This window comes from Streptomyces sp. NPDC055749 (assembly GCF_053617235.1).
This window is the reverse complement of the sequence record NZ_JBSHFH010000013.1, coordinates 53703-110017: the sequence shown is the minus strand read 5'-3', so window position 1 is coordinate 110017 and position 56315 is coordinate 53703. Positions and strand designations below refer to the sequence as shown.

Genomic DNA, 56315 nt, shown 5'->3' with positions numbered 1-56315 from the left:
CACCGCGTGCCAGGGCTTCTAGCGTCTCGTCTGCTGAAGGTACTAAGCGGTTGCTCAGCCATCGGGAACTTTTCTGTCAGGGAATGACCCACGTCCGCTGAGCCGCGATCCAAGGGCGAGGAGAACCAAAGCATGTCCACCACCGAGCAGCGCGTCGCCATCGTGACGGGAGCGGCGCGGGGCATTGGCGCCGCCACCGCACTGCGTCTGGCGGCCGAGGGCCGCGCCGTCGCCGTACTCGACCTCGACGAGGCGGCCTGCAAGGACACGGTCGAGAAGATCACCGCCGCCGGGGGCACCGCCCTCGCAGTCGGCTGCGATGTGTCGGACAGCGCGCAGGTGGAGGCCGCCGTCGCGCGGGTCGCCGCCGAGCTGGGCGCCCCGACGATCCTCGTCAACAACGCGGGTGTCCTCCGTGACAACCTGCTCTTCAAGATGAGCGAGTCCGACTGGGACATCGTGATGAACGTGCACCTCAAGGGCGCGTTCCTGATGGCCAAGGCCGTCCAGAAGCACATGGTGGACGCCAAGTTCGGCCGGATCGTCTCGCTGTCCTCCTCCTCGGCGCTCGGCAACCGCGGCCAGGCCAACTACTCCGCCGTGAAGGCCGGTCTGCAGGGCTTCACCAAGACCCTCGCCAAGGAGCTCGGCAAGTTCGGCATCACCGCCAACGCCGTCGCGCCCGGCTTCATCGTCACCGAGATGACCGCACAGACGGCGGCTCGCGTCGGCATGGGCTTCGAGGAGTTCCAGGCCGCCGCGGCCACCCAGATCCCGGTGCAGCGCGTGGGCCGCCCCGAGGACATCGCCAACGCCATCGCCTTCTTCACGGGCGAGGACGCGGGCTTCGTCTCGGGCCAGGTCATGTACGTCGCCGGCGGACCCCTCAACTGACCCGAAGGGCAAGGGACAGCATGACTGTGCAGGACAGTGGCAAGGTCGCCCTCATCACGGGCGGCAGCCGCGGCATCGGTTACGGGATCGCGGAGGCGCTCGTCGCCCGCGGCGACCGCGTCTGCATCACCGGCCGGGGAGAGGACGCGCTGAAGGAGGCCGTCGAGAAGCTCGGCGCCGACCGGGCGATCGGCATCCCCGGCAAGGCTGCCGACGAGGAGCACCAGGCGGCGGCCGTGGCCCGCACCATGGAGACCTTCGGGCGCGTCGACTTCTTGATCAACAACGCCGGTACGAACCCGGTGTTCGGCCCGATGGCCGAGCTGGACCTCAATGTAGCCCGCAAGGTCTACGAGACCAACGTGATCTCGGCGCTCGGCTTCGCCCAGCAGACCTGGAAGGCATGGCAGAAGGACAACGGCGGGGCGATCGTCAATATCGCCTCGGTCGCCGGTGTCTCCGCCTCGCCCTTCATCGGCGCGTACGGCATGAGCAAGGCGGCCATGGTCAATCTGACCCTCCAGCTGGCGCACGAGTTTGCGCCGGTCGTCCGGGTCAACGCGATCGCCCCGGCCGTGGTGAAGACCAAGTTCGCCGAGGCGCTGTACGAGGGCCGGGAGGCGGAGGCGGCTGCCGCCTACCCGCTCGGACGGCTCGGTCTGCCGCAGGACATCGGCGGCGCGGCGGCGTTTCTCACCTCCGGGCAGTCCGACTGGATCACCGGGCAGACTCTCGTCGTGGACGGCGGGATCTTCCTGAACGCGGGCGTCGGCTGAGACGGACTGAGTGGGTTTCGCCCTGATTGACTCAAGTGCCCCGTCGGGCCAGCGGATTGGTCCGACGGGGCGCTGCGGTATGGTCTGCCGACCCATGGCTGAACGAGGAGCGTGCACGTGTTCTACCGGGCCAGTCTGCAGGCTGCTGCAGCCCTTGCTTCCCTGTCACTGCTGGCCGGCTGCGGTCTGCTGTCCGACAGCAGTTCCGAAACGGATCAGCAGATATCGGTCGGTACGACGAGCTCACCCTCGACGCTCGACCCCGCCGCGGCCTGGGACGGCTCCTGGGAGCTGATGCGGAATGTCTTCCAGACCCTGGTCAGCTTCCCCACCGGCAGTACGAGTCCCGAGCCCGACGCGGCCGACTCCTGCACGTTCACCGACGAAACGAGCATGGCCTACCGGTGCAAGCTCCGTAAGAACCTGAAGTTCTCCAACGGCGAGAAGATCGATGCGGAGGCCGTGAAGTACTCCATCGACCGCATCAGGACGATCAAGGTCAAGGGCGGCCCGCTCGGCATGCTCGGCTCGCTGGACCGGGTGGAGACGAAGGGCGACGACGAGGTCATCTTCCACCTCAACAAGTCGGACGCCACCTTCCCGTTCATCCTCGCCACCCCGGCGATGTCGCTGGTCCCGCCCAACGAGTACCCCAAGGACAAGATCCGCGACGACGGGAAGGTCACCGGCTCGGGGCCGTACCTCCTGGGGTCGTACGAGCCCAAGAAGACGGCGGAGCTGACGAAGAACCCCGACTACAAGGGCTTCGCCAACCGCAAGAACAACGCCGTGACCATCCGGTACTTCGATGACTCCGCCTCGATGGTGGCAGCTCTGAAGAAGAAGGAGATCGACGCCACGTACCGCGGTCTGACCGCCGAGGAAGTGGTCAGCCTGGAGGACAACAAGTCCGACAACAACGGTCTCCAGATCGTCGAGACGGTCGGCGCGGACATCCGCTTCCTGGTCTTCAACCCGAAGGACCCGGCGGCGGGGAACCCCGCGGTACGCCGGGCCATCGCCCAGCTCGTGAACCGTGACGCACTGGTCGCCAAGGTCTACCAGGGCACCGCGGAGCCCCTTTACTCGATGGTGCCGAAGGGCATCGCAGGGCACACCACCCCCTTCTTCGACACCTTCGGCGATCCCAGCGAGGCCAAGGCCAAGGCGATCCTCACCAAGGCGGGCATCACCGAGCCGGTCAAGATGACCTTCTGGTTCACGACCGACCGGTACGGCTCGTCGACCGCTCCCGAGTTCGCCGAGCTGAAGCGTCAGCTGGAGGCGTCCGGGCTGTTCGAGATCACGCTGAAGAGCGCGCCGTGGACCAGCTTCCAGGAAGGCTTCACCAAGGGTGAGTACCCCGTCTTCGGCCGTGGCTGGTTCCCGGACTTCCCGGACCCGGACAACTTCATCGCCCCGTTCGTGGGCGCCGAGAGCGTCACCGGCACCCCGTACCTGAACAAGGAGATCACCGACCAGCTGCTCCCCGCCTCCCGCCAGGAGAGCGACCGGGGTGCGGTCAGCAAGCAGTTCGAGCAGGCCCAGCAGATCCTCGTCGAGGACGTCAGGCTGCTGCCGCTGTGGCAGGGCAAGCTGTACGTCGCGGCGGGCGAGGACATCGGCGGCGGCGAGCGGGCCCTCGACCCGCAGACGGTCATGCAGATGTGGGAGCTGTACCGCAAGACCAGCTGGTAGGGCTCGCGGGGGTCGTTGTCAGTGGCCCCCGGTAGGTTCTGTGATCAAGAACTGATTGCTTACCGGAGGTTGTGGACGTGACCGACACCGACCTGCTGCCCGAGTCCTGGCGCGGCGTCCTCGGCGAAGAACTGCAGAAGCCGTACTTCAAGGAGCTTGCGGACTTCGTCGAGGAGGAGCGGGCCAAGGGGCCGGTGTATCCGCCGCGCGAGCAGGTCTTCGCCGCGCTGGACGCCACTCCGTACGACAGGGTGAAGGTCCTCATCCTGGGCCAGGACCCGTACCACGGTGCGGGCCAGGGGCACGGGCTGTGCTTCTCCGTGCAGCCCGGCGTCAAGACGCCCCCCTCGCTGCGCAACATCTACAAGGAGATGCAGGCGGAGCTCGGCCTGCCGATCCCGGACAACGGATATCTGATGCCGTGGGCCGAGCAGGGCGTCCTCCTGCTCAACGCCGTGCTGACGGTCCGGGGCGGCGAGGCGAACTCGCACAAGGGCAAGGGCTGGGAGAAGGTCACCGACGCGGTGATCAGGGCCGTGGCCGCCCGCCCCGACCCCGCCGTCTTCGTGCTCTGGGGCAACTACGCGCAGAAGAAGCTCCCGCTGATCGACGAGGAGCGCCATGTCGTGGTGAAGGGCGCGCACCCCTCTCCGCTCTCCGCGAAGCGGTGGTTCGGCTCCCACCCGTTCACCAGCATCAATGAGGCCGTCGCCGCGCAGGGGCACGAGGCCATCGACTGGCGCATCCCCGACCTCGGCTGACCGGGCCGGCATGCAGTGCGCGGACCGGGCCGACGGGGCCGGGTCCGCGCCTGAGCGGGATTGCCACCCGCGGCGGCTAGCGTCGGGACGACCGGGGACCGGACGGGCGCGAAGGAGACCGCAGTGGCAGAGCAGCAGGAGGCGTCACAGGACGCCGTCATGACCAGGATCGGCCAGGCGATCATGCTGCTGCACGGCGGGGACAGGGAAGAGGCCCGGAACCGCCTCGGTGCCATCTGGTCGGAGATCGGCGAGCACGGCGACGCCCTCCACCGCTGCACCCTCGCGCACTACATGGCCGACACCCAGGACGACCCGGGGGACGAACTGGCCTGGGACCTGCGGGCGCTGACCGCGGCGGACGGCCTCACCGACGAGCGCGCGGCGCAGCACCGGGACGCGCTCGCCGTGCGCGCCTTCTACCCCTCGCTGCACCTCAGTCTCGCGGTGGACTATCTGAAGCTCCATCGCCCCGAGGCGGCCCGCCTCCACCTGGACCGGGCGCGCGATACCGCCGGCGTCCTCACGCACGACGGGTACGGGGGAGGCGTGCGGGCGGCCATCGGGCGGCTGGAGCAGCGGATGCGCGACCAGTGACAGAGGCCGGACAGCTGGTCGGCCGGACAGCGGGTCAGCCGGATCAGCGGCCGTAGGTCTCCTCGCAGATTCTGGCCTCGGCGCTGCCGGCGGGCCATCCCCCGTAGCCCCGCCCGAGAGCGCAGACGTCCGTCCCGGTGAGGGGCGGGGCGGGTGGCACCGCCACGGCGGCGGGAGGCACGCGGGGAGCCTCGTGAGGCGCCCCGTGCGGTGCCCGCCGGGCCGGCGCCTGGGCGGGCCCGCGCTGCTGCGGTGCGCGCGGCGTGGCGCGGCCGGGCCCGGACGGGGCCTGTGGCGGGGCGGCGGAGGTGGACGGCGCGGGATCGGGCAGGGCCCCCAGGGACTCGCGTACGGGTGGTTCCACGATCTGCGGGGCCACGTCCTGGACGGGCCTGGCGCTCTCGGGCCGGGGCGGGACGCCTGCATGCGGCTCCACCGACACGCAGCCGGAGACAGCCGTGACGGCCACCCCCACCAGGAGCTTCGCTGTGATTCTGGTTCGATGCACCCGGCAACTCTGCTGGTGCGCGGGGTGCCCTGGGCGCTGGTGGGCCAGGGTTGGCCCGGACGGGTGACCCGGTCAGCGAGGTGACGGCGCCAGCCACCCGCGGGAAACCGGCTGCCCGGGCGCCGGGCGCGCGCGGGCACCCGGCCTGCCCGGCCAAGGGTCTGTGCGGCCGACCGTCTGGAGGCGGTCAGACCCCGGTCGCTCCGTCGATCCGCTCACGGACGAGATCCGCGTGGCCGTTGTGGCGCGCGTACTCCTCGATCATGTGTGTGTAGATCCAGCGGAGGTTGAACTGCTTGCCCTTGCGGCTCAGGCCGACCGACAGATCGTCGAGCCCGTACTTCGCCGCGTTCGTCCTGGCCAGCTCGATCTCGGCGAGCCAGGTCGTGCGCGCCTCCTCCCAGGTGTCCGTCCCGGTGAGATGGAACTCGCCGTCCGGGTCCTCGTCCGTCCCGTAGATCGGCGGTACGTCCTCGCCGACCAGGATCTCGCGGAACCAGCCGCGCTCGACCTCCGCCATGTGCCGCACCAGCCCGAGGAGCGTGAACTCCGACGGGGGTACGGACGCCTCCCGCAGCTGTTCGTCGGTCAGGCCCGCGCACTTCGAGGCCAGCGTGGCGCGGTGGAAGTCCAGCCACCCTTCCAGCATCGGGCGTTCCGCGGCGTCGATGGCGGGTTCTGATCGTTCAGGTGTCGTCATGGCGGTCATCCTCGCCCATGGAACACGGCCCGGCCAGGCGTTATCCGTTCCGCGGCGCCAGCATGCCGTGGAGCAACTCGGCGAGGCCCGTACGCAGTTCGGCCTCCGTCGGTACGGACCCGCCGTACGAGCCCACGGCGCACGAGAACATCATTCCCTCGCCCCAGGCCGCGAGGGTCAGCGCGTGGCGTTCCGGTTCGGCCGACCCCGAAGCGGTCATCAGCGCCACCAGCGGCTCGCGGAACTGCCGGCCCGCCGCGTCGTAGAACTCCCGGAGCTCGGGGCGCCGGGTGGCCTCCAGCGCCAGCTCGTAGCGGCAGATCAGATACTCGGGGTGGCCCGTCAGATACCGGTGCAGTGCGTGCGCGAGCCCGGCGACCGCATGGTCCGCGGCCTCGGGCGCCGCCGTCCCGTCGTCGGGCCGCGGGAGCTCTCCGGGGGCCAGGAGCCGGGCCTCCTGCTCCGCGAGACGCCGCACGGCTGCCTCCAGCAGCGCCTGACGCGTGCGGGCGTGGTTGGACGTCGAGCCCTGGGGGAGTCCGGCGCGCTCGTCCACCGCGCGATGGGTCAGCCCCCGCATCCCGCGCTCGGCGAGGAGGGTGAGTGCGGTGTCGGCGATCAGATCGGCGCGGGAGCCGCCGGGCGTCCCGTCGTTGCGTGTGGGCATGAGGCCAATCTACCTAGGAAACTACATCTGTAGTACGGTGGAGCACGTCACTACAGGTGTAGTTGCGAGGGGGCGTCATGGCCAGGAACCACGCGGTAGTCATCGGCAGCGGAATCGGCGGTCTGACCGCTGGTGCGGCCCTGCACCGAAGCGGCTGGCAGGTGACCGTGCTGGAACGCGCGCAGTCGCTGGAGCCCGTCGGTTCGGCCATCAGCCTCGCGCCCAACGCCCAGCGCGCACTGGACGTCATCGGGCTCGGCGACGCGATCAGGTCCCTCGCGGCCTGGCAGGGCGACGGCGGGATGCGCACCCCGGCCGGTCGCTGGCTCTCCCGTACGAACAGTGCGGCCGCCGCCGAGCGCTTCGGCGGCGCGCTGGTCCTGCTCCACCGCGCCACCCTGGTCGGCATCCTCTCCGCCGCACTGCCCGCGTCGGCACTCCGTACCGGCACCGCGGCGGAGCTCGTGAGTCCGGGGCGCGCGGGAGGCAGCCGGGCCGTCGTCCGGACGTCGTCCGGGGACATCGAGGCCGACCTCGTCGTCGGAGCGGACGGCATCCACTCGGCGGTACGCGGCACACTCTTCCCCCGCCATCCCGGACCCTCGTACGCCGGATTCACCACCTGGCGCGTCGTGCTCCCGGGCCTCGACCGGCCTTTCGCCCCGCACGAGACCTGGGGCAGGGGCGCCCTCTGGGGCACCCATCCGCTCAAGGACGGCCGCATCTACGCCTACGCGGGCGCCACCGCACCCGCCGGAGGCAGGGCGGCGGACGACGAGAAGGCAGAGCTGCTGCGCCGGTTCGGTGACTGGCACGACCCGGTCCCCGAGATCGTCGCCGCCGCCGAACCCGGACAGGTGCTCCGCCACGACGTGCACCACATGACCGACCCCCTGCCGTCCTTCCACCGGGGCCGCGCCGTACTGCTCGGCGACGCCGCGCACGCCATGGCGCCCATGCTCGGCCAGGGCGGCAACCAGGCCATAGAGGACGCCATCGTGCTGGCCCATCACCTCGCACCCGGCGGCGACCTGGGCGAGGGCCTCGCGGCCTACAGCGCGGCCAGGCTGCCCCGTACCACCGCTGTGGTCCGCAAGTCCGCACAGGTCGCCCGGCTGATGTCCTTGTCCAGCGCACCGGCCGTCGCGCTCCGCGACGGCCTGATGGCCACCGTCAACCGCTTCGGACCGGGACTCGTCCTGCGCACCCTCGACGGCATCGCCGACTGGCAGCCGCCGCAGCGCACGTATGCTGCGGAACCGGAGAGGCGCATATGACAGACGCGCATATGACAGTGACGAGGGAGACCCCCTGTGAAGGTCGGCTGTATCGGACTCGGCGACATCGCACGGAAGGCGTATCTGCCGGTGCTGAGCACCCTGCCCGGGGTCGAACTGCACCTGCAGACCCGCACTCCGGCGACCCTGGCCGCCGTCGCCGAGACTCATCGCATCCCGGCGGCGCAGTGCCACACCGACCTCGAATCGCTGATCGCCCAGGGGCTCGACGCGGCCTTCGTGCACGCCCCGACAGCGGTGCACCCGGAGATCACCCGCCGTCTGCTCGAAGCTGGCGTCGCCACGTACGTCGACAAGCCGCTCGCATACGAACTCGCCGACTCCGAACAGCTGGTGACGCTCGCCGAGGAACGCGGCGTCGGCCTCGCCGTCGGATTCAACCGCAGGCTCGCGCCCGGCTACGCGCAGTGCGCCGAGCACCCGCGCGAGCTGATCCTCATGCAGAAGAACCGGGTGGGGCTGCCCGAGGACCCGCGGACCATGGTGCTCGACGACTTCATCCATGTCGTCGACACCCTGCGCTTCCTGGTGCCGGGACCGGTCGAGAGCACGGTCGTGCGGGCGAGGATCGTCGACGGACTGATGCACCACGTCGTGCTCCAGCTGTCGGGCGAGGGCTTCACCGCCATCGGCATGATGAACCGTCTCAACGGATCGACCGAGGAGATCCTGGAGGTGTCGGGACAGGACTCCAAGCGCCAGGTGCTCAACCTCGCCGAGATCATCGACCACAAGGGCCAGCCCAGTGTGCGGCGGCGCGGCGACTGGGTGCCGGTCGCCCGTCAGCGGGGCATCGAGCAGAGCGTGATGTCGTTCCTGGACGCGGTGCGGGCCGGAAAGGTGCTCAGCGCCCGGGACGCTCTGGCGACCCATGAGCTGTGCGAGCGAGTAGTACGGGACGCCCTGGAGCAGGCCGTCTGAGAAGCCGCGTCCCCTCGGCGGCGCACAGGACGGCCAGCAGCGCCAGCGCCGCGTACACCGCCCAGTCGCCGAACCGCACATAGAGCGTGGTGCCCTGCGCCAGAGGTACGTCGAAGACGGCGGCCGTGCTCGCGTCCGTACCGAGCGGTGAGCCGACCCTCTCGCCCTGCGGGCCGTACACCGCGCTCGTGCCGGTGAGCGTGGCGTGCACCATCGGACGGCCGCTCTCGGCGGCGCGCAGGGCGCCGAGCGAGGCATGCTGGGCGGGCGCCCAGCTGTTCTGGAACGTCGAGGTCGACGACTGGGCGATCAGCACCTGGGCGCCGTCCCGCGTGAGGCGCCTGCTCATGTCGGGGAACGCGGACTCGAAGCACACCAGGGGCCCGATCCGCAGCCCGTCGGCGCCAGGTACCTCCATCACCACCGGCCGGTCTCCGCGCAGCCGGTCCTCGCCCGCCGCCTTGCCGACCGAAGTGGCCCAGCCCAGCAACGAACGCAGCGGGACGTACTCGCCGAACGGAACCAGACGCATCTTGTCGTAGCGGGCCCCGGTCGGCCCGTCCGGACCCACCAGGACCGCGGACTTGAAGATGCCGGTCCGACGCGCGCCGTCCGTCTGCCGGGCGTCCGCGTTGACCAGCACGTCGGCCCCGACCCGGCGCGACAGTTCCGCGATCCGCGCGGCGGTCGCGGGGCTGCGCGTCAGATCCACGCCGACACTGCTCTCGCCCCACACCACCAGACCGACGTCCTGGCCCGCGAGCCCGCTCGTCAGCTCCGAACTGCGTACGAGACGGCGCTCCACGCTGCCCGTGCCGTCCACAACACCCGGCTGCACGACGGCGATCCGCACCTGACCCGTGCGCTCCGGCTGCGGCGCCCAGGCCCACACCGCCCCCACGGCCAGCGCGCAGGCCACCAGCGAGGCCGCTGCCGCCGTGCGGGCCGAGGGCAGGACGAGCAACAGGGCGACCGCGGTGTTCACCGCGAGGACGAGCAGGCTCACCAGCCACACGCCGCCCACCGACGCCACGCGCAGCGCGGGCGCGAACTCCCACTGACTGGCTCCGAGCAGCCCCCAGGGGCCACCGAGCCCCTCCCAGGACCGCACCAGCTCGATCATCAGCCACCCGGACGGCACAGCGGCGACGGCCAGCGCGCAGCGCGGACCCGACGGCGATCCGCCCAGCAGCCGGGCCACGAGCAGCCCCCAGGGTGCCCAGAACAGACCGACCAGCGCGGCCACCACGAGGAGGAACACATGCAGGCTCGGCATCAGCCAGTGATGTACGGCGATGACGAAGCCGATGCCGCCGAGCCAGCCGTCCAGAGCGGCCCGGCGGGGTGTGGGCGCCGAGCGGATCAGCAGGAGCCAGGGCACGAGAGCGACGTACGCGAACCACCACAGCGACGGTGCCGGAAACGCGAGGGCCGGCAGGGCGCCCGCGAGCAGGGCCGCGGCGCCGCGCCACCAGGGCGACCGCAGCAGTGTCGCGCCCCGCTCGCTCCGGCCGGCCGGGGTCCGGCCCGCGGAGCTCCCGTCGGCCGGAATCCGGCCTGCCGGGGCCCGCCCGATCCGCATGCCCATCCCGCGCCCTCCTCGTCCTGCCCGGTGAGCGATGTCCGTCGCCGTGGTCAGGCTCTGGTCCCAGTGTGGAGGAGAGCATCCGGGGCGGACAGCGGGCGTGTGCCGCTGGCGCGTCGCGGGGGCGGCCCCGGGGCCGCCGTATCAGCCCTGTACGCGCCGCCACTTCTCGTGGACGACGACGGTGCGGATGCCCCAGCCGGGCTCCGTGCGCAGCAGCTCGAAGGTGTAGCGGCCACCCGAGACGAAGTTCGGTGCCGTCTCCCCGCCCGCCGCCGTGTCCTGTCCGCCCGCGTCCAGCCGCATCGGGTTGATGTAGTCGGCCCGCACCTGCGCGCGGTCGCCGGGGTAGCCGCCCAGATCCTGGAGATCGATCCGCCGGTTGACGATCAGGTGCTGGCGGACCGGGAACAGCCGCATGGTCTCCGCGAGCCACTGCGCGATGTCGGCGGCCGGGCCCTCCATGCCGCCCGCGCTCCGGTAGTCGGCGCGCCCGTCCGGCACGAACAGCGCGCGGTAGTCCGCCCACGCGCCGTCGTCCACCGCCACCGCATAGCCGGTGATCACCGCATCGATGGAGAGCTGGTCCATCACCGTTGCCAGAGCCACGCGCTGTGTCATCGGCCAAGTCTCGGTCAACGGACCCGTCAGGCCAAGGGGCCTGCACGGTCCGTGACCGGATGTCATGTCAGCAGGGGACGACGGCCACCGGACCGAGCGCGTGCGTCACCGTCGTCTGGGCGACAGGGGAGAGGCCGAGCCCCAGGCTCTCGCCCCCCTTGCGCCGCCCGACGACGGTCAGCGCCGCGGTGCCCGACGCAGTGACCAGGGTGCGCGAGGCGGAGCCGCTGACCGGTTCGCGTACGACCTCGACCTGCGGGTACTTCTCCTGCCAGCCCGAGGTCACCTCCGCGAGGCTCAGCTCGGCCGCCTCCGCCGCCGCGTCCCGGTCGAAGACGGGGCCGCCGGAGAGCATGGAGGAGAACATCGTCCATCCGTGGACGAGGCGCAGCCGGGCACCGGGCCGGGTCACGGCGGTCGAGAAGGCGAACTCCAGCACCGCCTCACTGCTCTCGTCGGCGGCCACCCCCGCGACGATGTCCGGGAACGTCTCCGGCGCCGCCGCCTCTTCCTCCTCGCCGTTCTCGCCCTGTACGACGACGACCGGGCACACCGCCATCGACGCGACCGCCAGGCTGTTGGAGCCGATCATGAGGGAGCGGAACCCGCCCAGGCCGCGAGAGCCAAGCACGACCATCGAGGCGTCCTGACCGAGCGAGATCAGGGCCGCTGCCGGGAAGTCCAGCGGGGCGAGGGTCGAGGGGTGCAGCTCCGGCGCGAGCTGGGCGGTCCGCCGTACGGACTCGGTCAGCAGTTCCTCGGCCTCACGGAGCTGGGACTCCTGGCTCATCCGCCGGGCCGGCGGCCTGACGTGCACGATCATCAGGGGAAGCCGCCTCCGAAGGGCCTCCTGAGCGGCCCAGTCGAGGGCCTGCCGGCTGTGCGCGGAACCGTCGACTGCGGCGATCACGGGAAGGTCGGTGGCGGTCATGATTCCCTCCAGGGTCCGGTGGTGCACCTCCCGGCTCGGGGCACCGTTCGAACGCTACGGCCGTCCGGCGCCCGTCGCCCGGGACGCACACCCGTCCGGCTCAGTCGTGGTTGTGCGTGGAGGAGGTGTCGTCGGGGGGAACGGCCCGGCCTCCGTCATGTCCGCTGAGTACGACCGCGAGCAGGGCCACGACGACGCCGACGACCGCCAGCCTGCCGGTCAGGCGCAGGGTCCAGCCGGCCGGTGACCCGGTGCCTGGCCGCGGCAGGCGCTCGGAGCGGCGCGCCGGTTTCAGCAGCCGCAGAAGCAGAAGGGCCGCGATCGGGAGCTGGAGGAGCCAGACACTGGTGCGGAACCAGCCGTCGTACCAGACGTTCGTCCCGTAGAGCAGGGTGTGCCAGACGCTCAGGACGTACACGACGATCACGCAGCGGTGCAGGATCCGCCAGGTCCTGGGGCCGATGCGGTGTCTGACGTAGAAGAGCAGGCCGAGCGGGACGGCCAGGTACAGCGCGGCCTGGCCGACGGGGATGGCGATCCTGCCGGTGCCCGAGTCGTAGCCGCCCGGTACGAACGCCTCGACGAACGCGGTGGCGACCGCCGAGTGCCAGCGTGCGGTGTCGTGGCGTACGAGCTCCGTGGCGAAGAGCAGGGCGTGAGCCGCTATGAGGGCCATCGTGTTGAGGCTCGTGGTGCGGTGGAGGCGTTCGAGACGGGGACCGGACAGCGGGAGCCTGCGTGGACGGGGGCCGGAGAGCAGCAGACCGAGGACGACGGTGCCCCACGCCCAGAGCAGCGCCGACCAGCCGAATGCCTGGCTCAGGAAGTACATCCAGAAGCCGCCCGCGTCGGCCATGAACGGCATGACGGACACCGTCGAGGAGGTCTTCTCCTTGATCCGCACGTAGAGCAGCGCGAAGACGGCCCCGGTGACCGCCAGGGCGACGAGCCCGTCGGGCAGGGAGGCGCGGAGGTCGGAGCGCAGGGTGGGGCGCGCCTGCCGGTCGCCGGTGTCCGTGGCCGGGGCGTCGGCCTCGGCGGGTTCGGGTGCGGGTGGCGCTGGGGACGGCTTCATCGTGCTGCCTCTTCGGTCGCGTCGGCGGTGCGGGTGCGTCCCCGGGCCACCAGGCGTGCACGGGTGCGTTGTTGGAGCAGTCGGGCGAGTGCGACGGAAAGTTCCCCCGGGGTCGATGTGACATGGATCACAGGGGGATCGTGTCATTGCATAGCGGATCAACTCAGGCTGTTTCAGGATCTGATGGTCTTCTCGCGAGGGCGGGTGGCGCTGGCACGATGGCGGCCATGGGAGCCGGACCCGCACTCCGCTTCGTACGCGCCGTGATGTTCTCGGTCGTGTGCGTCGCCGTGTCCGGGCTCGGGCACGCCCATATGTCCGGCGGCGCCCTGCCGCTTCCCGTCCTGGTGTCCGCCCTGTTACTGGTGACAGGCGCCGGATGGTGGCTGGCGGGAAGGGAACGGACCGCTGCCGTCATCGTCGCGGCGAGCGCCCTGGGCCAGGTGTCGCTGCACGCCCTCTTCAGCTCTCTCCCGCCCGCTCTGCCCGGAGCGCCGTCCACCGCGGGCCACGCGACGCACGGGCACCCACCCGGAACCGTCGACCACTCGGGCCACGAGGTGATCGCCGACGGTCCTGCGGACCTGATGGCGATCGCGGCGGCCTTCGACGGTTCCGTGTTCACCACAGGCATGGCGGCCGCCCACCTGATCGCCGGTCTCGTCTGCGGCTGGTGGCTGTGGCGTGGCGAGAGGGCTCTCGTCCGGCTCGGCCGCTCCCTGGCGCTGTTCGTCTGCGCGCCCCTGTGGACGGCCTGGCGGCTGTGGACCGCCTGCCCGCCCGCAGGGCCGGTCGCACGGAGCCGCCCGCGCCGCAGGCCGGGACGCCGCCTCCAGGGCCTTCTGCTGCTGCACTGCCTGTCCCTGCGCGGCCCGCCCCCGCACGGCCTCTCCGTCCGGCCTTCGCCTGCCCGCTGACCGCCGGGCGGTTCCCGGGACGTGCGCGCCGTTCGCGTGCACGCGCCCGTGACAGGCATGCCGGTTCCGCCCCCTGACGCACGGCGACAGGCGGGGGAGCCGGTCACGAGGAGTCCGTGTGTGCGCACCGCGGCTCCGTGAAAGACGCGAAGGACGTGCTGTGATGACCCCTGCCCCGATGCTTGCCCCCACGCCTTCCCCCGCCCGGGTGTTACCGGCCCGGCAGCGCGACTCCGAGATCACCGGCTGGGCGCTGGCCGCCGGCTGCGGAGACCGTGAGGCGGCCGAACGCTTCGTCCGGGCGACCTATGACGACGTACGCCGCTTCGTCACGTACCTCGGAGCCGACGGACCCGGCGCCGAGGATCTGGCCCAGGAGACCTATCTGCGGGCCATGACCGGCCTGGCCGGGTTCGCGGGACGCTCCTGCGCCCGCACCTGGCTGCTGTCCATCGCCCGGCGCGTCGTCATCGACGGCTACCGCACGGCCTCCGTCCGGCCGCGGATCGCCGACACGGCGGACTGGCAGGCCGCGGCAGAACGCGCCCAGCCCCGCCATGTGCCGGGATTCGACGAGACGGTGGCACTCTTCGACGCGCTGCGGAGCATCGACCCCGCGCGGCGCGAGGCATTCGTCCTCACCCAGCTCATGGGGATGTCGTACGAGGAGACGGCGGACACCGCCGGCTGCCCGATCGGCACGGTGCGCTCCCGGGTGGCACGCGCCAGGCGCGACCTCGGCGCGGTGTGGCGTACGGAGATGCCGGCGCCCGCCGACGCGTCCCGTTGCGAGGTGCTAGTGCCGTGACCTGACCGGCCTGATTCCCGTGCGCCGGAAGGGTCCTGGGACCGGACCCTTCCGGCGGCGGAGGAAACACACCGGAAGGATCAGAGCCTGGAGGCAGACGGCGAGCCAGAACCCCCGGTCGGAGCCCGCCGCTTCCGCAGCCCCGTACAACTGGCCCCCGACGACCCCGCTCCCGAAGGCGCCGATCCCCGCCGCCAGCCGCTGTCGGCCGAAGACCGTGGCAGGCGGAGCGGACGAACGGGCCAGTGCCTCCAGGTCGTTCTTCAGGAAGAGCACGATCTCACCCAGGCACATCAGCGCCGCGCCCGCGCCGATGCCCACATACCCGCCGAAGGCGATGACGGCCGTCCCGGCGGCCATGGCTCCGAACCCCACCCGCATCGCGGTCCGGTGGCTCATCGCGGCGATCCGGCGTGACAACAGGGGCTGAGCCACCACCAGGAGCCCGGCGTACCCCATCAGCACGGCCCCGTAGAAGGCCGCCGAGGTACGCGGCACCGCGTACAGGGCCAGATAGTGCTGGAAGAACATGAAGACGTAAACGCCGACGACGGTCGCCGCAAAGGGCGAGGCGCCCGTCCCCCTGCTGCCGGAATCCCCGGCGGGAGCGGGAGCGGGAGAGGAAGCGCGAGCGGGAGCGGGAGCGGGGGGCGTCGCCGGTGGGAGCAGCGCGTGGCCCGCGCCGACGAGTGCGAACAGCGCGGCGACGCAGGCGAACAGCGCGCCCGGTGAACCCAGGACGAACGGCGCGGCGGCGGGCGGCCCGAGGGCCATGCCCGCGTTGAACGCCGAACTGCTGGCCGACAGCACCCGGGGCCGGTCCTCCTCCGCGGCGCCCTCCACCAGATATGCCTTGTTGGCCGGCAGATAGAGCGCGGCGCCGCACGACACCAGCAACAGCGCACCGACCGCGAGCACCGGACTGCGCAGCCCCGGCACGAACGCAGCGAACCCCGCCGTCCGCAGGGCCAGCGCCACGAGCATCGTCGCCCGCAGGCCGATCCGCCCGGCCACGGCCCCCGCCACCACACCGCCGGAGAACTGCACCAACGAGGCGACGGCCAGCACGAATCCGACCGTGCCGAGCCCCAGCCCGAGCCGCTGGTGCAGCAGCACCGACATGTACGGCAGCACGGCGAAGCTGCCGAGAGTGATCAGGAACGAGCCGGCCAGCAGGAAAGCCTGCGGGCCGCCGGCCCGCCTCCCGACGGCCTCGGCCTCACGGCCCACCGGTGACGACGGGCCGCACCCGCGTGGCCGCGCTCCACGCCCGGTGCTGCGCCAGCTCCGCCGTTGCCGCCTCGGCCAGCACGATGCCCGTGCACCCCCGCTGATCGCCCACATGCGGCAGGGCGTCACCGGGCTCCCTCGTGGGATACCAGCGCACCGAACCGGGGAAGGACGCCAGATCGTCGAGACCGAGCCAGCCCTTCAGAACACCCGGATGATCCGCGTATACGAGGACGAAGCCGAACGCAGCCCCGGTGGAGCAGAATTGAATGTCCATCAGGTCAGGGCGACGGCCGAGTGCCTCCTCCATCATCGCGGTGTACACATTCGTCCCGAGGGAACGGCACAGGACCTCGCCCACGAGCGCGCCGCCGATCCGACGGTTGATCTCGACGAGTTCGGGGCCCCCGGCCGTGAGGATGAACTCCACGTGCGCGAAGCCGCTTTGGTGCCCCGCCGTCGCCAGGACGCGGCCGACCCACTCCTCGATACCGCGCCGCTCGGTGTCCGGCAGTGCGACTGGGAAGGCGGCGGCCTCCTCCCGTACCGCGGGCTGCCGGGAGGTCTGGCGGCTCAGTACGCCGAGGAGCCGTGTGGCGCCGTCCCAGCTGATCGTCTCCGCGCTGTACAGCGGTCCGGACAGGAAACCCTCGGCGAACAGCCCTCCCATGAGCGGCTGTTGCGCCGCTTCGTCGAGCGCGCCGCGCAGGGCCTCCTGGTCGTGGACGATCCATACGTTGCGCGACGACGTGCCCGCCGAGTCCTTCAGCACCGCGGGCAGACCCACCTCGCGCAGCACGTCCTCGGCCGCGTCACGGCCGGGCACGATGCGCACGGCGGCGCTCCTGCTCAGACCCTCCCGGTGCAGCAGGCCGCGCACCCGGGACTTGTCGCGCAGCAGCCGCACCGCTGCCGGATCAGGACCCGGCAGCCCGAACTCCGCCGCGAGATCGGCCGCCGGCGCGCTCCACGTGTCGGTGGTGTTGATCAGCCCGGCCAGACCGGGCACTGCGGCCAGCGCGCGACGGACCGCGGCAGGATCGTTCGTGTCGACGTCGACGACGGTCAGTGCGTCGTCGGAGAGGGTCGCCAGCTCGTGCCGGTACACCGAGCGGTCGCCGGTGAGCAGACACAGCCGGTGTCCGGTCTCAGCGGCGGCCGAGACCATGCGGCCGAGACCGAAGGAGAGCGATTCGAGTGCGGCGAGGGTCATGGCGTCAGCTCCACGGACGGTACGGGACCGGGGACACTCTCCCCGGCACAGCGAGCGCCCGCCGGAGCGGCGCGGTGTGCCCACTCCATCACCGACCACGGCGGGCGCAGCTCGGCGAGCGCCCCGATGGCCAGGGGCCGCAGGACCGCCATGTCCTGCGCTTCGGCGTGGCGGGCGAAGACCCGATCCGCGTAACGGTGGCCGGTGTCGGCGCCCAGGACGAGATGGAGGCGTTCGGGGTGCCGGGCGGCCTCCCACGAGGCGACGAGATGCGCCGCACCCGTGGACAGTCCCGCGAAGACCGCGTGCTGCCGCAGCAGGCCGACCGCCCCCGCCATCGCATGCCGGAAGTCCAGCCAGTGCACCGTGTCGTACAGGTCGTGGCGGACGTTCCGGAAGGGGATGGAACTGCCGATCCCCGCGATGATCGCCTCCGGGTCGCTGAACTGCTCGCTGCCGAACGTGACGCTGCCGAACGGCTGGATGCCCACCAGGCGCACCGCGCGCCCGGACGCCCGCAGGGCCTGCGCGAGACCTCCGGTGGAGGCCCCCGTGCCCACGGCGCCCACGAGGGTGACCGGCCCCTCGGGCAGCGCCCGGGAGAGGAGGTCGGCGCACTCCCGGTATCCCTCGTAGTGGACGGAGTCGTGGTACTGCCGCATCCAGTGGAAGTCGGGACGGTCGGCGAGCAGCCGGCGCACATGGCGCACCCGGCGCTCCTGGTCGAGGAGGAGGCTCTGCGAAGGAGGCATCTGGTCGACCGTGGCGCCCAGGATCTCCAGTTGGGCACGCATCACCGAGTCGACGGTCGTGGACGCCACGATGTGGCACCGCAGACCGTAGCGGTGACAGGCCATGGCGAGGGCGAGCGCGTAGATGCCGCTCGAACTGTCGATCAGCGTCTGGCCGGGGACGATCCGCCCCCGCCGGAGCAGCGACCGTACGGCGCCGAGCGCCGCGTACACCTTCATCGTCTCGAAGCGGGCGAGCACGACGTTGCCGTCGAGACGGACGAGGTCGGGGGCCTTGATGGCATCCGTGATGTGCTCGTGGACGTCCCGTGCCCCGGAACGCGCGTCCGCCGCCGGAGGGCTCGCCTCCGTGCGGGGCCTCACTTGCGCCGCCCGCGGACGATCAGCCGCTCGGAGCGGTGGTCGTAGCCCGAACCGTCGAAGCCGCCGAAGCATTCGACGTCGGTGAATCCCGCGGCCTCGAAGAGGGCGTGCAGTTCCGCGGCGCTGTAGAGCCAGGACGTCAGCGATGCCGTACGCGCCGAACTGCCCTGCACCAGCGTCCAGTCGGTCCGCAGCCGCCGCCAGCTGTCGAGCACGGTGTCCCGCTGGACGACGTACGAACCGTCCGGCAGATCCACGGCCTGCGGGCGCCCGATCCAGCCCGCCAGCACCTCCTTGCCCATGACATCGACCAGGAGCTGCCCGCCCGGGGCGAGGCTCTCCCACGCGTTGCGCAGGACCCGCAGATTGTCCTCGGGGTCCTCGAAGTAACCGAAGGACGTGAACACGTTGAGTACGACGTCGAACGCGCCCGGAGCCGTGTACGTCAGCATGTCAGCCCGCTCCAGCCGCACTTCGGCCCCCGCCTGCTCGCAGGCACTCCTCGCCCGTTCCAGCATCGAAGGCGAGAGATCGACGCCCGTGACGTCGTACGCGCGCCGGGCCAGCGGCACCAGGAAGAGCCCCGGGCCGCAGCACAGGTCGAGCACCCGGGAGCCCGGTGGGAAGTCCAGCAGGGGCGAGGACTCCACCAGCGCGGCCGTGGCCGCTGTGCGGTCGGCGGAGAACATCGTGGGTGCGAAGTCGGACCACAGGGAGTCGTCCTCGTACCAGTGCATGCCTGTCGGCCTCCTCCTGGGCCACGCGGGCCCCTGATACCGCTCGTGTCACTGTGCTTCGTCCCAGTAGTCGGACGAATCCGACTCCTGGTTCCCGGAGTTCGTGACGGAGGAGGAAGAAGGCGGCTCAGCGGCGTCAGCCACGCATGGGCTTCACCCGGCGTGTCTGCAGCGGAGGTCTCAGCGCCAGTCGTCGATCACATAGGCGTCGGGGTGGCTGTAACCGGGCTCGTTGGGCCGGTGCATCGTGACGCCCTGCAGCCACGTGCGGAAACCACGGTCGATCATGCGCCGATAGGCATCCGGGCGGCCCAGGTTCATCCCGGCGTCCAGCTGACTCAGACCGCGCTCGGCCGCCAGTTGCTCACATGCGTCGAGCAGTCGCTCGAAGCGGTCGGCGGCCTCCGGGCCAGGGCGTACGGTCCCGAACTTGACGAAGCACACGTCCTCGCCGGCCTCCGATCCGGCTCCGCAGTGGCAGACGGCCAGGCCATCGAGCTCGGAGCCGGCGCCCTGGAGCAGGATGGTGTCACCGAGTCCCTGCGTGTGCGCGGCGACGATCTCGCGTTCCAGGTCCAGGCCCTCGAACACGGCGCCGGTCAGGGCGCGACAGGCACTGAGGCAGGCGGGCTGCTCGGCGGCAGGCAGCTCGCTGTACAACACCCGGCCGGGGGCCGCGGAGCTGCCCGCGGCCTGCTTCTTCATGACGGCCGTGAGGAACCGGGGCCAGAAACCGTACCTGCGGTAGAGCTCAAGGTGCTTGGGACTGTGCGAGAAGGTGAACAGGCCCAGGTGGCGGTTCCCCCAGGTGTCGAAGCAGTCCATGACCGGATCCATGAGGCGCTTGCCGACGCCCTGGTCCCACAGGTCCGGACGCACGGTCAAGGGTCCGAAGTATCCGACGCTGCCCCAGTTTGCGGCGAAGTTCGATCCGGCCAGTTCACCCTCGACCGTCGCTGCGAAGGCCGCTTGCGGATCGGCCGCCCAGCGTGTGCGGACGTAATCGGCGGTCTCGAAGAACGTCTTCGGCTCGGGGACCCCGAGGAACGTCCCGAAGGCGACCCGGAAGATCTCATCGGCCTGATCCAGGTCCGCCTCGGCCAAGGGGCGGACCGACACCAGGCCCGCGCCGTTCTTCCGCTCCGCTGCCGGTGAGGCCATAGCTCTCTCCCTCTCGGCCCCTCGTTTCATCACATCACGAGCAGCACGGCATGGCGATGGGAGAGATCCGCCGACGACGGAGGCCGGTCCGCCGTTCGTCAGCCTGCGGATTCACCCGCATGCGGGCTCAGTACACCCGCGCTGACCAGCACGAACAGGAGGATGCCCAGCAGCACGCGGTAGATGACGAACGGCATGAAGCTCTTGGTGGTAATGAATTTCATGAACCATGAGATGACCGCGTATCCCACGCCGAAGGCGACGAAGGTCGCGAAGATCGTCGGACCCCAGGACACATGGCCGCCCTCGCCCGCGTCCTTCAGCTCGAAGACGCCCGAGGCCAGTACCGCCGGAATCGCCAGGAGGAACGAGTACCGGGCCGCCGCCTCACGGGTGTAGCCCATCAGCAGACCACCGCTGATCGTGGCGCCGGAGCGCGAGACACCCGGGATCAGGGCCAGCGCCTGGCAGAAGCCGAAGATCAGACCGTCCCTGATGCCCAGGTCCTTGAGCGACTTGCGCTCCCTGACCGCGCGGTGCTTCCCCCCGGCCTCGTCACGGGCGGCGAGACGGTCCGCGATGCCGAGGACGATGCCCATGACGATCAGAGTGGTCGCGATCAGACGCAGATCGCGGAACGGTCCCTCGATCTGGTCCTTGAACGTCACACCCAGCACACCGATGGGGATCGAGCCCACGATGACCAGCCAGCCCATCTGGGCGTCGTGGTCACTGCGCATGGAGCGGTCGGTCAGCGAGCGGAACCACGCCGAGACGATCCGGGCGATGTCCTTGCGGAAGTAGATGAGGACCGCCGTCTCCGTGCCGATCTGGGTGATGGCGGTGAACGCCGCACCCGGGTCGTGCCAGCCCGCGAACGCCGCGGTGAGCCGCAGGTGGGCGCTGGAGGAGATCGGCAGGAACTCGGTCAGTCCCTGAACGAGGCCCAGGACGAATGATTCGAACCAGCTCATGGGGCTAAGGCCATCCCGGAGGTGATCATGCATCGGCCGACGGACGCGAAGTCCGTCGGCACCGTGCGGATTGCGGTCAATGAGGGACGGGACGCCTGCGCCCCGGAGATCCTTTGTCGGTCGCGGGCAGCGTATCGCCTGTCGGTGAACGCGCTCCCGCCTGCCCCCTGCCGCCCGCCGGGATCAGTGCGTCACTGCGCGGCCAGCCGGTGCCGCTTGCGCCAGGCGACCAGGGCCGCGCCCGCCCCCGACAGCACGATGAACCCCATCGCCGCCAGGAACGCCGGGGAGGTGGGGGAGGACGCCTCGCTGCCCGCGATGACGTACGCGGCCGTGTTCGGGATGGAGCCGAGACCGGTGGCCAGCAGGAACGGCGTGTATCCCATCCGTGAGGTCGCCGCACAGTAGTTGGAGGCGGCGAACGGCACCCCCGGGAAGAGCCGCAGCGCCAGCATGGACCGGAAGCCGTGTCTGCTCAGCAGACCGTCCGCGGCCTTCAGCCACCGGCCCCGCAGCAGCGTACGGAGCGCGTCCTGACCCAGCACCCGGCCCAGCATGAACGAGACGCCCGCGCCGAGCACCGTGCCGGCCAGCGCCGCGGCCAGACCGGCCTGGGCCCCGAAGAGTGCTCCCGCCGCGAGGTTCAGCAGCGGACGGGGCACGAACGCCACGGTGCACACGCCGTACGCGAGGCCGAACATCATCGCCGCCGCCCCGCCCGTCAGCTCCGGCGGCCAGCCGGACGCGAGCACTCGCTGTGGCTCGAACAGCAGCATCGTCGACGCGGCGGCCAGCAGCATCACCACGAGCAGCGACAGCCGGGACCACGGGGAGAGCAGCGCCCTCGTACAGCGCACTGCGAGACCGCCGGCGGGCCGGGCGGCGGGGACGGGGTCGAACATCCGGGGAGACTAACCGAAAGGCGTGTGTGATCGCCGTAATGTCCGTGAGCCGCACAGCAGCGGGCGAACTCCCTTTCGGCGCACGGCCGCCGGCCCCGCCCGTCCGGCCCCCGCGAAAACCATTCGACGGCCGCACAGCCGTCGGCCATGATCAGGGACATGTTCCGGTACGCCTTCCTCGCAGCGCAGTCCGCAGTCGCGGACGCGCCGAAGGCTGCCGTACTCACCGCGACGGCCGTGGCAGCGCCCATCGGCGGCGCCCGAAGCTGACCCTCCCCCGACAGTCCGGCGGACCCCGTAAGGGGAGGGTCGGCGGGGCCCTGGGGTCTTATCACTCAGCTTCGAATTCCAAGGAATGAGCCATGCCCAAGACGGCATACGTGCGCACCAAGCCGCACCTCAACATCGGCACCATGGGCCACGTCGACCACGGCAAGACCACCCTCACCGCAGCCATCACCAAGGTCCTCAGCGAGCGCTCCGGCAGCAGCACCTCCTACGTCGCGTTCGACCGGATCGACCGGGCGCCCGAGGAGGCGCAGCGCGGCATCACCATCAACATCGCGCACGTCGAGTACGAGACGGACACCCGCCACTACGCCCACGTCGACATGCCGGGCCACGCCGACTACATCAAGAACATGGTGACCGGGGCCGCCCAGCTCGACGGGGCGATCCTCGTCGTCTCCGCGCTCGAAGGGATCATGCCGCAGACCGCGGAGCACGTCCTGCTCGCCCGCCAGGTCGGTGTCGACCACATCGTCGTCGCCCTCAACAAGGCCGACGCGGGGGACTCCGAGCTCACCGACCTGGTCGAGCTGGAGGTCCGTGACCTGCTGTCCGCGCACGGATACGGCGGTGACACCGTCCCCGTCGTCCGGGTCTCGGGACTCGGCGCGCTGGAGGGCGACCCACGCTGGACCGCGTCGATCGAGGGCCTGCTGGACGCCGTCGACACGTACGTACCGATGCCGGTGCGATACACCGACGCGCCGTTCCTGCTGCCGGTGGAGAACGTGCTCACCATCACCGGCCGCGGCACCGTCGTCACCGGCGCCGTGGAGCGCGGCACGGTCCGCGTCGGCGACCGGGTGTCGGTGCTCGGCGCGGACATCGAGTCGGTCGTCACCGGCCTTGAGACCTTCGGCAAGCCGATGGAGTCCGCGGAGGCCGGTGACAACGTGGCGCTGCTGCTGCGCGGTGTGGAGCGCGACCGGGTCCGCCGCGGCCATGTGGTGGCCGCGCCCGGCAGCGTCAGTCCCAGCCGCCGCTTCACCGCCCAGGTGTACGTCCTGTCGGGGCGGGAAGGGGGCCGCACCACCCCGGTCACCACCGGGTACCGGCCGCAGTTCTACATCCGTACCGCCGATGTCGTCGGAGACGTCGACCTCGGGGACGCGGCGGTGGCGCGGCCCGGTGAGACGGTCACGATGACCGTCGAGCTCGGCCGGGACATCCCGCTGGAGCCCGGCCTCGGCTTCGCGATCCGCGAAGGCGGCCGGACGATCGGCGCCGGGACGGTGACCGGACTGCTCTGACGGGGCGGACCGGCCTCCCGGGCCCACAGGGTCCGGGAGGCCGGTCCAACACCTCACAATGGGGGAGTGAACGAGTCCATACCCGTCATCCGCGACGTCGACCACGGCACCGCCCGGCTCATGCCCGACGTGGACCGCGCCCGGGCCTGGCTGCTCACGGTCGACGGAGCCCCGCAGTCGTACGTCGACCTGGACGATCCGGCGTACCTGGAGTTCGAGTACGTACGACGGCTCGCCCACGTCCTGGACTGCGCGGCCGGACCGGGCGCACCCCTCGACGTGATCCACCTGGGCGGCGGGGCCCTCACCCTGCCCCGCTACGTCGCCACCACCCGGCCTGGTTCGCGCCAGGACGTGGTGGAGGCGGACCGCGGTCTGCTGGCGCTGGTCGCCGAGCATCTGCCGCTGCCCGCTGGGGCGTCGACCGTGGTGCACGGCACGGACGCCCGCGACTGGCTCGAACAGGCGCCTCCGCACTCGGCGGACATCCTGATCGCCGATGTATTCGGCGGCTCCAGGGTGCCCGCCCACCTCACGTCCGTCGAGTACGCGCGAGCCGCGGGACGGGTGCTGCGCGAGGACGGGATCTACGCCGCGAATCTTGCGGACAGCGCGCCCTTCGGATTCCTCCGGTCCCAACTGGCCAACTTCGCGGCAGTCTTCGACGAACTCGTCCTGATCGCCGAACCCGCAGTGCTGCGCGGCCGGCGCTTCGGCAACGTCGTGCTCGTCGCCTCGCACAGCGCCGTCGACACCGGCCCGCTGACCCGCCTCTGCGCGGGCGACGCCTTTCCGGCCCGGGTCGAGTACGGGGCCGCGCTCACCCGGCTCATCGGCGACGCGAGGCCGGTGCGGGACAGCGAGGCGGTCGCCTCACCGCAGCCCCCCGACGGTGCCTTCAGCATCGGCTGAGGACGTCGCGGGCTGCCGTTGGTCCTTGAGCCGGTCGTCCCTGAGCCTCTCGTCCTTGAGCCCCGCGTCCGTGAGCTTCGCGGCGTCCCCGGCGATCTCCTTGCCCGTACGACGCGTCAGATTGCGTACATCCGGCACCAGTAGCACGAGCGCCGTCACCAGCACGACGAGCGCCGCGCACGCCCACAGCGCCTGGCTGCGGCCGACGGCCCCCTCCACCGGACCGGCCATCGCGGTGGCCAGCGGCACCATGGCGACGGAGCCGAACCAGTCGTAGGCCGAGACCCGCGACAGCTTCTCCTCCGGGATCTCCTGGTGCATCGCCGTCATCCAGGAGACCCCGAACACCTCGATGGCGACCCCGCTGACGAACATCACCGCGGCCAGTCCCGACACCGGCAGCGGTACCGCGAGTCCCGCCGACGGCAGTGCCAGCGGGAAGACGCAGAGGGTTCCGGCCAGCAGCAGCCGCCGCGGCTTCCAGCGCATCATCAGCACCGCTCCGGCCAGGGTGCCGACGCCGAACGCGGCGAGTGCCAGCCCCCAGGGCTGCGCGCCGCCGAGTTCGTCCCGGGCGACCAGCGGCCCGTACACCGACTCCGCCGCGGCGACGACGGCCACGACCACGGAGAACTGTGCGACGATCGCCCACAGCCAGGTACGGCCGACGAACTCCTGCCAGCCCTCGCGCAGATCGGACAGAAGTCCGCCGCCCGCGGCGCGTTCGGGAATGTGACTCACATCGAGAAAAGCCCGAAGCACCCCGGCGAGTGCGAAGGCGGCGGCATCGACGGCGAGCACCCAGCCCGGGTCCATGGCCGCGATCATCGCCCCGCCGAGCGCGGCGCCGCCGATCGCCGCACCGTGCATCGACATGCGGAAGAGCGCGAACGCGCGACTCGCGTGCTCGGCGTCGACGCTGGACATCAGCATGCCCTCGGCCGCCGGGCTGAAGAACGCCTGCCCCGTGCCGCAGAGACCGGTCAGCAGCATCATCTGCCACAGCTGGGGATCACCGGTCAGGACCAGCCAGGCGAAGACCGCCTGCGACACACAGTTCAGGGCGTTCGCGGCCACCATCACCCGGTGGCGGGGCAGCCGGTCCGCCACCGCGCCGCCGATGAGCAGGAAGAGCACCAGGGGCGCGGTCCGGGCGGCGGCGACCAGTCCGACGTCCCCGCTGTCCCCTCCCGACTCCAGAACCGCGAACGCCGCCGCGATCAGCGCGCCATGGGTACCCAGGCTCGTGATGATCGCGGCGGCGGTGAGCAGACCGTAGTTGCGGCCGGCGCCGGAAGGGCGGACGGCAGGGGAGAGAGATGCGGAGTCGGAGGTCACCAGGGGACTATCGCCACCGCTGACCCCTTCCGACAACTCGAATTCCGGGCGGGATCAGGACGGGTGGATTCAGGACGAGGATTCCGCCAGCCGCACGGTGCTCAGGATCTTCTGGATCGTGGCGTCCGGGAGTTCGTCGTCGACGCCCGCGTTGGCGTACAGGACCCAGGTCGAGTACTCCTGCTTCGCGTTCTTGAACGAGAAGGCGAACGACTTGCCGTCCGTGTCGCACTTCTCCTTCTTGGTCACGCCCGCCGCGGTGGCGGTCGCCAGGCTGCCGGAGAGACCCGACTTGGTGGTGTACGGCTTGGGCTTGCCGACCTTGACGGTGCCCTTGGGCTCCTCCTGGGCGTAGGCGGCCCACACCCAGTTGCCCGCCTCGTTCCTGGCGGCCTCGTCGGTGCTCTTCGCGCCCTGGGCGCCCTTGGTGCCGACACCGGCGAGGCCGGTGTCCTCCTTGGTGCCGTCCTTGTCGGAGTCGTCGATGCACCACTTGCTCTTGTAGTAGGCCGGTGCGGAGAAGCCGACCGCGGGCGGACCCTCGGGGTTCTTGACGTCCTCGAATCCGGAGATCACACCCGTGCCCGCGACCTCCCAGTCACCCGGGACGTCGAACTGCGTGCCCCACTTGGGGTTGGTGACGACCTTCCACCCCGGGATCTGCGGTGTGGCGTCGCCGCCGCCGCGCGGGTTCGCAGCGGGGGACGACGCGGCCTCGGACGGCTTCGCCGACGCGGACGACTTCTTGTCGTCGGCGACGGTCTTGCCGCCCTTCTCGTCGTCCTTGCCCAGCACGATCACGCCGGTGACGACCGCCGTGACGACGACCGCGGTGGCGGCGACGATCGCGACGATCGTCGTCTTCTTCTTGTCGTCGCCCTGCGGGCCGCCGGGCTGACCCGGAACGGCGTACTGCGGCACGGTCGGCTGCTGGTACGGGTTGGGCTGCGGGTAGCCCGGCTGCTGACCGGGCTGCTGGTACCCGGGCTGCTGGTATCCCGGCTGCTGATAGGGATTCGGCTGCTGGTACCCCGGCTGCTGGTACGGGTTCTGATTCTGGTCCTGCGGGTTCTGCTCGCCCCCGGGCGGCTGCTGTCCTGGCCACATGGCCAGTAACCATAGAGGGGCCGCGCCCCCGCTGCTACGGCCGCCCCCGTACGGGGATGGCCAAACGGCCCTACTCGTGAGTAACCTTCGGCGAATGAGCGCTGAACAGATGACAGTCGGCGAGATGCTCGTCGCGACGGTTCCGATGGCCAGGACCCTCAACCTCGAGTTCCTGGAGACGACCGCGGACCGGGCGGTCGTCCGGCTGCCCGACCAGGCCGAGTACCACAACCACGTCGGCGGCCCGCACGCCGGAGCGATGTTCACCCTCGCTGAGTCCGCGAGCGGCGCCATCGTGATCGCGGCCTTCGGCGACCAGATGGCGCGTGCCGTGCCGCTCGCCGTGTCGGCGGAGATCGGCTACAAGAAGCTGGCGATGGGCGAGGTCACCGCGACCGCGACCCTCGGCAGGCCCGTGGCCGAGGTCGTCGCCGAACTCGACGAGGGCAAGCGGCCCGAGTTCCCGGTCGCCATCGCGATCCAGCGCGCCGACGGCGCGGTGACGGGCGAGATGACCGTCGTCTGGACGCTGCGTCCGCACAGCTGACCTGCGACTGACCGCACAGGGCCGTCGCGCACCCCGACGAGGGGGCGCGGCGGCCCTGTGTGCTGTCGGGGCAGGTAGGCTGCCCGCCGTGCGCCACCGAGGTGCGCGGCGGGCAAATGATCAACTGCGCAAGGCACAGCTGCAGAACCTGCACGGGAGGAACCGGCGTTGCACGTCCAGGAGTGGCTCGAGACTGTTCCCGCGGTCAGCATTTACATCCTGGTGGGGGTGGTCATCGGACTGGAGAGTCTGGGCATCCCACTGCCGGGCGAGATCATCCTCGTGAGCTCGGCGCTCCTCGCCTCCCAGCACGGCGAGATCGATCCGTTCGTCCTCGGCGCCTGCGCGACGGCCGGTGCGATCATCGGTGACTCGATCGGTTACGCCATCGGCCGCAGGGGCGGACGGCCCCTGCTCGCCTGGCTCGGCGGCCGGTTCCCCAAGCATTTCGGGGAGGCACAGATCGCCATGGCCGAGCGGTCCTTCGAGAAGTGGGGCATGTGGGCGGTCTTCTTCGGCCGCTTCGTGGCCCTGCTCCGCATCTTCGCCGGACCGCTGGCCGGTGTGCTGCACATGCCGTACTGGAAGTTCCTGATCGCCAACGTCTTCGGCGGCATCCTCTGGGCCGGCGGCACCACGGCCGTCATCTACTCCGTCGGCGTCGTCGCCGAGGCGTGGCTGAAGCGCTTCTCTTGGCTGGGTCTGGTGCTCGCCGTGCTGATCGGGCTGACCTCGATGCTCGTACTCAAGAACCGGGCGAAGAAGGCCGCGGCGCAGAGCGCCGTGACCCCCGTGCCCGAGCCCGCCACGGTGTCGGCCGCCGACTGAACCGGCGGCCGGGACCGGGAGCTCAGCCCTCGTGCTCCTGGCGGTGCGCCTTGGCCAGCTCGACGTAACCGACGGCGTTGAACCTGACGCCCTCGCGCTCCTCCTCGGTCAGCTCCCGCTTGACCTTGGCGGGCACCCCCGCGACGAGCGAGTGCGGCGGTACCCGCATGCCCTGCGGCACGAGGGCCTGCGCGGCGATCAGTGAACCCGCCCCGATGTGCGCGCCGTTGAGCACCGTGGCGCCCATGCCGACCAGGACGTCGTCCTCGATCACGCAGCCGTGCAGGACCGCGTTGTGGCCGACGGAGACCCGGGCGCCGACGGTGAGCGGGAAGCCCGGGTCGGTGTGCATGGTGCAGTTGTCCTGGATGTTGGTGTCCGGGCCCAGGCTGATGGGACCGCAGTCCGCCCGGAGCACCGCGTGGTACCAGACGCTGGAACCCGGGGCCATCGTGACCTCGCCGATCACGACGGCGGTCGGTGCGACGAAGGCATCCGCGTCGATGTCCGGCACCTTGCCGCCCATACCCATGATCAATGCCTGCTCAGCCATGGCCTGCTCCTCCGTGCTCCGGTGTGGTGCGGTCGCTCCGGAGGAACCGTAAGCGACGCCGGCACGGCTGCCGGGGGTGGGGTGAACATCACAGGGCGGGGCGCCGACCGGCCCCTGCCGAGGCAACTACGGTGTGCGGGTGCCGAAGAACAGAAACACGTTCTCCTCGCTGGCCGCCCGGCGGCGCAGCCTCCTGTCCCGGGCCGTCCACCGCGCCTGGGCCTGGGTGCAGGAGACCGGCGCGGTCACGGAGCAGCGCCCCGGGCGGCTGCGGTTCCGGCGGATCGGCCCGGGGACCCGGCTGGCCTTCCCGCAGGGCACGGTGTTCGGGGAGGCGTGGATCGAGCTCGGGGACCACTGCGTCATCGGCGAGCAGGTGACGCTGACGGCCGGTCTGATGCCCGATCTCGACCTGGGTTCCGAGACCGTCCTGACCCTGGGCAACGGCGTCGTGCTGGGCCGGGGCAGCCATGTCATCGCCGACACGACGGTGACGATCGGCCCGGACACGTACTGCGGCCCGTACGTCTACATCACCTCCACCAACCACAGCTACGACGATCCGAACGAGCCCGTCGGCAGGCAGTGGCCGCGCATGGAGCCTGTCGTGATCGGCCCCGGCTGCTGGATCGGCACGGGCGCGGTGATCCTCCCGGGGGCCAGACTCGGCCGCAACGTGGTGGTCGCCGCCGGGTCGGTCGTCCGGGGCGAGGTCCCCGACCACGCCGTGGTGGCCGGTGCGCCGGCCCGTGTCGTACGGAGCTGGGACCCCGACAAGGGCTGGCAGCCGCCGCTCCGTACCCCCGCGCCGGTCCCGATCCCGGAGGGCGTTACCCCCGAACAGCTGCGGCTCCTCGCCGGACTGGAATCGGAGCCGTCCGAGCGCGGTGGTCCGACCGATCCCCCCGAGCGGACCGAGCCCTCCTAGCCCGACGCCAGCAGGACCGTCCCCACCAGGGCCAGACCCGCCCCCGCCGCCTGCATGCCCCGCAGCCGTTCGCCCAGCACACCGCGCGCGGCCAGAGCCGTCACCACCGGGTAGAGCGAGGCCAGTACGGCGGCCACGGTGACCGGGCCGTGCTGGGCGGCGATCGAGTAGGTGCCGTTGGCCGCGACATCGGCGAGCCCGACGAAGGCGAGCGCGGGCAGCGCGGCCACGACGACGGCCCGGCCGCCGTCCGCCGGCAGTGCGCGGCCTCCCCGGCGCACCGAGACCCAGAGCGCCGCACCGCCGACCGCGATGTTGGTGAGGCGCTGGACGAACAGCGCGAGGAACAGTCCGGTGACCGTCGTGGACGCCTCGGAGATCAGCGCCATCACCGCGCCGAACCCGAACGCCGCCACCAGCGTCAGCAGGACCGCCCGGCGCTGCACCGGCGCTCCGCGCAGCTCGGGGCCGCCCGCCAGGACGATTCCCACCACGGCGACGGTGATACCGGCGAACTGGAGCAGTCCGGGCCGCTCACCGACCATCAGCCCGACGCTCACCGGTACGGCCACCCCCAGCGAGCCGAGCGGGGAGACGACGCCCATCGGGCCGAGCGCCAGCGCCTTGTAGAAGCTCAGCATCGCCACAGGGCCGACGACCCCCGCGGCCACCGCGAACCACAGCAGCCCGTCGGCCTCCCGCCAGGCGCCCGTCGCGAGCACGACGACGCCCAGGACGACGGCCGCGATGCTCTGCGAGACGACCACGACCGTGAGTGCGGGCGTACGCCGGGTGAGCAGTCCGCCGCCGAAGTCGGCCAGGCCCCAGAGCAGGCTGGTGGCCAGGGCGAACAGTGCTGTCATGGCAGGCCTCGCAGTACAGTGCGGTGAACGGTTCGGTGCACCACACCGTAGTGCAGTATTTTGTACTCTGTCATCCAGAATATTGGACGGAATGTGTCTGACCTCGATCAGCTCACTCAGTCGCTCGCGCGTAATCTCAAGCGTTGGCGGGGTGAGCGCGGCTTCACCCTCGACGCCCTGGCCGCCCGCGCGGGTGTCAGCCGCGGCATGATCATCCAGATCGAGCAGGCGCGCACGAATCCCAGCGTCGGCACCACCGTCAAGCTCGCCGACGCGCTCGGCGTCAGCATCACCACGCTGCTCGACTACGAGCAGGGGCCGCAGGTCCGGCTGATCCCCGCAGACCAGGCCGTACGCATGTGGTCGACGGACGCGGGCAGTTCGACCACCCTGCTGGTCGGCACGGAGGCCGCCGGCCCCCTGGAACTGTGGTCCTGGCGCCTGATGCCCGGAGAGGGCAGCAACTCCGATCCGCACCCCGAAGGGACCGTGGAGCTTCTCCATGTCACCGTGGGCGAACTGACCCTGGTCGTCGACGGCGAGCCGCACGCGGTGCCCGCCGGAACCTCCGCGACGTTCGCGGCGCACCTGTCGCACGGCTACCGCAACGACGGCGCGGAACCGGCCGAGTTCACCATGGCCGTCTCGGTTCCTCCCGCCCGTTGAGACGGTGAACTGACCACGGGGCAAGGGCTGTTAGCGTATTCCGCATGCGCGCACCTCGGCAGCGGCCGGCGCCGCGGCAAGCTGATCATGCCGGGCGAGGCTCTCGCGGCGCTGCCGGACGCGGTCCTCGTCGAGGGCCTCGGCGTGTCTGATTCATTACTGTCCGGAATCATCTTTCATGAATTCCGGGTTTCGGTCCGGGCGGCAGAGGAGGGTGTGCATCATGGCCCGCCCGCTGCCTTCGAACTCGTTCGCGCGAACTGTATGCGTGCCCGAAAGGATCACGCTTACCGCTCGCCCGAAGGAGTGCTTTTCGTCGTCGAGGAGCACCGGGGTGCCCGGATCCGAGTTTGAGGCACAGGGCCAGGGTGTGCCGCAATTTTCAGCCATTCGGCTTGTGTCCCGATTTGCGTTCCTTCTTCCGTTATGCAGAAATGAGGGCCCGTGATATGCGGACGGCGGAATTCCATTCGTCAGTAGTCAGCCGTTCGCGCGCACGCACCCTCGTTATTTCGATCTGAGAGGCTCTCCATGGACATTTCACTCGTCTCCGCGGCCGGCAGGCCGGGGATCGCTCCTCGCCGGCAGGCCGCACCTCGGGTGCCGCTGGCGAAGAGTGCCGCTGTGCAGGGCGGCGGCGCTGTGCCCGCTTCCCTGAGCCGTCTGCTGTCGACCGGCGCCGGGGCGAGCCCGCTGGTCGTGGCGGCCTTTCAGTCGTCCGTCTGAGTAGCCGGACACAGACACCACCATGGACCGGCCCGCGCTCTCCTTGAGTCAATTTGTGCTGAAGATGCACAGCCGCTGTGACCTCGCTTGCGACCACTGCTACGTGTACGAGCACGCTGATACGAGTTGGCGTGGCCGGCCCAAGGTGGTGTCACAAGAAATCCTGGCCAAGGCGGCGGAGAGGATCGCCGACCACGCCAGGACCCATCGCCTCCCCGAGGTCCACGTCGTCCTGCACGGCGGTGAGCCGCTGCTCGCGGGCACCGCGCGGCTGCGGACCGCCGCCGAGGAGCTCTACGACGCACTCGACGGCGTGAGCGCCCTGGATCTGCGCATCCATACCAACGGCGTACTGCTGAACGAACGGTTCTGCGAGCTCTTCACCGAACTGGGCATCAAGGTCGGGGTGTCGCTGGACGGCGACAAGACCTCCAACGACCGCCACCGCCGGTACGCCGACGGGCGCAGCAGCCACGCGCAGGTCCTGAAAGCCGTCGAACTCCTCAGCAGGCCCCGCTACCGGCACCTGTTCGCCGGCCTGCTCTGCACGATCGACATCGAGAACGACCCCGTCGCCGTGTACGAGGCGCTCGTCGCCCTCGACCCGCCCCGCATGGACTTCCTCCTGCCGCACGCGACCTGGGACGTACCGCCGCCCCGGCCGGGCGGGTCGACGACCCCGTACGCCGACTGGCTGGACATCGTCCACCGGCGCTGGGACGCGGACGGACGGCCCGTACCGGTGCGCATCTTCGACTCCGTCCGGCGCACGCTGCGCGGCGAGAGCAGCCTCACCGAATCGCTCGGACTTGCCCCCGCGGACCTCGTGGTGATCGAGACCGACGGAACCTTCGAGCAGGCGGACAGCCTGAAGACGGCCTACGAGGACGCGCCCGCCACCGGCATGGACGTCTTCACGCACTCGCTCGACGAGGTGCTGGGCCACCCTGGTCTGCTCTCCCGGCAGCAGGGGGTCGAGGGGCTCGCCGAGGAGTGCAGGGCCTGCCCGGTGGTGACCTCCTGCGGCGGCGGTCTCTATGCCCACCGGTACCGGACCGGCAGCGGCGGCAGCGGTTTCGACAACCCCTCGGTGTTCTGCCCCGACCTGATGGAGCTCATCGTGAACATCCGGGACCAGGAAGCGCGCACACCCGCCGCCGGGGAACCGTCCCTCGCCGACCTCGGCCTGGACGAGCTGGCGAAGGGGTTCGGCGGCGCCGGGACCGTGGGGCGGCTGGCGGAGAGCCAACTGGACCTCGACCGCCAGCTCCTCGCGGCCGTGCACGAACGCGGTCCCCGGACCGACCGGCACGGGGCCGCGGCCTGGGAACTGCTGATCGACCTCGACACCGCACTGCCCGCCGTGGTGGACGCCGTGGTCGCGCATCCGTATCTGCGGCCCTGGGCCCTGCGCGCGCTCGACGGCAGGGTGCCGGGCACCGCGGGCAAGGGCCTCGCGGAGATCGCGGCCTCCTGCGCGCTGCGCGCCCGGCGCGGCGACCGCGTCACGGTGCCGGTGCGCGAGGGGCTGCTTCGGCTGCCGGGCCTCGGCACCGTGTCGCTCCCGGGCGATGTGGAGCTGGCGGAGGTGGAGGCGGGCCCGGACGGATTCACGGTGCGGGCGGCGGGACGGTCCCTGGAGATCGGCTGGGACAGCGGCGCCGACGGGCTCGTACCGAACTGGCGGCCCGTACGGCTGGTGGAGCTGACGGGCTGGACCGTGGCGCTGGAGGACACCGACCCGATGCGCGACGCCCATCAGTGGCCCGTCGCGGACCGGCTCTCCAGCGGCGAGGCCAAGCTGTGGTCCGAGGACCTCGCAGAGGCGTGGTCGCTGATCGTGCGCGAACTGCCCCTCTACGCGCCGGGAGTGGCCGCCGGACTGCGCGCCGTCACCCCCCTGCACGCACCGGACGGCAGCGATGTCAGCGCCGCGTCCCGGGAGGCGTTCGGTGCGATCGGTGCGGCGCGGCCCGTCACACCGGATCTGCTCGCCCTGCTGATCGTCCACGAGTTCCAGCACGTCAAGCTGGGCGCGGTCCTGGACAGTCACGACCTGTACGACCCGGACCAGGGGGGCCGGCTGTTCTACGCCCCCTGGCGCGACGATCCACGCCCCCTCGACGGCCTGATGCAGGGCACGTACGCGCACATCGCCGTCACGGACTTCTGGCGGGTGCGACGGCAGAGCGCCTCCGGTCCGGCCGCGCGGGCGGCACAGGCGCAGTTCGCCCGGTGGCGCGAGCAGACGGCCGCCGCGGTGGACGAACTCGCCGGCTCCGGTGCGCTCACCCCCCTGGGGAGACGTTTCGTCGAGGGCATGGGCGAAACGGTCGCGGGCTGGACGCAGGAGAAGGTTCCGCAGGCCGCACTCGCCGAAGCCAGGCGTGCCGCGGAGATCCACCGGGCATCGTGGAACGCGGCGGCTTCCCTCGGTAAATGATCATATCCAGCTCCGGATTTGGCAGATTTGGCATCAATTGAATGATCCAAATTGAGATTTGATCAATTGGATCGGTCAATTGATGTGTTCGCGTGGTTCCGTAGGGGAATCGACGTTTCCTAGACTGAGGGCCCAGCAACAGGGACCGGGGGAGACGTTGGCCAGTGGAGCTGTGGGAGCCGGGGGAGACGAACCAAAGCCTTACTTCTTTCTCAGCTACGCCCATACGCCGAAGAACCATCCGAAGGACAAGGACCCGAACGTCTGGGTGGAGAGGTTCTACCGGGATCTGTGTGCCCACGTACTGCAACTGACCTCGCTTCCGGCAGGCGTACCGGCCGGATTCATGGATCAGCAGATGCAGCCGGGAGAAGGGTGGCAGGAGAGGCTGTCCGAGGCGCTGGCGTACTGCCGTGTCTTCGTACCGCTCTACTCGCCGCGCTATTTCCTGAGCGAACAGTGCGGCCGTGAGTGGTACGCGTTCTCCAGCCGGGCGGTGCACCACCAGGCCGCCCAGTACAACAGCGTCCCGATCACCGGGATAGTCCCCGCGCTCTGGGTGCCCGTACCGCCCAAGCAGCTTCCGCAGCCCGCGGAGCGGCTCCAGTTCAACCACGCGACCTTCGGGGACGACTACGCGGACGAGGGCTTCTACGGGCTGATCAAGCTCAGATATCTCAGGGACCAGTACGAGCGTGCCGTGTATCTGCTGGCCAAACGCATCGTCAAGGTCGCCGAGCAGACCCGGATGGCCGAGGGCCACCCCCACCAGGACTACCTGGCCGTGCCGAGCGCCTTCGGGCCGCCGGGGCCCGCCCGTGAGATGGACATAGCCGTGCTCGCCTGTTCGCAGGCCGACCGGCCCCAGGACCGTGGCCCCGACTGCTACGGACCGGACGCCCGGGACTGGAATCCGTACCACCCCAAGTCCTCCCGCCCGCTCGCCGACCACGCGGGAGATCTCGTCCGCAACCTCGACTACCTGGTGCGGGTGGGCGACTTCGAGGCCGAGGCCGAACGGCTGCTGGCAGCCGGCGAGCCCAGCGCCCCCGGACTGCTGCTGCTCGACCAGTGGGCGCTCGAAGCGCCGCACCGAAGGGATCTGCTGCGGCGGCTCTGCGCCCAGGACCGGCCCTGGATCAGCATCATGGTCCCCTGGAACCGCGAGGACCCGGAATCCGTGAACCGCACGGAATCCCTGCACTCGGCCGCCGAGATCCTCAGCACCGAGACGACCGGCGGCCACCGCTCGGCCGGCTCCGGAGTCCCCACCCTCGAAGCGTTCAGCGAAGAGCTGCCGCGCGCCGTGCGGGCGGCCGACCGGCACTACACGGCCCAGGCGAAGACCTACCCCCCGGAGGGGCGGGGCGGGCGGATACCACGTGTGCTTCCCGGCGGCGTCGGCTACGGCGCCGATGTTCACGTCACCCCTCCTGACGTACCGCACCAGGGCAAAGTCAACGCCGACGACGTGGAGGAATCCTCGGATGACCGAGAACCGTGAAGGCACCATCGTCACCTTTTACTCGTACAAAGGCGGCACCGGGCGCACCATGGCTCTGGCCAACACCGCCTGGATCCTCGCAGCCAACGGATACCGAGTGCTCGCCGTCGACTGGGACCTGGAGGCGCCGGGTCTGCACCGCTTCTTCCACCCCTTCCTCGACTTCTCCGACCTGGAGGCCACCCCAGGGGTGATCAACCTGATCACCGAATACCAGGAGGAGGTACGGCGGCCCGCCGAGCGGGAGCCCGAATGGCACCGCGACTACGCGCGTGTCCGCCCGCACGCCACCTCTCTGAACTGGTCCTTCCCCTTCGGCGGGAGCCTCGACTTCGTCTCCGCCGGGCGGCGCAACCGGGACTACTCCGCGACCGTGGGGCGAATGGACTGGGAGGACTTCTACGAGCGTTACGACGGCGGCCAGTTCTTCGACGCGATGCGTACCGACATGCAACGCCACTACGACTACACCCTCATCGACAGCCGGACCGGGATCAGTGACATCGGGGACATCTGCACCGTCCAGATGCCTCAAGTGCTGGTCGTCTGTTTCACGTTGAGCGACCAGAGCATCGACGGCGCCGCCGCCGTCGCCCGAGATATCGAAGAGCGCTTCCATGACAAGCAGATCCGTATCCTGCCGGTGCCGATGCGCATCGACGACGGCGAGAAGGAGAAGGCCGACGCCGGACGGGCTCTCGCCAGGGAGAGCTTCAGCGGCTTCCCGAGCGGTCTGAGCAGCGAGGAACTGGCCGGCTACTGGGGCTCGGTGGAGATTCCCTACCGGCCCTTCTACGCGTACGAGGAGATCCTCGCGACCTTCGGCGACGCGCCCAACGTGTCGAGCTCCATGCTCACCTCCTGCGAGCGGCTCACCTCCGTCCTCACCGACGGAGCGGTCAGCGCCCTGCCGCCGATGGACGAGGCCGAACGGCTCGGCTACGTCGCGGCCTACACCCGGCGCCGGCCCGTACCGCCCTCCAACGTGGTGCTCACCTATGTGGCCGAGGACCAGATGTGGGCCGACTGGATGGAGGCCGTGCTCTCCCGGGCGGGCTTCCACGTCGTCGCCGTCGACGTCCGGACGACCCAGGTGGCCGGCGCGGAGTCCGCGTTCGCCCCAGGTGGCACGTACCGCGTCGTCGCCGTGGTCTCGCAGGCGTACCAGAACTCCGGCCCGGCCAGGAACGTGTGGGACTCCGTGGTCAGCCTCGACCCCACCGGGAGCCGCCGCCAGCTGATACCCGTCCGGGTCGGTGACGTACGGCTGAACCTGCCCGCGAGCAGCCGCGCCGTCGTCGACCTCGTGCGGCTCGAAGAGACCGAGGCGGCGTCCGCACTCCTCGGCGCCCTGGACCGGGACGAGCCCGCCGCATCGCCGCCCGTCCCGGCGGGCGGCCCCCGCTTCCCTGGCGCCGCGCCGAAGGTGTGGAACGTACGCCCGCGGCACGCCTGGTTCACCGGACGCGCCTCCGTACTGGAAAAGCTCCGCGACCAGCTGCGCGGCGACACCGGATCGGGACAGCGCCTGCCCCAGGTCCTCTACGGACTCGGCGGGGTCGGCAAGACCCAGGTGGCCAGGGAGTACGCACACCGCTTCCGCGCCGACTACGACCTCGTGTGGTGGGTCGAGTCCGAGCAGCCCGACCGGGTGCTCTCCTCGCTCGCCGAACTGGCCGCCGAGATGGGGCTGCGCACCGGTGACGGGGTCACCGACGCGGCCATGGCGGCTCTGGAGGCGTTACGCAGCGGAACGCCGTACTCCCGCTGGCTGCTCGTCTTCGACAACGTCGAGGACCTCGACAGCGCCCTGGACGTCTTCGCCGACGAGACCGCGCCCATCGCGGGCTCCCTCTACGGCCACGTCCTCGCCACCTGCCGCAACAAGCCGGTCTCGGCCCAGGTCGAGACGACGGAGGTGGAGGTCTTCATCCGCTCCGAGAGCGTCGAGCACATCTGCCGTCGCGTCCGCAAGCTGCCCTCACGGGACGCGGACCGGGTGGCCGAGGCGGTCGGTGACCTGCCGCTGGCCGTGGAGGTCGCCGCGGCGTGGCTCGCGGAGACGGCCACACCGGTGGACGACTACGTGGAACAGCTCAGGGAACAGAGCACCAAGGTCCTGTCCCTGGGCACACCCGACGACTACGCACAGCAGATCGGTGCCACCTGGAACATCTCCATCGCCCGCCTGCGCGAGGAGTCGCAGGCAGCGGTACGGCTCCTGGAGCTGTGCGCCTTCTTCTCGGCCGAACCGATCTCGATGAGCCTCATCGGCAGCGACTCGATGCTCCGCTCGCTCCTCCCGTACGACCCCGATCTGCGCGAGCGGTACATGCTCGGCAAGGTCACCCAGGCGCTCAACCGGTTCGCCCTGGCCAAGGTGGACCCGGCCGACAGCAGCATCCAGGTGCACCGCCTCGTCCAGGCGGCCGTCCGCTCCGGGATGTCCCCGGAGGAGCAGGAGAAGGCGATGCACGAAGTGCACGTCACCCTGGCCGCGGCCAGGCCGCAGGACACCGGGGAACTGGACAGCCCGGTGAACGACCCGCGCACCTGGCCGAGCTTCGAGCTGATCTGGCCGCACCTCGGGGCATCGGGCATCGCCGACTGCGACGAGGAGTCGGGCCGTCAGCTCATGCTCGACCGGATCCGCTACCTCCTCAAGCGCGGTGAGCTGGAGAACGCCCGGCTCCTGGGCACCCAGCTGAACCGCACCTGGACCCGTGAACTCGGCGAGGACGACAAGCAGACACTCAACCTCCGCTTCGAACTGGCCAACGCGCTCCGCGCCCAGGGCAAGTACCACGCGGCGCTCGCCCTGGACGAGGACACCAGGGAGCGGCAGATCCGGGTGTTCCACCCCGACCACCCGAACGTACTGATCACCACCGGGAGCCTCGCCGCCGACCTGCGGGCCCTGGGCCGCTTCGACGAGGCGCTGGAACGGGACGTGCGGATCTACCGGGGCATGCGGGAGACCTTCGGCGAGGACCACCCGCGCACCCTGACCGCCGCCAACAACCTCGCGATCGACTACCGGCTGAACGGCGACAGCGAACGCGCCCGCCGGCTGGACGAACAGACCGTCGAGCGGCGCAGCGCACTGCTGACCACCGACCACCCCTACACCCTCACCACCAAGGGCCACCTCGCCCGCGACCTGCGCGAGACCGGGGAGTACGAGGCGTCGGTGCAGGTCCTGCGGGAGGTGATCGCCGCCTTCGACCGCAGCGTGCTCAACGCCGACGTACCCGAGGCGCTGCGCACCGCCAAGAGCCTCGCCGTCTCGCTGCGCAAGGCCGGACATCCGCACGAGGCGAAGCGGCTCACCGAGGAGACGTACAGCCGCTACCGAGGGAGGTACGGGGCGAAGGTGCCCGACGCACTGGCCTGCGGGCTGAACCTGGCCGCCGACTTCTCGGCGGTCGGCGACAAACAGGCCGCCCTCGACCTCGCCCTTCAGGCACTGGAGGGCTACCGCGAGAGCCTGGGCGAGGAACACCCCTTCACGCTGGCCTGCCGCAACAACGTCGGCATCTATCTGCGGGGGCTCGGCGAGGCCCGGCGGGCCGCCGAGGTCGGCGAGGACGTCCGGGCGCTGCTGGAGGACCAGTTGGGACCGACGCACCCCTTCACACTGTGCGCGGCGATCAACCTCGCCAACGCCTACGGCGATCTGCACCGGCCCGAGGCGGCGGAACAGTGGGAACGGATCGCGCTGGAGGGCCTGATCGCGAGATACGGACCGACCCACCCCGATGTGCTCGTCTGCCGCTCCAACCTCGCGATCACCCTGCGCGCGGCGGGCCGTGAGGTCGAGGCGCAGCGGATGCGGGCCGAGGTCCTCGACCCGGCCGCCGCACGGCTGGGGCCGGATCACCCGATCACCGAGGCAGCACGCTCCTGGCGGCGGGTCAGCCGTGACCTGGAGCCGCAGCCGGTGTGAGCCGGGGTGCGCGGGCGGTGCGGGGCCCGGGTCCCGGCGGACGGTTCATCTGGACGTCCAGTCGAGGACTCGGGTCAGCACCCGCAGTGCGCCGAAGTGCGCGGCACCCTGCTCCACCATCAGCTCGGCGCCGGGGATGTGCTCGGCGAGCCACCGGGTGTGCGACACCGGAGCGAACACGTCGTCCTCGCCGTGATACAGCAGCACGGGCGAGGCGATGTCCTCGGGGCGGAACCCCCAGTCGGTGCTGAACGACATCACGTCGTCGACCCAGCCGTCGGCCGAACTGCGCAGCCCCTCCGCGAAGTTGCGGGTGAGCATCGCCCGGATACCGGCATCGGCGACGATGCCGCGGTCCGACGCGGGCAGCGTGCTGTGCATATCGGCCACCATGCCCGCCGGATCCGCCCGGATCGTCGTCGACCGGAACTCCAGCGCGGCCGTCAACTGGCGTGGCCCGGCAGCCGCGTTGTCGTACTCGCGGACATTGGACTCGGTCATGCCTTCGAACCAGTCAAGGCCCTGCGCGTCGCGCGGCGCCAGCCCCACGAGCGCCGCCGTCCTGGCCGTACGGTCCGGCAGCAGCGCCGCGCAGGCGAGGGCGTGCGGCGCGCCGCCGGACCGGCCGACCACACCGAACCGCTCGATGCCGAGCGCGTCGGCGATGGCGGCGACATCATCGGCGACATGTGCCACGGTCCGCCCGGGCAGCCGGTCCGAATCCCCGTAACCCGGACGGTCGTAGGCGATGAGGTGCACGCCGAGGCGGTACAGCACGGAGCCCCGGGGGGCCGGTCCGAGCCGGCTTCCGGGTGTGCCGTGCAGAAGAAAAACGGGCCTGCCGTGCCGCTTTCCGTAATGTTCGACGGCCAGCCGACGGCCGTCCCCGGTGCGAATCAGCTGCTTCATCCGGCGTCTCCCCCATTAGGTCCGACACGCCGCAAGTATGAGCGCAGGCACCGCAGTTGGTACATAGGTGCTCCGGCCAACGGTCGTAGCCGGCCCGCACCCGGGGGGCGGCCCGTCCTGCGGTCCGCGCCCTACGGACGGATCGCTGCTGCCGGGTCCGCCGGGCGCGCCACCCGGTGCGCGGCGAGCCATCCGGCCGCGAAGTCCACCGCCGCTGTCAGCCGGACGAGCCTGCTGTACGCGGCACCGACCCGGCCCGTACGCACGGCACCCGTGGTGTCCGACGCTTCGAAGTCCCGCCCCAGCGCGGCGAAGTCGCTGTCGTCCAGATCGACGTCCTCGTACTCCCACCACCGCCGCTGCCCCCGCGCCGTCACCACACAGCGGTAGCGGCGGCGGGGCGGACGCGGCACCCGGTACTCCGCGAGGTGGAAGGCGGTGCACGTGTCGAACCCCGTCCCCAGCAGCAGAATCCGTGCGTCGCTCTCGTACAGCCGGGCGAGCGGGGACGCCTCGCCGTAGTGGCAGTCGGGGCTGTGGAGCGCCGTCAGCGCACCGGCGGCGGGCCCGAGCGCCGCGAACGAGGTCTGCGGGTGGCCACTGCGCTCGGCCCCCGGTGCCAGCCGCACCGCCTCGGCGAGACGGCCCACGGACGGCGCGGGCGTGGTCGCCGGGTCGAACGGGGGCATGGCCGCGCGCACCGCCTCCCGCGCCTCGTCGGTCAGACCGTGGACGCTGCGGCGGTACGCGGGTGAGGTGTCGGAGTTCTCCGGAGTGATCGCCGGAACCACGAGCGTCCCCTCCGGCCCCAGGGCCAGCCGGAGGGCATCCACCATCGTGCGGACCCCACCGTCGACCACCCCCACGGAACGCATCGAGGCGTGCACCAGGAGCACCCCGCCCCGCTCCACACCGAGCTCCGACAACTGGCCGGCCAGCCGCTCACCGCTGAGGAGGTCGCTCACGGCCGTCATTGTCCCGGCCGGCGGCCCCGCGCGACAGCACGCCTCCCCGGGCCCCGTGGTTCAGCCGAGCCGCGGGATCTCGATGGCCGGGCAGCGGTCCATGACCATGTCGAGTCCGGCGGCCGTGGTGCGCCGGTGGGCTGCCTCGTCGACGACGCCCAGCTGGAACCAGACGGCCTCGGCCCCGATGGCCACGGCCTCGTCGGCGACCGCGCCCGCGAGGTCGCTGTTCACGAACACGTCGACCACGTCGACCTTGAACGGAATCGCGTCCAGCGACGGATACCCCGGCTCCCCGTGCACGGTCTCGGCCTTGGGATGCACGGGCACGATCTTCTTGCCGTAGCGCTGGAGCACCGCCGCGACACCGTAGGCCGCGCGCGCCTCGTTCGACGACAGACCGACCACGGCCCATACGTCACCGGACTCGGTGAGGATCTTGCGGACGGTGTCCTGGTCGCCATGCATGTCATGCCTTCCCGCAGACGCGAATACTGACTGACTGGGCAACCTGCGACGGGCGCCGGGGATTCCCGCTCCGAGCGGCGCATAGGCTGGCCGGATGCAGGAGCAGTACCGGACAGTCGCCCGTGCGGGCGTGCACGAGACCGAGATCAGCCGATCGCGCTTCCTCTGCGCGCTCGCCCCCGCAGCCACCGAGCAGGAGGCGCAGGACTTCGTCGCACGCGTACGCAAGGAGCACCCCACCGCCAGCCACAACTGCTTCGCGTACGTGATCGGCGCCGACGCCTCCGTACAGAAGGCGTCCGATGACGGGGAGCCCGGGGGGACCGCGGGCGTTCCCATGCTCCACATGCTCATGCGCCGCGAGATGCGGTACGTCGTCGCTGTCGTCACCCGCTACTACGGCGGTGTGAAGCTCGGGGCCGGCGGACTGATCCGGGCCTACGGCGGAGCGGTCGGCGAAGCGCTCGACGAGCTCGGCACGATCACGCGTCAGCGCTTCCGGCTGGCCACGGTCACGGTGGACCACCAGCGCGCGGGCAAGCTGGAGAACGATCTGCGGGCCACCGGCATCACCGTGCGCGAGGTTGGCTACGCGGAGGCGGTGACCATCGGCATCGGGCTGCCGGACGCCGACGTCGAAGGATTCACGGCCTGGCTGGCCGACGCGACGGCGGGCTCGGCGACCCTCGAACTGGGTGGCGAGGCGTACGGGGACGTCTGAAACCATGATTCATGCGGGTTCCGGGGGCGACCGGCGTTAGCGTGGTCGGTGCCGCTCGTGCGATCACGGGCAGGCCCCGGGGTGGAGGAAGAGAAACATGCAGGTCGTAGCCGTCGGAGTGATGTTTTGAGGATTCTGCACACTTCGGACTGGCATCTGGGGCGCTCGCTTCACCGTGTGCCGATGCTGGAAGCGCAGCGGACCTTCCTCGACCACCTGGTGGCCACGGTGAAGGAGCGCGGGGCGGACGCCGTCCTGGTGTCCGGGGACGTCTACGACCGGGCCGTGCCGCCCCTGTCCGCCGTCGAGCTCTTCGACGACGCCCTGCACCGCCTCGCCGCCGCCGGAGTCCCGACCGTCATGATCTCCGGGAACCACGACTCGGCCCGCAGGCTCGGCGTCGGCGCCGGTCTCATCGGTCGGGCCGGAATCCATCTGCGTACCGACCCCGAGGGCTGCGGCACCCCCGTCGTACTGCGCGACGGACACGGCGATGTGGCCTTCTACGGGCTGCCGTATCTGGAGCCCGCGCTCGTCAAGGACATGCTCGGCGCCTCGAAGGCGGGCCACGAGGCCGTCCTCACGGCCGCCATGGAACGGGTACGCGCCGACCTCGCGACCAGGCCCGCCGGAACCCGGTCCGTGGTCCTCGCCCACGCCTTCGTCGCGGGCGGCGAGCCCAGCGACAGCGAACGCGACATCACCGTCGGCGGGGTCGCCGCCGTGCCCGCCGGAGTCTTCGACGGCGTCGACTACGTGGCCCTCGGACACCTGCACGGCAGCCAGCGCGTCACCGAGCGCGTGCGCTACTCCGGCTCCCCGCTCGCCTACTCCTTCTCCGAAGCCGATCACCGCAAGACGATGTGGCTGATCGATCTCGACGACGCGGGCGCCGTCGCCGCCGAGCGCGTCGACTGCCCGGTGCCCCGCGGGCTCGCCCGGCTCCGCGGACACCTCGACACCCTCCTCGACGACCCCCGCCACGAACAGCACCGCGAGTCCTGGGTGGAGGCCACGCTCACCGACCCGGTGCGCCCGGACGACCCGATGGCCCGCCTCATGGAACGCTTCCCGCACACCCTGAGCCTGGCCTTCGACCCGGAACGGGCCCCCGAGGACCCGTCCGCCTCGTACGCACAGCGGCTCAGGGGACGAGACGACCACCAGATCGCGGAGGACTTCGTGGCCCATGTGCGCGGTGGCAGCGGACCGGACGAGCAGGAGAGCACGGTGCTGCGCGCCGCCTTCGACGACGTACGGGTGGACAGCGGCGTGCGCGAGGTGTCGCGGTGAGGCTCCACCGGCTGACGATCACCGCGTTCGGCCCCTTCGGCGCCACCCAGGAGGTCGACTTCGACGCGCTCTCCTCGGCCGGACTCTTCCTGCTGCACGGCCCGACCGGCGCCGGAAAGACCTCGGTTCTCGACGCCGTCTGCTACGGGCTGTACGGGGCGGTACCCGGCGCCCGGCAGAGTCCCGGAACGTCACTGCGCAGCGATCATGCCCCGGAAGGGCTGACCACCGAGGTCTGCCTGGAGCTGACCGTCGGCGGACGCCGTCTTGAGGTGACCAGACGGCCGGCCCAGCCCCGCCGCAAGAAGAAGGGCACCGGGTTCACGACGGAGAAGGCGCAGAGCTGGCTGCGCGAGTACGGCTCCGAGAGCGGCTGGCGCCCCCTCAGCCGTTCGCACCAGGAGATCGGCGAGGAGCTCTCCGAACTCATCGGGATGAGCCGGGAACAGTTCTGCCAGGTGGTCCTGCTGCCCCAGGGGGACTTCGCCCGCTTCCTGCGCGCCGACGCGGAGGCCCGCGGCAGACTGCTCGGCAGGCTCTTCGACACCCGGCGCTTCGCGGCCGTCGAGGAACGGCTCGCCGAACTGCGCCGCGCCGCCGAGGCCCAGGTCAGAGCCGGGGACGAGCAGATCATCGGCCTCGCCCAGCGGATCGCGCAGGCCGCAGGCCCCGCAGGGCGGGAGTGGCCGCTGCCCGAGGCGCAGCCGGGCGAGCCCGGACTCGCCGAAGGCGTCCTGGAATGGGCCGCCGTGGCACGCGCCGGTGCGCGGGAGCGGCTCACCGTCGCCGAGTGCGCCCTGTCCGCGGCCGAGAGCCGGCAGGCCGGCGCCCGTCGCGCGCTCGACGCCGAACGCGAACTCGCCAGGCTTCAGCAGCGGTACGAGGAGACCAGGCGCCGCGCCACCGCTCTTGAGGCGGGCCGCGACGAACGCGACCGTTGCGGTGAGCGACTGGCACGTGCGCGCAAGGCGGATCTGGTCGCCCCCGCGCTGGACCTGCGGGACGAGGCCGAGCGGGCGTACCGCGCGGCGAGCGAGGCACTTGAGCGGTCGCGCGCCCAGCTGCCCGCCGACCTGGCCGACGCGGGCGCGGAGCAGCTCGCGACGCTGGAGCGCCGGTTCCGCCAGGAACTGGGCGGACTGGACGCGGCGCGGCGGGCGGAGCGGCGCAGCGCGGAGATCGACACCGAACGGACCATGCTCGAACGGCAGTCACGCGCCGACGACGAGCTGATCCAGGAGGCCGGCCAGTGGCTCGCGGGCTGGGACGCCACCCGGCGCGAGCTCCAGGAACGCATCGAGGACGCCCAGGAGGCGGCGACCCGCGCCGAGCAGCTCGCCGGCCGTCTGGCACCCGCGCGCAGACGGCTGGACGCGGCCCGACGGCGGGACGCGCTGGCCCTGGAGGCAGCGGCAGCCGCCCGCCGGATGTCCGCCGCACGCGAGAGCGCGCTCGCGGCGCACGAGCACTGGCTGAACCTGCGGGAGCGCCGCCTGCGCGACATCGCGGCGGAACTCGCGGCCGGCCTCGTCGACGGCGCCGCCTGCACGGTCTGCGGCTCCGCCGAGCACCCCGACCCCGCGCGGCCCGGAGACGGCCACGTGGACCGGGCCACCGAGGAAGCGGCCCTTGCCGCACACCGGCGCGCCGAGTCGGCGCGCACCACGGCGGAGCACGAACTCGGCTCCGTACGCGAGCGGTTCGCCGGGGCGAGCGCGGAGGCCGCGGAGGAGGACACCGGCGACCTGACCGCCACCGGCCCATCGGTTGACGAACTCGACGCCCTCGTCACCGAGTTGGCCGGGCAGCACACCCGCGCCCACCGCCTGGCCGCCGGCACGCACGCGGCGCGCGAAGCGCTCGCCGCCGCCGAGCGGGAGCACGCGGGCCGGCTGGACCAACGGCAGCAGGCGGAGCGCCGCGCCGCCGCCCGTACCTCTCAGCGCGAAGCACTCGAACGCGAACAGTCGGCGCTGGAAGCCGAGTTGGAGACCGCACGCGGCGAATCGGCCACTGTCGCCGCGCACGCGCACCGGCTGGAACGCAGGGTGGCACTGCTCGCCGACGCGGCCGAGACCGTACGGACCGAGCAGAGCGCAGCGCAGCGACGCAAGGAGGCCGACGACCGGCTCGCCGACGCCGCGTTCAAGGCCGGGTTCGACACCCCCGACGCCGCGGCGGCGACGCTGCTCACCGATGCGGGGCAACGCGAACTCCAGCACCGGATCGACGCCTGGCAGGCCGAGGCCGCGGCCGTCGCCGACCGGCTCGCCGAACAGGACGCGCACGCCGCAGCCGAACTCCCGCCGGCGCAGCCGGACGAGGCGCAGTCCGCGCACGGCGCCGCCGAGCGGCTGCTGCGGGACGCCGCGGCAGCGCTCGCCGCCGCCCGGGAACGGTGCTCCGAACTCGACCGGCTGTCGCGCCGCACCGCAGTCGAGGTGCGCGGCCTGGGGCCGCTGCGCCGGGAGTACGAGCGGGTGGCCCGGCTCGCCGGGCTGACCGCGGGCACCTCCGCCGACAACGATCGCAAGATGCGCCTGGAGGCGTACGTGCTCGCGGCCCGGCTCGAACAGGTCGCCGCCGCCGCCACCGCCAGGCTCCAGAAGATGTCCTCGGGCCGCTACACCCTGGTCCACTCGGACGCCCGCTCCGGCGGGCGCCGCGCCGGGCTCGGGCTGCACGTCGTGGACGCGTGGACCGGCCGGGAGCGCGATACGGCGACCCTGTCCGGCGGTGAGACCTTCTTCGCCTCGCTCGCGCTGGCACTCGGCCTCGCCGATGTCGTCACCGACGAGGCAGGCGGCGTACGGCTGGACACGCTCTTCATCGACGAGGGCTTCGGCAGCCTGGACGAGCAGACCCTCGACGAGGTGCTCGACGTGCTCGACTCGCTGCGGGAACGCGACCGCAGCGTCGGCATCGTCAGCCACGTGGCCGACCTGCGGCGCCGCATCCCCGCCCAGCTCGAAGTGGTGAAGGAGCGGCACGGCTCTGCGGTGCGCCACCGCGCGGCGGGCGGTGTCAGCGGCTGATCGGCCGCCGGGGGAGCGGGGAGGAGTACACGATGCTCGTGGTCACGGCGCCGAGGGCGCCGATCCGGCCGGTGATCTCTTCCAGATGGCTCATGGACCGGGCGTTGACCTTGAGCACGAAGCAGTCGTCCCCGGTCACATGGTGGGCCTCCACGATCTCCGGAGTCGTGTCCGTCAGGTCGTGGAACGGCTTGTAGTTGCCGTTCGGGTAGCGAAGCCGTACGAGGGCGAGAATCGGCAGCCCGAGCCGCTCGGGGTCCACCACCGCGGCGTAACCGCTGATCACGCCCAGCTCCTCCAGCCGGCGCACCCGCTCGGTGACCGCGCTCGGGGACATCGCCACGGCCCGTGCCAGCTCGGCGAACGAGGCCCTGCCGTCGCGCTGAAGGACATCGAGGATGCGCCAGTCGGTGGAGTCCGGGGAATAGTCGGTCATGTTCGACAGACAACAGGGAAATCCCCGGCGGATCAAGTGGGATGCCGGGGATCTCCACTTCCGCCAAATGATCACTGGTCGTAGATTTTTGGTCATGACCTCACAGCTGATCACCACCGAAGCCAACCCCGTCCTGCGGGTTCCGCCGGCCTCGCCGGCCGCTGCGGCTGCCTACTTCGGCGCGTCGCTCGCCTTCCACGCCGATGTCTCGGACGTCGCGGCTGCCCTCGCCGCGGACGGTGAGCCCGGATTCGTCGTCCTCGATTCCCGTTCCACCGCCTCCTGGGACCAAGGGCACATCCCCGGCGCGGTGCACCTGCCCACCGCCCTCATCGCCGAGCAGGCCCGCGAACTCCTGGACCCCGCCGTGCCCGTGGTCACGTACTGCTGGGGCCCGGGCTGCAACGGCGCCACACGCGCCGCCCTCGCTCTGGCCGAACTCGGCTATCAGGTGAAGGAGATGCTCGGCGGCTTCGAGTACTGGGCGCGTGAGGGCTTCGAGTTCGAGACCTGGGAGGGCCGCGAGCGGCACACCCCCGACACGCTCACCGCGCCCGCCGACTCCGAGGACTGCGGCTGCTGAGTGCGCCGGCGCACGCCACATGCTGTGGGTCGCACGGCCGGACGGGCTGGAGGACCAAGCCCGTCCGGCGATCGACGACCAGGCGGATCAGAGCCTGGACAGCTCGTCCACCAGATCGTCGAGCCCGAGCGACCCCTGCGAAAGAGCCGCCATGTGCCACGCCTTCGCGTCGAACGCGTCGCCATGCGCCTTGCGGGCATTCTCCCGGCCCAGGAGCCAGGCGCGCTCGCCCAGCTTGTAGCCGATGGCCTGCCCCGGCATCGACAGATAGCGGGTCAGCTCGCTCTCGACGAAGTCCGCGGGCCTGCCGCTGTGCTTGCCGAAGAACTCCTGGGCCAGGGCGGGCGTCCACCGCTCACCGGGGTGGAACGGGGAGTCCGCCGGAATCTCCAGCTCCAGGTGCATACCGATGTCCACGATCACCCGGCAGGCACGCATCATCTGCGCGTCCAGATAACCGAGCCTGCGCTCCGCGTCGGGGAGGTAGCCCAGCTCGTCCATCAGCCGCTCCGCGTACAGCGCCCAGCCCTCGGCATTGGCGCTGACATGGCCCAGCGACGCCTGGTAGCGGGAGAGGTTCTCCGCCACATGCGTCCACTGCGCGATCTGCAGATGGTGCCCGGGAACCCCCTCGTGGTACCAGGTGGAGACCAGGTCGTACACCGGGAAGCGGGTCTCGCCCATCGTGGGCAGCCAGGTCCGGCCGGGGCGCGAGAAGTCCTCGGAGGGGCCGGTGTAGTACGGGGCCGCGGCGCCGCCCGCCGGGGCGATGTGGGACTCCACCTTCCGTACCCGCTCGGCCAGTTCGAAGTGGGTGCCGTCAAGAGCCTCGATGGCCTCGTCCATCAGGGACTGGAGCCACTCCCGTACCTCCTCGACGCCCTCGATGTGCTTGCCGTGCACATCGAGGTGGGCGAGCGCCTCCCAGGGACCGGCGCCGGGCAGGATCTTCTCCGCATCGGCCTTCATCTCGACCAGCAGGCGGTGGTACTCGGACCAGCCGTACGCGTACGCCTCGTCGAGATCGAGGTCGGCGCCGGTGTACTGGCGTGCCCAGCGTGCGTACCGCTCACGGCCCACGGTGTCGGGAGCGCCCTCGATCGCCGGGGCGTACACCTCGCTCAGCCAGTCGCGCAGCGCCACGAGGGCGGCCCTGGCCCGGCCGGCGGCGCCGTCCAGCTCCTCGCGCAGGGCGGCCGGTCCGGGGGCGACGAAGTCCTGGAAGAACCCCGTGTCGCCGCTGCCCGCCCAGTCCGTCAGCTGCTCGATGAACGTGGCGGTCGCGCGCGGGCCCGCGTACAGCTTGCGCTCCAGGCCGAGTTCGAGCGAGGCGCGGTACCCCTCCAGCGAGGCCGGGACGGCGCGCAGACGATCCGCGACCGCGACCCAGTCCTCGTCCGAATCGGTCGGCATGACCGTGAAGACCCCACGGAGGCTGTGCACCGGCGAATGGAGATTGGAGACGACCCGCAGCCCCTCGTCGGTGTCGTGGACACCGAGTTCGGCCGTGAGCCGCTCGCGCAGCAGGCGCCCGCAACGGCGTTCGGCGTCGCTGTCCGCGCCCGGCAGCCTCTCCGCGGCGTCGAGCTTCGCCAGGGTCTCGCGGGCGAGGCCGGCGAGTGCCGCCTGACCCGCGGGCGAGAAGTCGGGAAGGAGGCGAGAGCTTGAGGCGACGCCCAGATACGTACCGGTGATCGGGTCGAGTTCGATGTAGGCGTCGACGTAGGCGTCGGCGACCTGGCGGGGCAGCGCGCTGCGAGAAGTATCTGACATGCCGACATCCTCGTACGACGACGGCCTCCGCGTCACCACCATGGGGAATCAGCCGCCTGTCGGTGGCGGTCCTGGCAGCGGCTCCGCAGCGCCCGGCGGCAGCAGGGGTCCGCACTCCCACTGCTGGAAGATCAGCCGGGTCTCCACCCGGGCCACTTCGCGGCGCGAGGTGAACTCGTCCAGCACCAGTCGCTGGAGATCCGCCGTGTCGGCCACGGCCACCTGGACCAGATAGTCGTCGGGACCTGTGAGGTGGAACAGCGCGCGGGATTCCGGCAGCGCCCTGATCCGCTCCACGAACGGTCCGATGAGCTCGCGGCGGTGCGGCCTGACCTGCACGAGGAGGAGCGCCTGCACACCCCGGCCCAGGCGCGCCGGGTCGAGGCGCAGCTGATGTCCGAGGATGACTCCGGAGCGGCGCAGCCGGGTCACCCGGTCGAGACAGGTGGACGGAGCCACCCCGACTTCGGCGGCCAGCTCCCGGTACGTGGTCCGTGAATCGTTCTGGAGGAGCCGCAGAATATGCAGATCCACCGGATCGAGAGCGACAGAATCAGCCATACGCCGAACGTAACACGGGGTTCTGTCACCATCGTCCGGCAGCTGTTCAGAGTGGTGACATGGACACCGAAGCCTCGATGACGCCCTGGACCTCACCCCCGTCCCGGGCGCTGGCCACCGAAGCCGTGCACGCCGGACGCGACGATCTCGCTTCCCTCGGACTGCATGCCCCGCCGCTCGACCTGTCCACCACCTACCCCTCGTACGACTCGCGTGGTGAGGCCGAGCGGATCGACGCCTTCGCCACCACCGGCGCCAGGCCGGAAGGCCCGCCCGTCTACGCGCGCCTCGACAACCCGACCACAGGCCGCTTCGAGACGGCCCTGGCCCGTCTCGAAGGAACCGAGAGCGCCGTCGCGTTCGCCAGCGGAATGGCGGCGCTCACCGCGGTCCTGCTGGCCCGTGCGAGCATCGGCCTGCGCCACGTGGTCGCCGTCCGGCCGCTCTACGGCTGCAGCGACCACCTCCTGGGCGCCGGGCTCCTCGGCACGGAGGTGACCTGGACCGACCCGGCGGGCATAGCCGACGCCATCCGCGCCGACACCGGCCTCGTGATGGTCGAGACGCCCGCCAACCCGACCCTGGCCGAGGTGGACATCCGGGCCGTCGCGCACGCCTGCGGGTCCGTGCCGCTGCTCGTCGACAACACCTTCGCCACCCCGGTGCTCCAGCGGCCGGTGGAGCACGGCGCCCGGATCGTGCTGCACAGCGCCACCAAGTACCTGGGCGGGCACGGCGACGTGATGGGCGGAGTCGTGGCCTGCGACGAGGAGTTCGCGGCGACGCTGCGCCAGGTGCGGTTCGCCACCGGCGGCGTACTGCATCCGCTCGCCGGATATCTGCTGCTGCGAGGTCTCTCCACACTGCCGGTGCGGGTACGGGCCGCTTCGGCGAGCGCCGCCGAGCTCGCCAGGCGGCTCACCGCCGACCCGCGCATCGCCCGCGTCCACTACCCGAAGGTGGGCGGCGCGATGGTCTCCTTCGAGGTGTACGGGGACCCGCACCGGGTGATCGCCGCGGTGAAGCTCATCACGCCCGCCGTCAGCCTCGGCAGTGTGGACTCGCTGATCCAGCACCCGGCCTCCATCAGCCACCGCATCGTGGCCGAGGGAGACCGGCACGCCTCCGGCGTCGGGGACCGGCTCCTGCGCATGTCGGTCGGCCTCGAAGACGTCGAGGACCTGTGGGCCGACCTGTGCCAGGCGCTCAGCGACCCGACTGCTCAGCCCGCTCGTACGGCGGCAGCGAACGGACGGGAGTCGCGTCCAGTCGGGCTGTGATGACGAGCGTGCCTTCCTCGATCTGGTAGTCGAGGGGCAGTTCGAGCCCGCGCATCGCCGCGACCATGCCCGTGTTGTGGGCCTGGGTGACGGCGTACACGCTCTCGCAGCCGGCCTCCACGGCCAGGGCCACCAGCCGGCCCAGGAGTTCGGAGCCGATGCCGCGGCGCTGCCAGTCGTCCTCGACGAGCAGGGCGACCTCGGTCTCGTCGCCGTCCCACAGCAGATGCCCGAGGGCCACCAGCCTGCCCGAGGCGGTCTGCACGGCGAGGGTGCGGCCGAAGCGCGGGCTCAGCAGGTGGTCGAGGTAGCGGTCGGCGTCACGGACCGGGCCGTGATAGCGCAGTCCGAGGGTCCGCTCGGAGCAGCGGTCGTGCATGGCGCGGGCCGCGGCGAGGTCGCCGCGGTCCGCGCGGCGCACGGTGATCTCGTTGCCCTCGGGAAGGGTGAGTACGTCCTCGCTGCGCGGCACACGGGGGCCGAGCCGCGCGTCGAGCTCCACGAGGGCGCGGGCGCGTGCGAACTCGGTCGGTGTGAACGGCAGATGAGGACGTTCCACGGTGATGACACCGCCGGAGGGGTCGCGCAGACGCATCGAGGTCTCCTCAAGCACACCCTCGACCGGGGCGCTCTCGCCGGTGGCGCGACCGGTGATGGAGACGGCGGGCAGTGAGTGGATGGTGCAGCGGCCGAGCAACTGGCGCAGTGCCAGGGGGAGTTCGGCGGCGTCCAGTGCGGTACGGGTGGCGAGTCCGAGGACCCGCGTCGGGGTGTCGACCAGGTCGTGGGCGTCCGCGCGCTCGATCCAGGTGGAGTTGCCGCCGGCGGCAGAGATCTCCCGGGTGAGCTCCTGGGCCTGGAGCGAGGCGGGTGCCCGCAGCAGGAACTCGTCGACGGTGCCGTTGGCCAGCGGGTGCGTCTGAAGGGTCAGGATGTCGACCCGGAAACGGGCGAGCGCGATGCACAGGGCGGCCAGGCTGCCCGGTGCGTCGCGCACGGTCGTCCGCATCCGCCACAGGGCGGTGTCCTCGGCGGTCAGCGAGGCTTCGGCGCCGGCGTCCGGCGCGGCCTCCCCGGTGTCCGCCCCCGGCGGGGCGTGGCTGTGGCGGCGGGCCCACCAGGTGTGGAACGTGGCCGTGGCGACCAGAGCCACGGCCGAGGCGATGAGCAGATACGGGCCGTCGGGCTGGTGTCCGATGAGGTTGGCGATCGCGTCGGCCACGGCCACCGCCGTGAACAGGGCGGCCAGCTCGATCAGGTCCCGCCGCCAGTGGTGGGGGCGGCGGGCACTCTTCGCGGAAGTCACATCAGTCATGTTCTTACTGTGACCGAGCGGTGTTGCCTGATCACGAACACCTTGTGACTGATGGGTTAAGTGTGGATCTGGTTATCTATCGTCTCTTTTTGTCTGGTTCTCGTGCCTGTCCTCGGGTACTCGCGCTGTCCTTCGGCTCACTGTCCGGTAAGCCCCGGCTGGAGCACCTTGCTGAACAGGACCGTCCCGCCCTGCGCCCGCAGCCGTACGGTGAGCTCGCCGCTTTCGCCGTCGATGTCCACCTCGCCGAAGTGCTGCGGCGACTCCATGGGGGAGACGTTCGCCCGCTCCGGCGCCCGCAGGAAGACCCGGTCGGGTCCGAAGGTGGCGTCGAGCTTGTTCGCCGGGAAGCCTCCGGCGGCCAGCGGCCCCGACACGAACTCCCAGAACGGCGCGAAGTCCTTGAAGGCCGCGCGCTCGGGGGAGTAGTGCTGGGCGGACGTGTAGTGGACGTCGGCCGTCAGCCACACCGTGCCGGTGATCCGCTGGTGCTTGATGTGCCGCAGCAGTTCGGCCAGCTGGAGCTCGCGGCCGAGCGGAGCACCGGGATCGCCCTGTGCCACCGCCTCGAAGTTCGCCGCTCCGTCCGGGACGATCAGTCCCAGCGGCATATCGGCGGCGATCACCTTCCACGTGGCGCGCGACCGTGACAGTTCGCGCTTGAGCCAGGCGAGCTGCTCGGCGCCGAGGATGCCCGTGGTGTCGTCGGGCTGCCGGCCGGGGGAGTTGGCGTTGCGGAAGGAGCGCATGTCCAGCACGAAGACATCGAGGAGCGGACCGTGCCGTACGACGCGGTGCATCCGCCCGTCGGCGGAGGAGCCGCGCGCCGGGAACGAGGGCGGCGCCGGGAAGTACTCGCCGAACGCCCGCGTCGAGCGGGCCGCCAGCACATCCACGTTCTTCTCCGTGTAGCGCGGGTCGTCGAGTATCTGGCCGGGATACCAGTTGTTACGGACCTCGTGGTCGTCCCACTGGATGATCGAGGGCACCTGCGCGTTGAACGTACGAAGATTCTCGTCCAGCAGGTTGTAGCGGAAGTTGCCCCGGTACTCGTCCAGCGTCTCGGCGACCTTCGCCTTCTCCTCCGTGGTGACGTTGCGCCAGATCCGGCCGTCGGGCAGCGTCACGCTCGGCTCGATCACCCCGTCCGCGTAGATGTTGTCTCCACTGCAGAGGAAGAAGTCCGGGTCGAGACGGCGCATCTCGTCGTACACGCTGTAGCCGCCGATGTCCGGGTTGATGCCCCAGCCCTGCCCCGCGATGTCGCCCGACCACAGGAAGCGCACACCGTCGCGGCGCCTGGCGGGGGCGGTACGGAACGTCCCGTACACCGGCTTGCCCGTCCGGCGTGGATCGTGCGGGTCGGCGAGCGTCACCCGGTAGTGCACCTGCTCGCCCGGCGGCAGCCCGTACAGGGGAGTCGTGCCGGTGAAGTCCGTACGCGACCCGATGAGCGGGCCGTGCCATCTGCGGGCCTGGCGGAACGACTCGGTGGCCGACGTCTCGACGAGCATCTGGGCCGGACGGTCCGACCGCACCCACACCAGAGCGGACGACGAGGTCACCGCACCTGTCTGGACGCCCCACTGAGCGCTCGGCCTGCCGGAGAGCGCGAAGGCCGGGGCCGCGGTGATCGCCGTGGGGAGTGCGACGGCGGCCGACGCGAGGAGCGAGCCGCGCAGGACGGTGCGGCGGCCGGGGTTCGGGACGTGCGTGGGCAACGGCATCGATGGGCCTCCGGGGCAGTGGGGCGGTTCGGCAGCGGTATCTGCTGCCGGACCATGCCTAGTGCCCGGCAGCGGCCACCACGCCAACCCCGGGTGAACAAGAGGGCTTTGGCCACCGGTCGTGCGCCCTGGGACCGGAACCGCTCAGCGGCTCGTGTCGAGAATGACGCGCGCCACCGCAGCGGGATCGTCGTTCATCGGCACATGGCCGCAGCCCGGCAGCCGCACCAGCCGGGCCCCCGGGATGGTGTGCTTCGCCCGGATCCCCTGCCTGCGCAGCAGCAGCCGGTCCTGGCTGCCCCAGCCGATGGTCACGGGGAGGCCGGGCACGTCGTCGGTGAAGCTGACGCCCCCGCCGGCGGCCAGGGTCTGATGGAAGCCCGTCGCCTCGCGCAGCGCGAACGTCTCCGCGACCACGGCCTGGGGTGAACGTCGTCCGGGCCGTGCGTAGATGGTGCTCGTCAGCGCCGCGCGCCCGGCTGGCCCGGTCGACAGCCGCTCGATCAGTGCGGCCGGCATCGACAGGGCGGCACGGCGCATCGCGCGCAGCGTCGCGAAGGCGTAGACGCGCTCGCCCGGAGTCCAGAAACCTGCCGGGGACAGGGCCGTCACGGACCGGACGAGCTTCAGACGGCCCAGTTCGAGGGCGAGCAGCCCCCCGAGCGAGTTCCCGGCCACATGCGGGTGCCGCACACCGAGCTCCCCGCAGAACGCGTCGAGCACGGGGGCCACCGTGGCCAGGTCGTACGGGAGGCCGTCCGGCAGGGCGGGAGAGGTGCCGAATCCCGGCAGATCCACGGCGATGACCTCGCGCTCGGCGGCGAGAATGCTCACCACCGGGTCCCATGCCTGACGGTGGTGCCCGATGCCGTGGAGCAGCAGCAGCGGCTCACCGGATCCGGTTCGCTCGTACGCTATCGACACGGTGTGCCGCTCTCCCGCGGAACCGACTGTGAACGAGGCCGTGCTGGCCATACGGCTGCTCCCTGAGGTTTTAGACGTTGCGTCAACAACAATTACCGTCCGGTAGCTTGTAGTTCAAGAGGCCGGGCGATTCCCGCTGGACAGCTCATCGCGCGTGAGCTGGGATGGAACGGTGACTGCCAACACCGTGACCGATCTCTTCGAAGAAAACCGGCCCGTGCTCACCGGGGTCGCCTACCGCATGCTCGGGCGCATCGCCGACGCCGAGGACGTGGTGCAGGAGGCATGGCTGCGCTGGTCGTCCGCGACGCGGGAGGACGTACGGGAACCGAGGGCC

At 71.1% G+C, this 56315-nt stretch carries 52 protein-coding genes and 1 pseudogene (1 of these 53 only partly in view); 26 read left to right on the top strand and 27 right to left on the bottom strand.

The features are described from left to right. Positions 1 to 132: 132 nt before the first annotated feature. The 5 genes from fabG to ACWGO0_RS12710 all read left to right on the top strand — a co-directional run bounded on the left by fabG (position 133) and on the right by ACWGO0_RS12710 (position 4726). Entirely contained in the window at positions 133 to 894 is a 762-nt protein-coding gene (gene fabG, locus ACWGO0_RS12730) for a 3-oxoacyl-ACP reductase FabG (protein WP_453532352.1), read from the top strand. A 20-nt stretch (positions 895 to 914) separates the two neighbouring features. Then, entirely contained in the window at positions 915 to 1670 is a 756-nt protein-coding gene (locus ACWGO0_RS12725; protein ID WP_453532349.1) for an SDR family oxidoreductase, read from the top strand. Between the two features lie 117 nt (positions 1671 to 1787). Beyond that, positions 1788 to 3368 carry an ABC transporter substrate-binding protein gene (locus tag ACWGO0_RS12720; protein WP_453532347.1) on the top strand — a complete coding sequence of 527 codons (1581 nt, stop codon included), beginning with the start codon at positions 1788 to 1790 and terminating at the stop codon, positions 3366 to 3368. A 77-nt stretch (positions 3369 to 3445) separates the two neighbouring features. Further along, positions 3446 to 4129: a uracil-DNA glycosylase gene (locus ACWGO0_RS12715; protein ID WP_453532344.1), complete on the top strand. Its 684-nt coding sequence runs from the start codon at positions 3446 to 3448 to the stop codon at positions 4127 to 4129. A 123-nt stretch (positions 4130 to 4252) separates the two neighbouring features. Continuing rightward, the gene (locus tag ACWGO0_RS12710) at positions 4253 to 4726 is read left to right on the top strand and encodes a hypothetical protein (RefSeq protein WP_453532341.1); all 474 of its coding nucleotides are present in this window, start codon (positions 4253 to 4255) and stop codon (positions 4724 to 4726) included. 43 nt (positions 4727 to 4769) lie between these two features. On the opposite strand, the gene ACWGO0_RS12705 is transcribed toward ACWGO0_RS12710, so the two are convergent. The 3 genes from ACWGO0_RS12705 to ACWGO0_RS12695 form a co-directional block, all read right to left on the bottom strand. Further along, positions 4770 to 5234, bottom strand: a complete 465-nt coding sequence (locus ACWGO0_RS12705; protein ID WP_453532338.1) for a hypothetical protein — start codon at positions 5232 to 5234, stop codon at positions 4770 to 4772. 187 nt (positions 5235 to 5421) lie between these two features. Further along, a complete protein-coding gene (locus tag ACWGO0_RS12700) occupies positions 5422 to 5934 on the bottom strand; it encodes a DinB family protein (RefSeq protein ID WP_453532336.1) in 513 nt (170 codons plus the stop codon). Positions 5935 to 5974: 40 nt separating this feature from the next. After that, positions 5975 to 6601: a TetR/AcrR family transcriptional regulator gene (locus ACWGO0_RS12695; protein ID WP_453532333.1), complete on the bottom strand. Its 627-nt coding sequence runs from the start codon at positions 6599 to 6601 to the stop codon at positions 5975 to 5977. Positions 6602 to 6678: 77 nt separating this feature from the next. Between ACWGO0_RS12695 and ACWGO0_RS12690 the strand changes: the two genes are divergently transcribed. Together ACWGO0_RS12690 and ACWGO0_RS12685 are read left to right on the top strand one after the other, a co-directional pair. Continuing rightward, a complete protein-coding gene (locus tag ACWGO0_RS12690) occupies positions 6679 to 7878 on the top strand; it encodes an FAD-dependent monooxygenase (protein WP_453532330.1) in 1200 nt (399 codons plus the stop codon). 36 nt (positions 7879 to 7914) lie between these two features. After that, positions 7915 to 8820 carry a Gfo/Idh/MocA family protein gene (locus tag ACWGO0_RS12685; RefSeq protein WP_453532327.1) on the top strand — a complete coding sequence of 302 codons (906 nt, stop codon included), beginning with the start codon at positions 7915 to 7917 and terminating at the stop codon, positions 8818 to 8820. On the opposite strand, the gene lnt is transcribed toward ACWGO0_RS12685, so the two are convergent. The 4 genes from lnt to ACWGO0_RS12665 all read right to left on the bottom strand — a co-directional run bounded on the left by lnt (position 8744) and on the right by ACWGO0_RS12665 (position 13032). Beyond that, on the bottom strand, positions 8744 to 10408 hold the full coding sequence (gene lnt / locus ACWGO0_RS12680) for an apolipoprotein N-acyltransferase (RefSeq protein WP_453532324.1): 1665 nt from the start codon (positions 10406 to 10408) through the stop codon (positions 8744 to 8746). The two genes, ACWGO0_RS12685 and lnt, sit on opposite strands and share 77 nt — an antisense overlap. 141 nt (positions 10409 to 10549) lie before the next feature. Next, the gene (locus ACWGO0_RS12675) at positions 10550 to 11026 is read right to left on the bottom strand and encodes a nuclear transport factor 2 family protein (RefSeq protein WP_453532321.1); all 477 of its coding nucleotides are present in this window, start codon (positions 11024 to 11026) and stop codon (positions 10550 to 10552) included. Between the two features lie 67 nt (positions 11027 to 11093). Further along, on the bottom strand, positions 11094 to 11957 hold the full coding sequence (locus ACWGO0_RS12670; protein WP_453532318.1) for a universal stress protein: 864 nt from the start codon (positions 11955 to 11957) through the stop codon (positions 11094 to 11096). Between the two features lie 100 nt (positions 11958 to 12057). After that, the gene (locus tag ACWGO0_RS12665; protein ID WP_453532315.1) at positions 12058 to 13032 is read right to left on the bottom strand and encodes a ferric reductase-like transmembrane domain-containing protein; all 975 of its coding nucleotides are present in this window, start codon (positions 13030 to 13032) and stop codon (positions 12058 to 12060) included. Between the two features lie 227 nt (positions 13033 to 13259). Between ACWGO0_RS12665 and ACWGO0_RS12660 the strand changes: the two genes are divergently transcribed. Both ACWGO0_RS12660 and ACWGO0_RS12655 read left to right on the top strand, forming a co-directional pair. Next, entirely contained in the window at positions 13260 to 13949 is a 690-nt protein-coding gene (locus ACWGO0_RS12660) for a hypothetical protein (RefSeq protein ID WP_453532312.1), read from the top strand. A gap of 163 nt (positions 13950 to 14112) precedes the next feature. Continuing rightward, positions 14113 to 14757, top strand: a complete 645-nt coding sequence (locus ACWGO0_RS12655) for a sigma-70 family RNA polymerase sigma factor (protein ID WP_453532309.1) — start codon at positions 14113 to 14115, stop codon at positions 14755 to 14757. Here ACWGO0_RS12655 and ACWGO0_RS12650 read toward each other — a convergent pair. From ACWGO0_RS12650 to ACWGO0_RS12620, 7 genes are all read right to left on the bottom strand, one after another. Further along, the gene (locus ACWGO0_RS12650) at positions 14746 to 15987 is read right to left on the bottom strand and encodes an MFS transporter (RefSeq protein ID WP_453532306.1); all 1242 of its coding nucleotides are present in this window, start codon (positions 15985 to 15987) and stop codon (positions 14746 to 14748) included. The two genes, ACWGO0_RS12655 and ACWGO0_RS12650, sit on opposite strands and share 12 nt — an antisense overlap. Then, positions 15977 to 17200, bottom strand: a complete 1224-nt coding sequence (locus tag ACWGO0_RS12645) for an ATP-grasp domain-containing protein (RefSeq protein ID WP_453532303.1) — start codon at positions 17198 to 17200, stop codon at positions 15977 to 15979. Before ACWGO0_RS12645 ends, ACWGO0_RS12650 begins: the two co-directional genes overlap by 11 nt. Next, positions 17197 to 18315, bottom strand: a complete 1119-nt coding sequence (locus ACWGO0_RS12640) for a pyridoxal-phosphate dependent enzyme (protein ID WP_453532300.1) — start codon at positions 18313 to 18315, stop codon at positions 17197 to 17199. Before ACWGO0_RS12640 ends, ACWGO0_RS12645 begins: the two co-directional genes overlap by 4 nt. Further along, positions 18312 to 19052, bottom strand: coding sequence for a class I SAM-dependent methyltransferase (locus tag ACWGO0_RS12635; protein WP_453532298.1), 741 nt, complete (start codon positions 19050 to 19052; stop codon positions 18312 to 18314). The genes ACWGO0_RS12640 and ACWGO0_RS12635 overlap by 4 nt, the downstream gene beginning before the upstream one ends. Positions 19053 to 19232: 180 nt before the next feature. After that, positions 19233 to 20213, bottom strand: coding sequence for a GNAT family N-acetyltransferase (locus ACWGO0_RS12630; RefSeq protein ID WP_453532295.1), 981 nt, complete (start codon positions 20211 to 20213; stop codon positions 19233 to 19235). A 98-nt stretch (positions 20214 to 20311) separates the two neighbouring features. Next, the gene (locus ACWGO0_RS12625) at positions 20312 to 21187 is read right to left on the bottom strand and encodes an undecaprenyl-diphosphate phosphatase (RefSeq protein ID WP_453532292.1); all 876 of its coding nucleotides are present in this window, start codon (positions 21185 to 21187) and stop codon (positions 20312 to 20314) included. Positions 21188 to 21378: 191 nt separating this feature from the next. Continuing rightward, positions 21379 to 22089 (bottom strand): TVP38/TMEM64 family protein, encoded by a 711-nt coding sequence (locus ACWGO0_RS12620; protein WP_453532289.1) that lies wholly within the window; start codon positions 22087 to 22089, stop codon positions 21379 to 21381. A gap of 362 nt (positions 22090 to 22451) precedes the next feature. Between ACWGO0_RS12620 and tuf the strand changes: the two genes are divergently transcribed. Both tuf and ACWGO0_RS12610 read left to right on the top strand, forming a co-directional pair. After that, positions 22452 to 23627: an elongation factor Tu gene (gene tuf, locus ACWGO0_RS12615; protein ID WP_453532286.1), complete on the top strand. Its 1176-nt coding sequence runs from the start codon at positions 22452 to 22454 to the stop codon at positions 23625 to 23627. A gap of 66 nt (positions 23628 to 23693) precedes the next feature. Further along, positions 23694 to 24539, top strand: coding sequence for a spermidine synthase (locus ACWGO0_RS12610; protein ID WP_453532283.1), 846 nt, complete (start codon positions 23694 to 23696; stop codon positions 24537 to 24539). Here ACWGO0_RS12610 and ACWGO0_RS12605 read toward each other — a convergent pair. Together ACWGO0_RS12605 and ACWGO0_RS12600 are read right to left on the bottom strand one after the other, a co-directional pair. Further along, positions 24501 to 25877, bottom strand: coding sequence for an MFS transporter (locus ACWGO0_RS12605; protein ID WP_453532280.1), 1377 nt, complete (start codon positions 25875 to 25877; stop codon positions 24501 to 24503). The genes ACWGO0_RS12610 and ACWGO0_RS12605 overlap by 39 nt on opposite strands. A 69-nt stretch (positions 25878 to 25946) precedes the next feature. Further along, positions 25947 to 26984, bottom strand: coding sequence for a hypothetical protein (locus ACWGO0_RS12600; protein ID WP_453532277.1), 1038 nt, complete (start codon positions 26982 to 26984; stop codon positions 25947 to 25949). A 109-nt stretch (positions 26985 to 27093) separates the two neighbouring features. On the opposite strand from ACWGO0_RS12600, the gene ACWGO0_RS12595 reads away from it, so the two are divergent. After that, positions 27094 to 27531: a DUF4442 domain-containing protein gene (locus ACWGO0_RS12595; RefSeq protein WP_453532515.1), complete on the top strand. Its 438-nt coding sequence runs from the start codon at positions 27094 to 27096 to the stop codon at positions 27529 to 27531. 168 nt (positions 27532 to 27699) lie between these two features. Beyond that, a complete protein-coding gene (locus ACWGO0_RS12590) occupies positions 27700 to 28359 on the top strand; it encodes a DedA family protein (RefSeq protein ID WP_453532274.1) in 660 nt (219 codons plus the stop codon). 22 nt (positions 28360 to 28381) lie between these two features. Here ACWGO0_RS12590 and ACWGO0_RS12585 read toward each other — a convergent pair whose 3' ends face one another. Beyond that, positions 28382 to 28912, bottom strand: coding sequence for a gamma carbonic anhydrase family protein (locus ACWGO0_RS12585; RefSeq protein WP_453532271.1), 531 nt, complete (start codon positions 28910 to 28912; stop codon positions 28382 to 28384). A 139-nt stretch (positions 28913 to 29051) separates the two neighbouring features. Here ACWGO0_RS12585 and ACWGO0_RS12580 point away from each other — a divergent pair, with 139 nt between their 5' ends. Further along, positions 29052 to 29840, top strand: coding sequence for an acyltransferase (locus tag ACWGO0_RS12580; RefSeq protein WP_453532268.1), 789 nt, complete (start codon positions 29052 to 29054; stop codon positions 29838 to 29840). Here the strand turns inward: ACWGO0_RS12580 and ACWGO0_RS12575 are convergent. Beyond that, positions 29837 to 30703 carry an EamA family transporter gene (locus ACWGO0_RS12575; RefSeq protein WP_453532266.1) on the bottom strand — a complete coding sequence of 289 codons (867 nt, stop codon included), beginning with the start codon at positions 30701 to 30703 and terminating at the stop codon, positions 29837 to 29839. The genes ACWGO0_RS12580 and ACWGO0_RS12575 overlap by 4 nt on opposite strands. Positions 30704 to 30796: 93 nt before the next feature. On the opposite strand from ACWGO0_RS12575, the gene ACWGO0_RS12570 reads away from it, so the two are divergent. The 6 genes and pseudogenes from ACWGO0_RS12570 to fxsT all read left to right on the top strand — a co-directional run bounded on the left by ACWGO0_RS12570 (position 30797) and on the right by fxsT (position 39988). Beyond that, positions 30797 to 31369, top strand: a complete 573-nt coding sequence (locus ACWGO0_RS12570; RefSeq protein WP_453532263.1) for a helix-turn-helix domain-containing protein — start codon at positions 30797 to 30799, stop codon at positions 31367 to 31369. Between the two features lie 54 nt (positions 31370 to 31423). After that, a pseudogene (locus ACWGO0_RS12565) lies at positions 31424 to 31516 on the top strand (YbaK/EbsC family protein); the annotation flags it as partial. Between the two features lie 384 nt (positions 31517 to 31900). Then, positions 31901 to 32095 carry a hypothetical protein gene (locus ACWGO0_RS12560; RefSeq protein ID WP_453532260.1) on the top strand — a complete coding sequence of 65 codons (195 nt, stop codon included), beginning with the start codon at positions 31901 to 31903 and terminating at the stop codon, positions 32093 to 32095. Between the two features lie 22 nt (positions 32096 to 32117). After that, positions 32118 to 34538 (top strand): FxsB family cyclophane-forming radical SAM/SPASM peptide maturase, encoded by a 2421-nt coding sequence (locus tag ACWGO0_RS12555; protein WP_453532257.1) that lies wholly within the window; start codon positions 32118 to 32120, stop codon positions 34536 to 34538. Positions 34539 to 34710: 172 nt separating this feature from the next. Continuing rightward, complete coding sequence (locus ACWGO0_RS12550; protein WP_453532254.1) at positions 34711 to 36042, top strand: TIR-like protein FxsC; 1332 nt, start codon at positions 34711 to 34713, stop codon at positions 36040 to 36042. Beyond that, positions 36026 to 39988, top strand: coding sequence for an FxSxx-COOH system tetratricopeptide repeat protein (gene fxsT / locus ACWGO0_RS12545; RefSeq protein WP_453532251.1), 3963 nt, complete (start codon positions 36026 to 36028; stop codon positions 39986 to 39988). The genes ACWGO0_RS12550 and fxsT overlap by 17 nt, the downstream gene beginning before the upstream one ends. 45 nt (positions 39989 to 40033) lie before the next feature. Here the strand turns inward: fxsT and ACWGO0_RS12540 are convergent, their stop codons facing one another. The 3 genes from ACWGO0_RS12540 to ACWGO0_RS12530 form a co-directional block, all read right to left on the bottom strand. After that, positions 40034 to 40897, bottom strand: coding sequence for an alpha/beta fold hydrolase (locus tag ACWGO0_RS12540; RefSeq protein ID WP_453532248.1), 864 nt, complete (start codon positions 40895 to 40897; stop codon positions 40034 to 40036). A gap of 131 nt (positions 40898 to 41028) precedes the next feature. After that, positions 41029 to 41871, bottom strand: coding sequence for an aminoglycoside N(3)-acetyltransferase (locus tag ACWGO0_RS12535; RefSeq protein WP_453532245.1), 843 nt, complete (start codon positions 41869 to 41871; stop codon positions 41029 to 41031). 51 nt (positions 41872 to 41922) lie between these two features. After that, complete coding sequence (locus ACWGO0_RS12530) at positions 41923 to 42330, bottom strand: CoA-binding protein (RefSeq protein ID WP_453532243.1); 408 nt, start codon at positions 42328 to 42330, stop codon at positions 41923 to 41925. 94 nt (positions 42331 to 42424) lie between these two features. Here ACWGO0_RS12530 and ACWGO0_RS12525 point away from each other — a divergent pair, with 94 nt between their 5' ends. The 3 genes from ACWGO0_RS12525 to ACWGO0_RS12515 all read left to right on the top strand — a co-directional run bounded on the left by ACWGO0_RS12525 (position 42425) and on the right by ACWGO0_RS12515 (position 47379). Then, positions 42425 to 43051 carry a YigZ family protein gene (locus tag ACWGO0_RS12525; protein ID WP_453532240.1) on the top strand — a complete coding sequence of 209 codons (627 nt, stop codon included), beginning with the start codon at positions 42425 to 42427 and terminating at the stop codon, positions 43049 to 43051. 126 nt (positions 43052 to 43177) lie between these two features. After that, positions 43178 to 44344, top strand: coding sequence for an exonuclease SbcCD subunit D (locus tag ACWGO0_RS12520; RefSeq protein WP_453532237.1), 1167 nt, complete (start codon positions 43178 to 43180; stop codon positions 44342 to 44344). After that, positions 44341 to 47379 (top strand): AAA family ATPase, encoded by a 3039-nt coding sequence (locus ACWGO0_RS12515; RefSeq protein ID WP_453532233.1) that lies wholly within the window; start codon positions 44341 to 44343, stop codon positions 47377 to 47379. Before ACWGO0_RS12520 ends, ACWGO0_RS12515 begins: the two co-directional genes overlap by 4 nt. Here ACWGO0_RS12515 and ACWGO0_RS12510 read toward each other — a convergent pair. Beyond that, positions 47369 to 47815: an Lrp/AsnC family transcriptional regulator gene (locus ACWGO0_RS12510; protein ID WP_453532230.1), complete on the bottom strand. Its 447-nt coding sequence runs from the start codon at positions 47813 to 47815 to the stop codon at positions 47369 to 47371. The genes ACWGO0_RS12515 and ACWGO0_RS12510 overlap by 11 nt on opposite strands. A gap of 94 nt (positions 47816 to 47909) precedes the next feature. On the opposite strand from ACWGO0_RS12510, the gene ACWGO0_RS12505 reads away from it, so the two are divergent. After that, positions 47910 to 48398, top strand: a complete 489-nt coding sequence (locus ACWGO0_RS12505; RefSeq protein WP_453532227.1) for a rhodanese-like domain-containing protein — start codon at positions 47910 to 47912, stop codon at positions 48396 to 48398. Between the two features lie 87 nt (positions 48399 to 48485). On the opposite strand, the gene ACWGO0_RS12500 is transcribed toward ACWGO0_RS12505, so the two are convergent. Continuing rightward, a complete protein-coding gene (locus ACWGO0_RS12500; RefSeq protein ID WP_453532224.1) occupies positions 48486 to 50171 on the bottom strand; it encodes a DUF885 domain-containing protein in 1686 nt (561 codons plus the stop codon). A gap of 48 nt (positions 50172 to 50219) precedes the next feature. Further along, positions 50220 to 50732, bottom strand: coding sequence for an Lrp/AsnC family transcriptional regulator (locus ACWGO0_RS12495; protein ID WP_453532221.1), 513 nt, complete (start codon positions 50730 to 50732; stop codon positions 50220 to 50222). 59 nt (positions 50733 to 50791) lie between these two features. Here ACWGO0_RS12495 and ACWGO0_RS12490 point away from each other — a divergent pair, with 59 nt between their 5' ends. Next, a complete protein-coding gene (locus ACWGO0_RS12490) occupies positions 50792 to 52012 on the top strand; it encodes a trans-sulfuration enzyme family protein (protein ID WP_453532218.1) in 1221 nt (406 codons plus the stop codon). Here ACWGO0_RS12490 and ACWGO0_RS12485 read toward each other — a convergent pair. The 3 genes from ACWGO0_RS12485 to ACWGO0_RS12475 all read right to left on the bottom strand — a co-directional run bounded on the left by ACWGO0_RS12485 (position 51939) and on the right by ACWGO0_RS12475 (position 56029). Further along, a complete protein-coding gene (locus ACWGO0_RS12485) occupies positions 51939 to 53318 on the bottom strand; it encodes a GNAT family N-acetyltransferase (protein WP_453532512.1) in 1380 nt (459 codons plus the stop codon). The genes ACWGO0_RS12490 and ACWGO0_RS12485 overlap by 74 nt on opposite strands. Before the next feature lie 146 nt (positions 53319 to 53464). Continuing rightward, on the bottom strand, positions 53465 to 55054 hold the full coding sequence (locus tag ACWGO0_RS12480; protein ID WP_453532215.1) for an alkaline phosphatase D family protein: 1590 nt from the start codon (positions 55052 to 55054) through the stop codon (positions 53465 to 53467). Positions 55055 to 55198: 144 nt separating this feature from the next. Further along, positions 55199 to 56029 (bottom strand): alpha/beta fold hydrolase, encoded by an 831-nt coding sequence (locus tag ACWGO0_RS12475; protein WP_453532212.1) that lies wholly within the window; start codon positions 56027 to 56029, stop codon positions 55199 to 55201. A 121-nt stretch (positions 56030 to 56150) separates the two neighbouring features. On the opposite strand from ACWGO0_RS12475, the gene ACWGO0_RS12470 reads away from it, so the two are divergent. Continuing rightward, positions 56151 to 56315, top strand: the 5' end (the start) of a protein-coding gene (locus ACWGO0_RS12470; protein ID WP_453532209.1) for an RNA polymerase sigma-70 factor. The gene runs 717 nt beyond the window's last position; only the first 165 of its 882 coding nucleotides appear in the window; the start codon lies at positions 56151 to 56153; its stop codon lies off the right edge, out of view.

Bases quoted from the DNA above. Each gene is read 5' to 3' on its own strand.
- tuf (WP_453532286.1), top strand. From the start codon at position 22,452: ATGCCCAAGACGGCATACGTGCGCACCAAGCCGCACCTCAACATCGGC.
- ACWGO0_RS12530 (WP_453532243.1), bottom strand. From the start codon at position 42,330: ATGCATGGCGACCAGGACACCGTCCGCAAGATCCTCACCGAGTCCGGT.
- fabG (WP_453532352.1), top strand. From the start codon at position 133: ATGTCCACCACCGAGCAGCGCGTCGCCATCGTGACGGGAGCGGCGCGG.
- ACWGO0_RS12555 (WP_453532257.1), top strand. From the start codon at position 32,118: ATGGACCGGCCCGCGCTCTCCTTGAGTCAATTTGTGCTGAAGATGCAC.
- ACWGO0_RS12700 (WP_453532336.1), bottom strand. From the start codon at position 5,934: ATGACGACACCTGAACGATCAGAACCCGCCATCGACGCCGCGGAACGC.
- ACWGO0_RS12540 (WP_453532248.1), bottom strand. From the start codon at position 40,897: ATGAAGCAGCTGATTCGCACCGGGGACGGCCGTCGGCTGGCCGTCGAA.
- ACWGO0_RS12675 (WP_453532321.1), bottom strand. From the start codon at position 11,026: ATGACACAGCGCGTGGCTCTGGCAACGGTGATGGACCAGCTCTCCATC.
- ACWGO0_RS12505 (WP_453532227.1), top strand. From the start codon at position 47,910: ATGACCTCACAGCTGATCACCACCGAAGCCAACCCCGTCCTGCGGGTT.
- ACWGO0_RS12725 (WP_453532349.1), top strand. From the start codon at position 915: ATGACTGTGCAGGACAGTGGCAAGGTCGCCCTCATCACGGGCGGCAGC.
- ACWGO0_RS12600 (WP_453532277.1), bottom strand. From the start codon at position 26,984: ATGTGGCCAGGACAGCAGCCGCCCGGGGGCGAGCAGAACCCGCAGGAC.
- ACWGO0_RS12670 (WP_453532318.1), bottom strand. From the start codon at position 11,957: ATGACCGCCACCGACCTTCCCGTGATCGCCGCAGTCGACGGTTCCGCG.
- ACWGO0_RS12575 (WP_453532266.1), bottom strand. From the start codon at position 30,703: ATGACAGCACTGTTCGCCCTGGCCACCAGCCTGCTCTGGGGCCTGGCC.
- ACWGO0_RS12475 (WP_453532212.1), bottom strand. From the start codon at position 56,029: ATGGCCAGCACGGCCTCGTTCACAGTCGGTTCCGCGGGAGAGCGGCAC.
- fxsT (WP_453532251.1), top strand. From the start codon at position 36,026: ATGACCGAGAACCGTGAAGGCACCATCGTCACCTTTTACTCGTACAAA.
- ACWGO0_RS12645 (WP_453532303.1), bottom strand. From the start codon at position 17,200: ATGACCCTCGCCGCACTCGAATCGCTCTCCTTCGGTCTCGGCCGCATG.
- ACWGO0_RS12585 (WP_453532271.1), bottom strand. From the start codon at position 28,912: ATGGCTGAGCAGGCATTGATCATGGGTATGGGCGGCAAGGTGCCGGAC.
- ACWGO0_RS12690 (WP_453532330.1), top strand. From the start codon at position 6,679: ATGGCCAGGAACCACGCGGTAGTCATCGGCAGCGGAATCGGCGGTCTG.
- ACWGO0_RS12560 (WP_453532260.1), top strand. From the start codon at position 31,901: ATGGACATTTCACTCGTCTCCGCGGCCGGCAGGCCGGGGATCGCTCCT.
- ACWGO0_RS12490 (WP_453532218.1), top strand. From the start codon at position 50,792: ATGGACACCGAAGCCTCGATGACGCCCTGGACCTCACCCCCGTCCCGG.
- lnt (WP_453532324.1), bottom strand. From the start codon at position 10,408: ATGGGCATGCGGATCGGGCGGGCCCCGGCAGGCCGGATTCCGGCCGAC.
- ACWGO0_RS12525 (WP_453532240.1), top strand. From the start codon at position 42,425: ATGCAGGAGCAGTACCGGACAGTCGCCCGTGCGGGCGTGCACGAGACC.
- ACWGO0_RS12500 (WP_453532224.1), bottom strand. From the start codon at position 50,171: ATGTCAGATACTTCTCGCAGCGCGCTGCCCCGCCAGGTCGCCGACGCC.
- ACWGO0_RS12655 (WP_453532309.1), top strand. From the start codon at position 14,113: ATGACCCCTGCCCCGATGCTTGCCCCCACGCCTTCCCCCGCCCGGGTG.
- ACWGO0_RS12495 (WP_453532221.1), bottom strand. From the start codon at position 50,732: ATGGCTGATTCTGTCGCTCTCGATCCGGTGGATCTGCATATTCTGCGG.
- ACWGO0_RS12480 (WP_453532215.1), bottom strand. From the start codon at position 55,054: ATGCCGTTGCCCACGCACGTCCCGAACCCCGGCCGCCGCACCGTCCTG.
- ACWGO0_RS12660 (WP_453532312.1), top strand. From the start codon at position 13,260: ATGGGAGCCGGACCCGCACTCCGCTTCGTACGCGCCGTGATGTTCTCG.
- ACWGO0_RS12625 (WP_453532292.1), bottom strand. From the start codon at position 21,187: ATGAGCTGGTTCGAATCATTCGTCCTGGGCCTCGTTCAGGGACTGACC.
- ACWGO0_RS12665 (WP_453532315.1), bottom strand. From the start codon at position 13,032: ATGAAGCCGTCCCCAGCGCCACCCGCACCCGAACCCGCCGAGGCCGAC.
- ACWGO0_RS12695 (WP_453532333.1), bottom strand. From the start codon at position 6,601: ATGCCCACACGCAACGACGGGACGCCCGGCGGCTCCCGCGCCGATCTG.
- ACWGO0_RS12595 (WP_453532515.1), top strand. From the start codon at position 27,094: ATGACAGTCGGCGAGATGCTCGTCGCGACGGTTCCGATGGCCAGGACC.
- ACWGO0_RS12510 (WP_453532230.1), bottom strand. From the start codon at position 47,815: ATGACCGACTATTCCCCGGACTCCACCGACTGGCGCATCCTCGATGTC.
- ACWGO0_RS12535 (WP_453532245.1), bottom strand. From the start codon at position 41,871: ATGACGGCCGTGAGCGACCTCCTCAGCGGTGAGCGGCTGGCCGGCCAG.
- ACWGO0_RS12620 (WP_453532289.1), bottom strand. From the start codon at position 22,089: ATGTTCGACCCCGTCCCCGCCGCCCGGCCCGCCGGCGGTCTCGCAGTG.
- ACWGO0_RS12635 (WP_453532298.1), bottom strand. From the start codon at position 19,052: ATGCACTGGTACGAGGACGACTCCCTGTGGTCCGACTTCGCACCCACG.
- ACWGO0_RS12630 (WP_453532295.1), bottom strand. From the start codon at position 20,213: ATGGCCTCACCGGCAGCGGAGCGGAAGAACGGCGCGGGCCTGGTGTCG.